56 protein-coding genes (2 of these 56 cut by a window edge) are annotated in these 56,279 nt (G+C 63.0%); 25 read left to right on the plus strand and 31 right to left on the minus strand.

The window, feature by feature from the left end; all coding sequences use genetic code 11:
• The 5 genes from CO666_RS23325 to CO666_RS23350 all read right to left on the minus strand — a co-directional run.
• Positions 1-640: the 5' end (the start) of a potassium transporter Kup gene (locus CO666_RS23325; protein WP_097614530.1), read on the minus strand. The gene continues 1,259 nt to the left of window position 1, outside the view; the window shows 640 of its 1,899 coding nt (coding positions 1-640); it begins with the start codon at positions 638-640; the stop codon falls past the left edge of the window.
• 18 nt (positions 641-658) lie between these two features.
• On the minus strand, positions 659-1,636 hold the full coding sequence (locus tag CO666_RS23330; protein ID WP_097614580.1) for a magnesium transporter CorA family protein: 978 nt from the start codon (positions 1,634-1,636) through the stop codon (positions 659-661).
• A gap of 460 nt (positions 1,637-2,096) precedes the next feature.
• Positions 2,097-3,296 carry an Mrp/NBP35 family ATP-binding protein gene (locus tag CO666_RS23340; RefSeq protein WP_097614531.1) on the minus strand — a complete coding sequence of 400 codons (1,200 nt, stop codon included), beginning with the start codon at positions 3,294-3,296 and terminating at the stop codon, positions 2,097-2,099.
• Positions 3,297-3,939: 643 nt separating this feature from the next.
• Positions 3,940-4,677, minus strand: a complete 738-nt coding sequence (locus tag CO666_RS23345; protein ID WP_179869749.1) for a LuxR family transcriptional regulator — start codon at positions 4,675-4,677, stop codon at positions 3,940-3,942.
• Positions 4,678-4,902: 225 nt separating this feature from the next.
• The gene (locus tag CO666_RS23350; RefSeq protein ID WP_097614582.1) at positions 4,903-5,700 is read right to left on the minus strand and encodes an IclR family transcriptional regulator; all 798 of its coding nucleotides are present in this window, start codon (positions 5,698-5,700) and stop codon (positions 4,903-4,905) included.
• A 117-nt stretch (positions 5,701-5,817) separates the two neighbouring features.
• Between CO666_RS23350 and CO666_RS23355 the strand changes: the two genes are divergently transcribed.
• From CO666_RS23355 to CO666_RS23375, 5 genes are all read left to right on the plus strand, one after another.
• The gene (locus CO666_RS23355) at positions 5,818-6,585 is read left to right on the plus strand and encodes an SDR family NAD(P)-dependent oxidoreductase (RefSeq protein WP_179869750.1); all 768 of its coding nucleotides are present in this window, start codon (positions 5,818-5,820) and stop codon (positions 6,583-6,585) included.
• Positions 6,585-7,499, plus strand: a complete 915-nt coding sequence (locus tag CO666_RS23360) for a 2-dehydro-3-deoxygalactonokinase (RefSeq protein WP_097614532.1) — start codon at positions 6,585-6,587, stop codon at positions 7,497-7,499. Before CO666_RS23355 ends, CO666_RS23360 begins: the two co-directional genes overlap by 1 nt.
• Positions 7,500-7,512: 13 nt before the next feature.
• A complete protein-coding gene (locus CO666_RS23365) occupies positions 7,513-8,145 on the plus strand; it encodes a 2-dehydro-3-deoxy-6-phosphogalactonate aldolase (protein ID WP_097614533.1) in 633 nt (210 codons plus the stop codon).
• A 4-nt stretch (positions 8,146-8,149) separates the two neighbouring features.
• Complete coding sequence (locus CO666_RS23370) at positions 8,150-9,037, plus strand: SMP-30/gluconolactonase/LRE family protein (RefSeq protein ID WP_097614534.1); 888 nt, start codon at positions 8,150-8,152, stop codon at positions 9,035-9,037.
• 233 nt (positions 9,038-9,270) lie between these two features.
• Positions 9,271-9,879 carry a PRC-barrel domain-containing protein gene (locus tag CO666_RS23375; protein WP_097614535.1) on the plus strand — a complete coding sequence of 203 codons (609 nt, stop codon included), beginning with the start codon at positions 9,271-9,273 and terminating at the stop codon, positions 9,877-9,879.
• 74 nt (positions 9,880-9,953) lie between these two features.
• On the opposite strand, the gene CO666_RS23380 is transcribed toward CO666_RS23375, so the two are convergent.
• Together CO666_RS23380 and CO666_RS23385 are read right to left on the minus strand one after the other, a co-directional pair.
• Positions 9,954-11,315, minus strand: coding sequence for a putative bifunctional diguanylate cyclase/phosphodiesterase (locus CO666_RS23380; protein ID WP_085736386.1), 1,362 nt, complete (start codon positions 11,313-11,315; stop codon positions 9,954-9,956).
• Positions 11,316-11,455: 140 nt separating this feature from the next.
• Positions 11,456-13,201, minus strand: coding sequence for a response regulator (locus CO666_RS23385; protein WP_097614536.1), 1,746 nt, complete (start codon positions 13,199-13,201; stop codon positions 11,456-11,458).
• Positions 13,202-13,385: 184 nt separating this feature from the next.
• Here CO666_RS23385 and mutL point away from each other — a divergent pair, with 184 nt between their 5' ends.
• Positions 13,386-15,188, plus strand: coding sequence for a DNA mismatch repair endonuclease MutL (gene mutL / locus CO666_RS23390; RefSeq protein ID WP_097614537.1), 1,803 nt, complete (start codon positions 13,386-13,388; stop codon positions 15,186-15,188).
• 67 nt (positions 15,189-15,255) lie between these two features.
• A complete protein-coding gene (locus CO666_RS23395) occupies positions 15,256-15,486 on the plus strand; it encodes a DUF2093 domain-containing protein (protein WP_003570032.1) in 231 nt (76 codons plus the stop codon).
• Here CO666_RS23395 and lpxK read toward each other — a convergent pair.
• From lpxK to CO666_RS23425, 6 genes are all read right to left on the minus strand, one after another.
• A complete protein-coding gene (gene lpxK, locus CO666_RS23400) occupies positions 15,483-16,529 on the minus strand; it encodes a tetraacyldisaccharide 4'-kinase (RefSeq protein WP_097614584.1) in 1,047 nt (348 codons plus the stop codon). The two genes, CO666_RS23395 and lpxK, sit on opposite strands and share 4 nt — an antisense overlap.
• A gap of 105 nt (positions 16,530-16,634) precedes the next feature.
• Positions 16,635-17,357, minus strand: a complete 723-nt coding sequence (locus CO666_RS23405) for an HAD family hydrolase (RefSeq protein WP_097614538.1) — start codon at positions 17,355-17,357, stop codon at positions 16,635-16,637.
• 9 nt (positions 17,358-17,366) lie between these two features.
• On the minus strand, positions 17,367-18,686 hold the full coding sequence (waaA, locus tag CO666_RS23410; RefSeq protein WP_097614539.1) for a lipid IV(A) 3-deoxy-D-manno-octulosonic acid transferase: 1,320 nt from the start codon (positions 18,684-18,686) through the stop codon (positions 17,367-17,369).
• Positions 18,687-18,891: 205 nt separating this feature from the next.
• Positions 18,892-19,140, minus strand: a complete 249-nt coding sequence (locus CO666_RS23415; RefSeq protein WP_097614540.1) for a DUF4170 domain-containing protein — start codon at positions 19,138-19,140, stop codon at positions 18,892-18,894.
• Between the two features lie 62 nt (positions 19,141-19,202).
• Positions 19,203-20,012 (minus strand): 3'(2'),5'-bisphosphate nucleotidase CysQ, encoded by an 810-nt coding sequence (locus tag CO666_RS23420; protein ID WP_097614541.1) that lies wholly within the window; start codon positions 20,010-20,012, stop codon positions 19,203-19,205.
• A gap of 113 nt (positions 20,013-20,125) precedes the next feature.
• Entirely contained in the window at positions 20,126-21,472 is a 1,347-nt protein-coding gene (locus CO666_RS23425) for a TldD/PmbA family protein (protein WP_097614542.1), read from the minus strand.
• A gap of 119 nt (positions 21,473-21,591) precedes the next feature.
• Here CO666_RS23425 and CO666_RS23430 point away from each other — a divergent pair, with 119 nt between their 5' ends.
• Complete coding sequence (locus tag CO666_RS23430) at positions 21,592-23,403, plus strand: monovalent cation:proton antiporter-2 (CPA2) family protein (protein ID WP_097614543.1); 1,812 nt, start codon at positions 21,592-21,594, stop codon at positions 23,401-23,403.
• Positions 23,404-23,620: 217 nt separating this feature from the next.
• Positions 23,621-24,100, plus strand: a complete 480-nt coding sequence (locus CO666_RS23435; RefSeq protein WP_097614544.1) for an EVE domain-containing protein — start codon at positions 23,621-23,623, stop codon at positions 24,098-24,100.
• Here CO666_RS23435 and CO666_RS23440 read toward each other — a convergent pair.
• From CO666_RS23440 to CO666_RS23450, 3 genes are read right to left on the minus strand one after another with little or no spacing between them, the layout of a single operon-like run.
• Positions 24,089-24,970 (minus strand): patatin-like phospholipase family protein, encoded by an 882-nt coding sequence (locus tag CO666_RS23440; protein WP_097614545.1) that lies wholly within the window; start codon positions 24,968-24,970, stop codon positions 24,089-24,091. The two genes, CO666_RS23435 and CO666_RS23440, sit on opposite strands and share 12 nt — an antisense overlap.
• A gap of 13 nt (positions 24,971-24,983) precedes the next feature.
• Positions 24,984-25,544: a 16S rRNA (guanine(966)-N(2))-methyltransferase RsmD gene (rsmD, locus tag CO666_RS23445; protein ID WP_097614546.1), complete on the minus strand. Its 561-nt coding sequence runs from the start codon at positions 25,542-25,544 to the stop codon at positions 24,984-24,986.
• Entirely contained in the window at positions 25,525-27,504 is a 1,980-nt protein-coding gene (locus tag CO666_RS23450) for a pseudouridine synthase (RefSeq protein ID WP_097614547.1), read from the minus strand. The genes rsmD and CO666_RS23450 overlap by 20 nt, the downstream gene beginning before the upstream one ends.
• Positions 27,505-27,594: 90 nt before the next feature.
• Between CO666_RS23450 and CO666_RS23455 the strand changes: the two genes are divergently transcribed.
• A complete protein-coding gene (locus tag CO666_RS23455) occupies positions 27,595-28,032 on the plus strand; it encodes a nucleoside deaminase (protein ID WP_097614548.1) in 438 nt (145 codons plus the stop codon).
• Between the two features lie 302 nt (positions 28,033-28,334).
• Here CO666_RS23455 and CO666_RS23460 read toward each other — a convergent pair whose 3' ends face one another.
• On the minus strand, positions 28,335-28,964 hold the full coding sequence (locus CO666_RS23460; protein WP_097614549.1) for a hypothetical protein: 630 nt from the start codon (positions 28,962-28,964) through the stop codon (positions 28,335-28,337).
• A gap of 131 nt (positions 28,965-29,095) precedes the next feature.
• Positions 29,096-32,128 carry an isoleucine--tRNA ligase gene (gene ileS / locus CO666_RS23465; protein WP_097614550.1) on the minus strand — a complete coding sequence of 1,011 codons (3,033 nt, stop codon included), beginning with the start codon at positions 32,126-32,128 and terminating at the stop codon, positions 29,096-29,098.
• 320 nt (positions 32,129-32,448) lie between these two features.
• Between ileS and CO666_RS23475 the strand changes: the two genes are divergently transcribed.
• Positions 32,449-32,712, plus strand: a complete 264-nt coding sequence (locus CO666_RS23475; protein ID WP_097614551.1) for a type II toxin-antitoxin system Phd/YefM family antitoxin — start codon at positions 32,449-32,451, stop codon at positions 32,710-32,712.
• Positions 32,709-33,167 (plus strand): type II toxin-antitoxin system VapC family toxin, encoded by a 459-nt coding sequence (locus tag CO666_RS23480; RefSeq protein WP_097614552.1) that lies wholly within the window; start codon positions 32,709-32,711, stop codon positions 33,165-33,167. The genes CO666_RS23475 and CO666_RS23480 overlap by 4 nt, the downstream gene beginning before the upstream one ends.
• A 10-nt stretch (positions 33,168-33,177) precedes the next feature.
• Here the strand turns inward: CO666_RS23480 and CO666_RS23485 are convergent, their stop codons facing one another.
• Both CO666_RS23485 and CO666_RS23490 read right to left on the minus strand, forming a co-directional pair.
• Positions 33,178-34,161 carry a bifunctional riboflavin kinase/FAD synthetase gene (locus CO666_RS23485; protein ID WP_097614553.1) on the minus strand — a complete coding sequence of 328 codons (984 nt, stop codon included), beginning with the start codon at positions 34,159-34,161 and terminating at the stop codon, positions 33,178-33,180.
• Positions 34,162-34,175: 14 nt separating this feature from the next.
• Complete coding sequence (locus CO666_RS23490) at positions 34,176-35,024, minus strand: TIGR01459 family HAD-type hydrolase (RefSeq protein ID WP_097614554.1); 849 nt, start codon at positions 35,022-35,024, stop codon at positions 34,176-34,178.
• 281 nt (positions 35,025-35,305) lie between these two features.
• Between CO666_RS23490 and groES the strand changes: the two genes are divergently transcribed.
• The 4 genes from groES to CO666_RS23505 all read left to right on the plus strand — a co-directional run bounded on the left by groES (position 35,306) and on the right by CO666_RS23505 (position 38,271).
• Positions 35,306-35,602, plus strand: a complete 297-nt coding sequence (gene groES / locus CO666_RS23495) for a co-chaperone GroES (RefSeq protein ID WP_003545797.1) — start codon at positions 35,306-35,308, stop codon at positions 35,600-35,602.
• A gap of 70 nt (positions 35,603-35,672) precedes the next feature.
• Positions 35,673-37,313 (plus strand): chaperonin GroEL, encoded by a 1,641-nt coding sequence (groL, locus tag CO666_RS23500; protein WP_097614555.1) that lies wholly within the window; start codon positions 35,673-35,675, stop codon positions 37,311-37,313.
• A gap of 52 nt (positions 37,314-37,365) precedes the next feature.
• Positions 37,366-37,638: a hypothetical protein gene (locus CO666_RS33775; RefSeq protein ID WP_143540360.1), complete on the plus strand. Its 273-nt coding sequence runs from the start codon at positions 37,366-37,368 to the stop codon at positions 37,636-37,638.
• Positions 37,639-37,824: 186 nt separating this feature from the next.
• Positions 37,825-38,271, plus strand: a complete 447-nt coding sequence (locus CO666_RS23505) for a hypothetical protein (protein ID WP_097614556.1) — start codon at positions 37,825-37,827, stop codon at positions 38,269-38,271.
• A 203-nt stretch (positions 38,272-38,474) separates the two neighbouring features.
• Here the strand turns inward: CO666_RS23505 and CO666_RS23515 are convergent, their stop codons facing one another.
• Positions 38,475-39,185: a glutathione binding-like protein gene (locus tag CO666_RS23515; protein ID WP_097614557.1), complete on the minus strand. Its 711-nt coding sequence runs from the start codon at positions 39,183-39,185 to the stop codon at positions 38,475-38,477.
• Between the two features lie 211 nt (positions 39,186-39,396).
• Here CO666_RS23515 and CO666_RS23520 point away from each other — a divergent pair, with 211 nt between their 5' ends.
• Positions 39,397-39,810, plus strand: a complete 414-nt coding sequence (locus CO666_RS23520; protein ID WP_003588305.1) for a DoxX family protein — start codon at positions 39,397-39,399, stop codon at positions 39,808-39,810.
• 79 nt (positions 39,811-39,889) lie between these two features.
• Here the strand turns inward: CO666_RS23520 and hisG are convergent, their stop codons facing one another.
• From hisG to hisS, 3 genes are all read right to left on the minus strand, one after another.
• Positions 39,890-40,585 (minus strand): ATP phosphoribosyltransferase, encoded by a 696-nt coding sequence (hisG, locus tag CO666_RS23525; protein WP_097614558.1) that lies wholly within the window; start codon positions 40,583-40,585, stop codon positions 39,890-39,892.
• Positions 40,582-41,703, minus strand: a complete 1,122-nt coding sequence (locus CO666_RS23530; RefSeq protein ID WP_097614559.1) for an ATP phosphoribosyltransferase regulatory subunit — start codon at positions 41,701-41,703, stop codon at positions 40,582-40,584. Before CO666_RS23530 ends, hisG begins: the two co-directional genes overlap by 4 nt.
• 174 nt (positions 41,704-41,877) lie before the next feature.
• Entirely contained in the window at positions 41,878-43,401 is a 1,524-nt protein-coding gene (gene hisS, locus CO666_RS23535; RefSeq protein WP_097614560.1) for a histidine--tRNA ligase, read from the minus strand.
• A 134-nt stretch (positions 43,402-43,535) separates the two neighbouring features.
• Between hisS and CO666_RS23540 the strand changes: the two genes are divergently transcribed.
• The 3 genes from CO666_RS23540 (at position 43,536) to copM (ending at position 45,173) form a co-directional block, all read left to right on the plus strand.
• Entirely contained in the window at positions 43,536-44,291 is a 756-nt protein-coding gene (locus CO666_RS23540) for a hypothetical protein (protein ID WP_097614585.1), read from the plus strand.
• 78 nt (positions 44,292-44,369) lie between these two features.
• Positions 44,370-44,738, plus strand: a complete 369-nt coding sequence (locus CO666_RS23545) for a hypothetical protein (protein WP_097614561.1) — start codon at positions 44,370-44,372, stop codon at positions 44,736-44,738.
• A gap of 75 nt (positions 44,739-44,813) precedes the next feature.
• Positions 44,814-45,173 (plus strand): CopM family metallochaperone, encoded by a 360-nt coding sequence (copM, locus tag CO666_RS23550; RefSeq protein ID WP_097614562.1) that lies wholly within the window; start codon positions 44,814-44,816, stop codon positions 45,171-45,173.
• A 75-nt stretch (positions 45,174-45,248) separates the two neighbouring features.
• Here the strand turns inward: copM and CO666_RS23555 are convergent, their stop codons facing one another.
• Positions 45,249-46,298: an aldo/keto reductase gene (locus CO666_RS23555; protein ID WP_097614563.1), complete on the minus strand. Its 1,050-nt coding sequence runs from the start codon at positions 46,296-46,298 to the stop codon at positions 45,249-45,251.
• Positions 46,299-46,640: 342 nt separating this feature from the next.
• On the opposite strand from CO666_RS23555, the gene CO666_RS23560 reads away from it, so the two are divergent.
• Complete coding sequence (locus CO666_RS23560) at positions 46,641-47,345, plus strand: HAD family hydrolase (protein ID WP_097614564.1); 705 nt, start codon at positions 46,641-46,643, stop codon at positions 47,343-47,345.
• 14 nt (positions 47,346-47,359) lie between these two features.
• On the opposite strand, the gene CO666_RS23565 is transcribed toward CO666_RS23560, so the two are convergent.
• Together CO666_RS23565 and CO666_RS23570 are read right to left on the minus strand one after the other, a co-directional pair.
• On the minus strand, positions 47,360-47,863 hold the full coding sequence (locus CO666_RS23565) for a hypothetical protein (RefSeq protein ID WP_097614565.1): 504 nt from the start codon (positions 47,861-47,863) through the stop codon (positions 47,360-47,362).
• The gene (locus CO666_RS23570; RefSeq protein WP_097614566.1) at positions 47,860-48,489 is read right to left on the minus strand and encodes a DNA-3-methyladenine glycosylase I; all 630 of its coding nucleotides are present in this window, start codon (positions 48,487-48,489) and stop codon (positions 47,860-47,862) included. Before CO666_RS23570 ends, CO666_RS23565 begins: the two co-directional genes overlap by 4 nt.
• Positions 48,490-48,738: 249 nt before the next feature.
• On the opposite strand from CO666_RS23570, the gene CO666_RS23575 reads away from it, so the two are divergent.
• From CO666_RS23575 to CO666_RS23585, 3 genes are all read left to right on the plus strand, one after another.
• Entirely contained in the window at positions 48,739-49,485 is a 747-nt protein-coding gene (locus CO666_RS23575) for a L,D-transpeptidase (RefSeq protein WP_097614567.1), read from the plus strand.
• Positions 49,486-49,621: 136 nt separating this feature from the next.
• A complete protein-coding gene (locus CO666_RS23580) occupies positions 49,622-50,314 on the plus strand; it encodes a L,D-transpeptidase (protein WP_097614568.1) in 693 nt (230 codons plus the stop codon).
• A 123-nt stretch (positions 50,315-50,437) separates the two neighbouring features.
• The gene (locus CO666_RS23585) at positions 50,438-51,112 is read left to right on the plus strand and encodes an outer membrane protein (RefSeq protein ID WP_097614569.1); all 675 of its coding nucleotides are present in this window, start codon (positions 50,438-50,440) and stop codon (positions 51,110-51,112) included.
• Positions 51,113-51,163: 51 nt separating this feature from the next.
• Here CO666_RS23585 and CO666_RS23590 read toward each other — a convergent pair whose 3' ends face one another.
• From CO666_RS23590 to CO666_RS23605, 4 genes are all read right to left on the minus strand, one after another.
• The gene (locus CO666_RS23590) at positions 51,164-51,604 is read right to left on the minus strand and encodes a hypothetical protein (protein WP_097614570.1); all 441 of its coding nucleotides are present in this window, start codon (positions 51,602-51,604) and stop codon (positions 51,164-51,166) included.
• Positions 51,605-51,647: 43 nt separating this feature from the next.
• Positions 51,648-52,958 (minus strand): glycolate oxidase subunit GlcF, encoded by a 1,311-nt coding sequence (gene glcF, locus CO666_RS23595; RefSeq protein ID WP_097614571.1) that lies wholly within the window; start codon positions 52,956-52,958, stop codon positions 51,648-51,650.
• A 283-nt stretch (positions 52,959-53,241) separates the two neighbouring features.
• The gene (locus tag CO666_RS23600; RefSeq protein ID WP_097614572.1) at positions 53,242-54,441 is read right to left on the minus strand and encodes an FAD-binding protein; all 1,200 of its coding nucleotides are present in this window, start codon (positions 54,439-54,441) and stop codon (positions 53,242-53,244) included.
• The gene (locus CO666_RS23605; RefSeq protein WP_097614573.1) at positions 54,438-55,877 is read right to left on the minus strand and encodes an FAD-linked oxidase C-terminal domain-containing protein; all 1,440 of its coding nucleotides are present in this window, start codon (positions 55,875-55,877) and stop codon (positions 54,438-54,440) included. Before CO666_RS23605 ends, CO666_RS23600 begins: the two co-directional genes overlap by 4 nt.
• Positions 55,878-56,023: 146 nt before the next feature.
• Between CO666_RS23605 and CO666_RS23610 the strand changes: the two genes are divergently transcribed.
• Positions 56,024-56,279 carry the beginning of a LysR family transcriptional regulator gene (locus CO666_RS23610; RefSeq protein ID WP_097614574.1) on the plus strand. The gene runs 641 nt beyond the window's last position, so only the first 256 of its 897 coding nucleotides appear in the window; the start codon lies at positions 56,024-56,026; its stop codon lies off the right edge, out of view.

The following is a 56,279-nucleotide window of genomic DNA, read 5'->3' on the forward strand; positions in this document are numbered from 1 at the left end:
GGAAGCTGACGGCATAATAGGGATTGAAGGCGGCAAGGATGCCGAAATCGTCCGAGATATGCGAAATGCCGGCGGCGGCCATGACGAGGAACCAGACGGCAGTGATCGGGCCGAAGAATTTGGCGACGGCGCCGGTGCCGCGCGATTGTACGACGAAGAGCAGCGCCAGGATCACCACCGAGATCGGCACGATATATTCCGAGAGCCTGGGCGTGACGAGCTTCAGGCCTTCGACCGCCGACAGCACCGACAGCGCCGGCGTGATCATCGCGTCGCCGAGGAAAAGCGCAGCCCCCAAAAGGCCGAGCAGCATCAGGATGGCGGTATGGCCGTTGGCAGTCTTCATCAGAAGAGCCAGCAGCGACAGCGTGCCGCCCTCGCCCTCGTTGTCGGCGCGCAGCAGGAAGAGCACATATTTGATGGTGACGATGATCGTCAGCGCCCAGATCATCAGCGAGATCAGGCTTATGACCTCGAAACGGGTGAGCCCGTCATGGGCCACCGGCTTCAACGCCTCGCGAAAGGCGTAGAGCGGGCTGGTACCGATATCGCCGTAAACGACGCCGATGGAACCCAGCGTCAGATAAAACAGCTTTTTCGGCGTCATCTGGGATTCGTTCGGATGGCTTTCTGCGGACATGAAGTTGCAACAGGCTCCTCAGAGCCAGCCTTTCCAGCGGAAAAAGAAAAAGGGGATGACGGCTGAGATCACCATCAGGGCCAGCGAATAGGGATAACCCGCCGCCCAGGTCAGTTCCGGCATGACCTGAAAATTCATACCATAGATGGAGGCGACCAGTGTCGGCGGCAGGAACACCACCGAGGCGATCGAGAAAATCTTGATGATCGAGTTCTGCTCGATGTTGATCAGACCGAGCGAAGCATCGAGCAGGAAGGTGATGTTGCCGGCGACGAAGGCGGCATGCTCCGACAGCGACTGGATATCGCGCGACACGGTGCGGCAGAGATCCTTCGCCTCACGGTCCTGCTGGATCGCCGGGGTCGTGTGAAAGAAGGTCAGCAGGCGGGAAAGCGAACCGAGGCTGTCGCGCAGCTTGCTGATCATCCGGTGATGGCCGGCGATATCCCTCAGCTTCTCCTCGAGATAGTTCGAAGGCTTGCGCACCTTCTTTGCCCGCTCGCCGAAGACATGCATCGACAGGATGTCGATGCGCGAGACGGATATTTCGAGGATCTCGGCGGTGCGGTCGACGATCGTCTCCAGCAGCTTGGAAAGAAGGGCAGCGCCGCTGCGCCAGCTTTCCGGTAGCCGGTGAAGGGCGGCGATGAACAGCGCAAAGGATTTGGGATGGGCGTAGCGGATGGTGACCAGCCGGTTTCCGGCCAGGATGAAGGCGACATCGGTCAGCGTCGGCGCATCGGTTTCGGCCTTCCACAGCAGCGATGCGGTCATGAAGACGGCGTCGTTTTCGACGTAGAGACGGGCTGATGGTTCGATGTCCTTGAGGTCGTCACGGGTCGGAACCTCGATGCCGAGGACCTTCTCGACATAGAGCTCCTCGTCGCGGGTCGGCTCGATCATGTCGATCCACACCGCATCCTCGGGAAAGGATGCGGGATGCGACAGGTCGCGAATCTCGACCGACTTGCAATCGGAACAGTAGGCGGTGATCACCGGCAGCCTTTCCATGCGGCCGCCAGCGCGGCGCCGCGAGGGTCGCTCGTTCCCAGTCCAAACCGAAGCGGATCAAAAAAGTTCATATCACTCCGGCCGCATCCAACCTCAAAGGCCGGCATGCACATCGTGCTCCACCGCATCGCAGCGACCAATCCTTCGATCGACAAGACAACTCCGAACTTGCAGGCGAGCCGAAATCTTCCACACGAAGACGACCGTCATTGAGCAGCTGCAGCAAACGCCATCATGGCGCCGGGGCATATGAAGCAAAGCCGTGAAATAATCAAGACATCTTCCGTGAAGCGCGGCTTTTCACCACGTTTCCCCCACAATTTGGGGTATCCGCCGCGGTGATTCGCAGTCTGGCGCGTTTCATGCATGTCGCCCCGAGCCGCTCCACACTTCCGGGCGGCATGGGTGCTTGCCTAGATGCATGTTGTTGTCCCGGTGACAAGCATTATTCGAAGACGATCGCCGGGGCAGCGCGCTGCGGCTGGCCGCCGATCTGCTCCCAGACCTTGGCGGCGATGCCGCGATAGATGCCGGCGACGGCGCCGTTCGGCTCGGAGGCGACGAGCGGCGTGCCGGCGTCGGAGGTTTCGCGGATATTCATCGTCAGCGGCACTTCGCCGAGGAAAGGCACGCCGATGCGCTCGGCCTCCTTGCGGGCGCCGCCATGGCCGAAGATATCGTAGCGGGTGCCGGTATCGGGCGCGATGAAATAGCTCATATTCTCGACAATGCCGAGCACCGGCACTTCGACCTTGCGGAACATATTGAGGCCCTTGCGGGCATCGATCAGCGCCAGATCCTGCGGCGTCGAGACGATGACGGCGCCGGCAAGCGGCACCTGCTGGGCCATGGTCAGCTGCGCGTCGCCGGTGCCCGGCGGCATGTCGACGACGAGCACGTCGAGTTCGCCCCAGGCGACTTCGCGCAGCATCTGCAGCAGGGCCGACTGGACCATCGGCCCGCGCCAGATCATCGCCGTCTCCTGGTCGACGAGGAAGCCCATCGACATGACCTTGAGGCCGTAATTCTCCATCGGATTGATGATGCGGCCGTCGATCTGGGTCGGACGGCCGGATATTTTCAACAGCCGCGGCATCGAGGGACCGTAGATATCGGCGTCGAGAATGCCGACGCGGAGGCCGTTGGCGAGCAGCCCGAGCGCCAGGTTGACGGCGGTGGTCGACTTGCCGACCCCGCCCTTGCCGGAGGCGACGGCGATGATGGCGCCGATACCGGGAACGCCGATCCTGCCTGTCCGCGGCGGCTGTTGCTGTGGCGCGTGTGCGTGCGACCCGTGATCATGACCGCTGTGATCATGACCGGCGTGATCGTGGCCGGCATGGCCGTGCGGCGGGTTCGGCACCGGGCGGGCAGCGGGAGCAGCGGCGGCGGCCTTCTTGTCTGCGGTCAGTGCGACCAGCGCACCCTTGACGCCCGGCATCGCCTTGACGACGCGCTCGGCGGCGAGCCGCATCGGCTCCAGCTCCTTGGCGCGATCGGCCGGAACGGTGATGGAGAAATAAACCTTGCCGTCGGAGATGAAGACGTCGGAAACCATGCCGAGTTCGACGATATCGTGCTCGAGATCCGGTCCGCGCACGGTTTTCAGCGTTTCGAGAACCTGTTCCTTGGTGACGTCGGTCATTCCACCCTCACTGCATCTGTCGCAGACTACGGCGCCGACGCGTCTTCAAGAGGCGCAAAGGACGCGGCAGCACTTTCAATTGCCCGCATGTTTCAGCCCCGATCGATTCCGATCAAGGCTGAAATCATGCAGTAGAGATAGTGGAGGCGGACGCCTTCGCCAAACGAAATCATCGTCGGGAAAATCGATTTGCCGGCTTGCAGAAAGCGGCGGGGAGAATGGGCAATCCGTTGCGGCCATCAAGTCCGCCGGGCTTTCGCCCTGATGGCCGCAACGGTCTCCCCGAGAACCGGCGCAATGCGGGCGAACTAGAGCAAGCCTGCAAAAAGGCCAGCGAAAAATGACGGGAAAAGGCCAAATCGCCGGCAGCTGCGAAACAAGCGGTGCCAAAACGCAACAACCGCCGCCGACGCCGAAGGCCTGCGCAAAATGCGGCATCGGCGTCGGTCAGCAGTGTGCCGGCCGCGCCATTTCCTGGCGCTGGTCAAGTCCCCTCTGGGCCTCTGGCAAAAGAGATGCAGAAAGCGTGCCAGACGGAAAATCGGCGGAAATGCAGCAATGGCGGCCTCATAACGGCCCCCAGCGGCAAGGATCTGCCCAAGCGCTGGGCGGCCGGCGAAAGCCCACCGCGACTTTCTGCACCTTATTTGATCAGGCCGATTCGCAGCGCCTTGGCGACCGCCTGGGTACGGTTGACCGTATCGAGCTTCTTGGTGGCACGGTTCAGGTAATGATTGACCGTGTGCTCGGAGAGGGTGAGGATCTCGGCGATTTCCGCACTGGTCTTGCCGGCCGCCGTCCAGTTGAGGCAATCGATCTCGCGATCGGTGAGCGTGTCGGTGATGCGCGCATCGAGGTTGCGGATCTCGGCGAGCCTGTCGTAGACATGGACGGCGATATAGCAGAGCTCACGCATCTCCGCCGCGCTGAAGGGTTCGCGGTCGCCGGAGAAAGACACGGCGCCGCGCAGGCCGGATGGTTCATGCGTCGGAAAATAGGCGCCGCGCATCATCCTGAAACGTTCGAACAGCGCTGTGACGAGCACCGACTTGCCGTCGTCTCGCGACCAGTTGTCACGCGACATGTCGTAGGAGAAGGGCCGCGCCGATGTTCTGAGCCGCCGGAGAACCGGGCTGTTCACCAACAGCCCCTCCTGGTCGTAAAGCGCCAGAAGCTCGGCCGGCCAGCTGGTGATGACGGTGCTGCCCTGGATGTCCAGCGAGGTGATCGGCGGCAGATTGAGAACCATGAAGGCACGGCTGCGATAGGTTTCCGTCACGCGTTTCAGGAAACGGAAAATATCGAACTGGGTCTTCAGGCCCGCTATCTCCTTGAGATAATCGTCTTCTTCCGGGGATGTTTGCGACACGGGTGCCATCATTTCTTCATCTTCAGCACAGCGGCCGGTTCGATTGCATCGGGGAATGACGATCGCTGATTGGATCAAATGGAGCCGGCCTCGGCGTGCAGCGTTCGGCCGGTGAGTGGTTGTCGATTTCGAGGACTATTTACAGTTGTCGTGATTCGCCGGCAAATCTCAATATCGCCCTCATCATAAGCATGCTCTCCGAATCGCGTTCGGCAAGGGTGGAGAGCCAATTTTCCCTCAGCGGCGCGGGCCGAGGCGGATGCGCATGCCTTCCATGATCTGCCCAGCTGCCCGCTGAACCGGAACGGCCCATTGGCGCAGAAGTTCCATCGACAGGCGATAGGCCGGGCCGGTGATCGAAATGCCGCCGATGAAAGTCCGATCCTCCGACCAGACGGGCGCGGCCACGCAGCGGATACCGGCCTCATGCTCCTCGCGGTCGAAGGCATAGCCCTCAACGGCGATTTCGCGAATTTCGGCAAGCAGCGTTTCGGCCGAGACATGGGTCGCGGCGGTAAAGCGGGTGAAACTCAGATCGGCGAGGAGATCGGCAAGGCGATCGGCCGGAAGCAGCGAAAGAGCGGCCTTGCCGACGCCGGTACAGTAGCAGGGCGAGGCATTGCCGATCTGCGAATACATGCGCACTGGCTGACGGCCGTCGACCTTGTCGAGATAGATGATCGACTGGCCCCTGAGAACACCGAGATGCACCGTCTCGCCGGTCGCCTGCTGCAGATCGGCAAGGTGCGGTTCGGCAATCAGGCGAAATTCGTTGCGCGCCCAGCTGCGCGCGGCGAAATCGAGCAGGCGCAGGCCCGGCGCATAACGGCCGTCGCCGTCCAGCTCGAGCAGCCCTTCCTCCACCATGTGGCTCAGCTGGCGATGCAATGTGCCGCGCGGCTGGCCGGCAAGGGCCAGGATATCGGTGAAACGCAGCGGGCCGTCGGCATGGGTGACGAGGTCGAGCAAGACCATGAGTTTGCCGAGCGTGCCGGTCTCGCGTGCCTGCGCCATGCCGTCGCCGTTTGAATTCATCGCCCCATCCACCCTTGACAGAAAGGCCAGCATAATTGGATAATTCCATATAGTCAAATTAAGTTCCAAATAATGGAATAACGCCGTCGGGAGGCGCGGCTGACGATGACAATAACCATGATGCCGGCAGCACAATTTCCCGAGCTCAAAGACCGAACCGTGCTGGTGACCGGTGGCGGATCGGGCATCGGTGCTGCGATCGTCGAAGGGTTCGCGCGCCAGGGCGCCAAGGTCTCCTTCATCGATATCGCCGAGGACGCCGGTCGCGCGCTCGCCGAAAATCTGTCGCGCGAGACGGTGCATCCAGTGTCCTTCCACCATGCCGACCTGCGCGACATCGAGGCGATCCGGCGCACGGTCGATACCGTCGTTGCGAATTCCGGGCCGATCCGCGTGCTGGTCAACAATGCCGCCTGGGACGACCGCCACGAATTCGACGCGGTGACCGAGGCCTATTGGGACAACAACCAGGCGGTCAACCTGCGGCATGTGTTCTTCGCCTCGCAGGCGGCAGCACCCTCGATGCGGGCGGCCGGCGGCGGGGCGATCATCAATATGTCGTCGATCGCCTTCAAACTGAACATGGGCGGCTTTCCCTCCTATGCGGCGGCGAAGGCTGCGGTCGTCGGGCTGACGAAGAGCATGGCAGGCAAGCTCGGGCAGGACAACATCCGGGTCAACTGCATCCTGCCCGGCATGGTCGTCACCGAACGGCAGATGCAGCTCTGGCTGACCGAGGAGAGCATTGCGCGCTCGGTCGAGGACCAGTGCCTGAAAACCGCCCTCACGCCCGGCGCGATCGTCGGTCCCTGCCTGTTTCTTGCATCCGACTGCGCGGCGGCGATGACCGCCCAGTCCCTGATTGTCGATGGAGGCATTCTGTAATGGCTAATCCCGCTTATGTCGCGGTGGACTGGGGCACTAGCAGTTTCCGGCTCTGGCTGATCGGCAAGGACGGCAGCATTCTGGCCGAACGCCGCAGCGGCGAAGGCATGACGAGTGCGGCAAAGACCGGCTTTTCCCAGGTGCTTGCCGGCCACCTCGCGGCCGTCGAGGCGCCGGAAAACCTGCCGGTGATCGTCTGCGGCATGGCCGGCGCGCGGCAGGGCTGGGTCGAGGCCGGTTATATCGACGTGCCGGCGCCGCTCGCCGCGATCCTCACCGGAGCGGTCCGCGTGCCCGGCGAAAACCGCGACATCCGCATCCTGCCGGGCCTTGCCCAGCGCGACATCGCCACCCCCGACGTCATGCGCGGCGAGGAAACCCAGCTGCTCGGCGCGCTCGGCACCGCAAGCTCGCAGGCGCAGGCAGTCTGCATGCCCGGCACCCATTCGAAATGGGTGCATGTCAGGGACAACAAGGTCACCGGCTTTTCGACCTTCATGACCGGCGAGCTTTTCGACGTCGTCAGCAAACACACGATCCTGTCGCATGCCGTTGCCGGCGCGACAGAACAGCCGGCGGACGCGGCGGCCTTCGAGGCGGCGGTATCGGCGGCCTTCGCACGGCCCGCACTTGCCTCCAACCTGCTGTTTGCCGCCCGCTCGGGCCAGCTCCTGCACGGGATCTCGGCGGCATCGGCGCAGGCCCGGCTTTCCGGCACGCTGATCGGCCTCGAAATCGCCGGCGCGCTGCAGGATGCGGCCAATTCGGACATCACCCTGGTCGCTTCCGGGCGCCTGCAGGGGCTCTACGAACAGGCCTTCAGAACCCTCTCCCTTCCCTTCACCGCCATCGATGCGGACGCCGCCGTGCGCCGCGGGCTTTCGGCCGCCGCCGAAACCCTCTGGCCGAACTGAGAAAGCCGACACGATGAACCGTATCCCCTTCCCCGAGATGAAGCGCCCGCTGATCGCCATCCTTCGCGGCATCCGGCCCGACGAGACCGAGAGCATCGTCGGCGCCTTGATCGACAACGGCCTGACGGCGATCGAGATCCCGCTCAATTCGCCGGAACCGTTCAAATCCATCGAGATCGCCGCGAAGATGGCGCCGGCCGAGGTGCTGATCGGCGCCGGCACAGTGCTGACGGTCGAAGCGGTCGACAGCCTGAACGCGGCCGGCGGCAAGCTGCTCGTCACCCCGAATGTCGAGCCCGAGGTGATCATCCGGGCGCGTCAATACGGCATGGTGACGATGCCCGGCGTCTTCACGCCGACCGAGGCGCTGGCCGCGGCGCGCGCCGGCGCCACCGGTCTCAAATTTTTTCCCGCGAGCGTGCTCGGCCCTTCCGGCATCACCGCGATCCGGGCCATCCTGCCGCCGGAGCTGACGATTGCCGCCGTCGGGGGCGTATCGGATAAGAATTTCGGCGATTACACCAAGGCCGGCATCTTCTCCTTCGGCCTCGGCACCAGCCTCTACAAGCCGGGAATGACCGCGGCAGAGGTTGCCGAGCGCGCCAAGACGACCATTTACGCCTATGATGCAGCCATGGGAGCGTGAGCGTATGACCGATATTTATGAGTTCGAGGGCAAGACCCTTTGCAACACCAACTCCGTTCTCGGCGAAGGCCCAACCTATGATCCGGACAGCAATACCGTCTGGTGGTTCAACATCCTTGGCAAGGAACTGCACGAGCTCAATCTTTCGACGAATGCGAAAAAGGTGCATCCGCTGCCGGCCATGGCGAGCGTGCTTGCCCGCATCGACGCCGGGCGGCAGCTGATCGCGACGGAAGAAGGACTTTTCGTGCGCGACGTGGCGAGCGGCAAGCTCACCTTCTACGCCGCGCTCGAAAACGACAAGCCGGAAAACCGTTCGAACGACGGCCGCACCCATCCGTCCGGCGCACTCTGGATCGGCACGATGAGCAAACGGGCGGAAAACCAGGCCGGCGCCATCTATCATGTCGCCGGCGGCAAGGTGACGAAGATCTTCAACGGCATCAGCATCCCGAATTCGATCTGCTTCTCGCCCGACGGCACGATCGGCTATTATACCGACTCCCGCCTCAACCGGCTGATGCGCGTCATGGTCGATCCGCAGACCGGCCTGCCGGCGGGTGAACCGATCGTGCTGGTCGACAGCGCCAACGAGCCCGGCGACATCGACGGCTCGGTGGTCGATGCCGACGGTTATATCTGGAATTCGCGCTGGGGTGCTGGTGTCGTCGACCGTTACAATCCCGACGGCCTGCGCATCTCGCGTTACAAGGTTCCCGCCGTCCAGCCCTCCTGCCCTGCCTTTATCGGCGTTAACGCCGACCGGCTGGCGGTGACCACCGCCTGGGAGGGCCTCGACGAGGATGCCCGCTCGGCGCAGCCCAGCGCCGGCGCGCTGCTGGAACTCGGCATCGAGGTCAAAGGCATATTCGATCCGGTCTATGTGATCTGAAGCCGGGCCATCCGAATTTTGCTCACCAGAGGCGCTCCCGACCGGGGCGCCTTTTTCATTTTCAGGGACGGTTCTGCGATAAATGTTCCGTGAGAATCGAGAAATTTTCCGTGTTTTCAACCGGAACCAATCGGCGCACCGGTCATTTCCTCTTCGAACCGGCGCGGCAAGGAGACCTGGAACAGGCATTGCCGCGTCAGAAATCACTCTAGGGAAATGAAGGTAGGTTCGAAATGACACGCAAACTTCTGACGACCGTTGCCGCTGGCGCTCTGTTTGCCACGGCTTTCGCGCCGGCGGCATTCTCGCAGACGGCTCCGCAGCCGGCCGATCCGGCCGCTCCGACCCAGGCAGCGCCCGCCGATCCGGCAGCACCGAAGCCGCCGGTCACCCCCGACGTCACCAAGCCCGCGGGCGATGCCGCCCAGGCTCCAGCCGCAGCACCGACGGCGGACACGGCTCAGGCCGGCTATATCACCGAGCAGGCTCCGGACCAGGTCAGCGCCAACACCTATATCGGCCAGTCGGTCTATAACGGCAACAATGAAAGCATCGGCAGCGTCAACGACCTGATCCTCAAGAAGGATGGCGGCTTTGTCGCTGCGATCGTCGGCGTCGGCGGCTTCCTCGGCATTGGCGAAAAGAACGTCGCCGTGCCGATGGAAAAGATCACCGTCGCCCAGAACACCCAGGACGGCAGCGTCAAGCTGACGACGAGCGAAACGGCTGAATCGCTGAAGGCCGCCCCTGAGTTCAAGACGCTGGCCATGCAGTCGGCGGAAAAGGCCCCGGCTGCGACCGGCACCGATACCACGGCGACCGGCTCGACCACGGCTAAGTAACCGCGTGCGGTAGTATAGCGTAGGCGATGGCGCTCCCCGGAGGGCGCCATCGTTTTTATGCGCGCGTCCTTGCTTTATGCGCTGGCACGCTCCGCCATGGCCGGATCGTAATAATTCTCATGCAGGAATCGCAGCGTGGCGATCCCGTCCGCCGGACGGCCGAAATGATAGCCCTGGCCCATGCCGCAGCCGAGCGTGCGCAGCTTCACCGCCTCGGCATAATCCTCGATGCCTTCGGCCACGACTTCTAGTTCCAGGCCGTCGCACATGGTCAGGATCGCCTTGATGATGTGTTCGGAGGCGCGGTCGGAGTTGATGCGCGAAACGAAGGCGCGGTCGATCTTGATCTTGTCGAAGATGAAATCGCGCAGCCGCCCCAGGCTGGATTGGCCGGTGCCGAAATCGTCGAGCGAAATGCGCACACCGGCGGCGCGAAGATCGGCGATGATGCGGTGGGCGGTATCGGCCGAGCTCATCACCGCGGTCTCGGTGATCTCCAGTTCCAGGCGATGCGGATCGAAGCCGACGCGGCCGAGGATCGACAATACGCTGCCGCTGGTGCCCGGATCCATCAGCTGGGCCGAGGAGAGATTGAACGACAGGAAGAGTTCGCGCGGCCAGGAAAGGGCGGCTTCGGCGGCCTTGCGCAGCAGCGCCTCCGACAGCGCATCGATGAAGCCGCGCTCTTCGGCGAGCGGCACGAAGACGCCGGGCGAGACGAAGCCGAGATCGGGATCGTTCCAGCGGGCGAGCGCCTCGAAGCCGACCACCTGGTTGTTGGACAGCGAGACGATCGGCTGGAAATGCACATCGATCGCGTCGGAGATGATGGCGTTTCGGAGCGCCTGCTCCAGCTGCGTCGCGCGCTTCATTTCCTGGGCGATTTCGCGCGAATAGACGGTGATCTGGCCGCGGCCGCGGCGCTTGGAACGGTAAAGCGCGGTTTCCGCACTCTTCAGCAGCTCCTCGCAATCCTCGCCGGCAAAGGGGTAGATGGCAAAGCCGAGAGAGGCGGAGAGACGGACGTTGCGGTCGCCGAGATCATAGGGAGCCGACAGCACCTCGCGGATCATCTGGCCGAATTTCTCGGCACTGGCGCGCTCGAAAATCAGCGGCAGCACGAAGGCGAATTCATCGCCGTCGTGGCGGGTGACCAATGCGCCATCGGGAATGCAGGCCCGGAGGCGATGGGCGACCTGGCACAGGATTTCATCGCCGGCTGTCGAGCCGAAGAGATCGTTGATCGGCTTGAAACTGTCGAGATTGGCGATGCCGATGGTGAAGGGGGCCGGATCGCTGGCGCGCTCGGAGGAGATCTGCAAGACCTTGTCCCGCAGCCGATTCCGATTTCCCAATCCGGTCAGCGGATCGGTATAGGCCATCGCTTGAAGCTCATTCTGACCGACGGTCAAGAAAGCTGTTTCCGCCGATTTCATTCTCCACCCGAGCTTTCCCGCGCCATGCAAAGAATGACCGCCATGTCTTAACAATTCGATAGTAAATCGTCTGGCATTGCCGCTTGAAGCGCCCTAAATCTGGGGAGTTGACGCGTATGCCCGATTAAATCTCTTTCTTTTCAGGCATGTCGCGATCCTGCAACCGCGGCGGCGCGCACGGCCTCATCCATCAGGTGTTTCTGAAATATGGCCTCGAGCATGTCGGGACTGACGGGTTTCATGATGACATCGTCCATGCCCGCCTTGACGCATTCGGCGCGGTCTCTTTCGAAGGCCTGGGTGAGAACGCCGATGATCGGGGTGCGGGTTGCCCCGCCGGCTTCCTCCATCTGCCGGATCAGGCGGGCGGCCTCGAAGCCGTTGAAGCCCGGCAGGGAAATATCCATCAGCACGATCTGCGGCCGGTGTTCGGCCCAGAGGCGCACGGCCTCGTCGCCGGTCGCGGCGATCATATGGCGATAGCCGAGGCCTTCGAGGATCTGCGAAAAAACGATCTGATTGATATCATTGTCTTCGGCGACGAGAACCTGCAGGCCGACCACATCGTCGGAAATGCTGATTTCCCAATCCGTATCCGCGCCAGTGCCGCTGTTGCGGCTGTTGCGGTTGAAATGGCGGGCGATCTGGAAGGTGAGCTCGTTGGCGATCTGGAAGCCGTCCATGACAAGCGACGGGATGCCGTATTGCTCGGCGAGCTCCAGGCAGCGCATGCCCATCTGATTGTCGATGATCAGGAGATCGAGCGAGATGCCGGAGGAGGTGGCGATTTCCAGGAACCGCTCCTCCTCGTCCTCGCCGCGGACCGAGCAGGATTCGAAACCGTATTTCGACAGTGTGCGCAAAGCGGCGGTCTCGGCGGCGAGGTCGGCGGTGACGACGAGGACCTTGCGGCCGGAGAAATTCTCCGGAACGATCGCTTCCATCGCCGCCGGCTCACGGCGCTCGACGGCGCTCGGCATCGGCACATAGGCCCGGCGGTAGCTTTGATGGCTCGAGGTGGTGATCGCCGATGCCCGGCCGAACTCCTCGAGATCGGCGCCGTCGCGCGGCAGGTCCTGCATGGTCGACACCAGGAAATAGCGGCCCGGCTTGCCGATGCGATGCTTACGGCTGACGATGTCGCGCTCGATGCCGTCGCGGGAGATCTGCCGCTGGCGGGAGATGGACATCTCGCCGGTCTCCAGCACGTGACGGTCGCTTTCTTCGAAGCGCTTGGCGATCTCGTCGGAAAAGAGATCGGCGCTCTTGCGGCCGAGCACCTCGTCGGCGCTCGTCTGATATTTCTCGCAGAAGGCAAGGTTGACCGCGACATAGGTGAGGTTGCGGTCCTTGACGAAAAGCGGGAACGGCAGATTGTCGAGAATATCCTCGGTGAGCTGCACGCGCTCCAGGTCCGAGCGCCATTGCTCTTCGCGCTTCTTGTCCTCCGATATATCGGAAATGATGGTGACGCCGTAACCGCCCGGCAGCCTGCGCTTGGCGAAACGGACCCAGCTGTCGGCACCGTGGCGCTCGACGGATTCGAAGCGCTCGCGCCAATGCGAGGCGATTTTCTGCGACAGCCAGTCCTCGCGGCTGAGCGAGCCGCGCTGCTTCACGTCATATTGCTGGCGAATGCCGGTATCGTAGACCGCGCCGAGGAAATCGCGAAGCCGCGTGCCGGGCTTCAGCATCTCAGGCGGCAGCGGGAAGAATTCGAGCGTCTGGCGGCTTGCGAAGATCAGATGATCGTTCTTGTCGTAAATGATGAAAGCGGCCGAAAGGCTGTCGCACACCACATCGAAAAGCGCCGTCTGCAGATCGGCGTCGGCGGAAATCCCGTCGGTTTCCGATGATGTGTCCGCCTTTTCGAAGCCGGCACTCATTCCATTGCGTCCCACATCTGTTCGATTTCACAGCTTCCGGAGGTATATGATTAGAAATGCCATTTTTATGTTAAAACCGGCTTAACATTACCTATTCCCAAGTTTGGGGAGAGCCGCCGATCAGGCTTTGGGAAAGCCTGTCGAAACCCCTTCCCTCCGGCCCACGAATCCTCGAAAATAGCCCATGGCCATCAGACAGCTTTCCGAAACGCTCATCAATCAGATCGCCGCCGGCGAAGTCATCGAACGGCCGGCGAGCGCTGCCAAGGAACTGATCGAAAACGCGCTCGATGCCGGCGCAACGCGCATCGAGATCGCCACGGCGGGCGGCGGCAAGGCGCTGCTGCGCGTCAGCGACAACGGCTCGGGCATGGACGCGGCCGATCTGGAACTGGCGGTTCGGCGCCACTGCACCTCGAAATTATCCGACACGCTCGAGGATATCCGCACGCTCGGCTTCCGCGGCGAGGCGCTGCCCTCGATCGGCTCGGTCGCGAGGCTCAGCATCGCCAGCCGCAGGCGCGACAGCGACGGCGGTCACGAGATCGCCGTGATCGCCGGCAAGATCGCGCATATGCGCCCGGCCGCCGCCAATCCCGGGACGATCGTCGAAGTGCGCGACCTGTTCTTCGCCACACCTGCGCGGCTCAAGTTCCTGAAGACGGAGAAGGCCGAGGCCGGCGCGATTACCGAAATCGTCAAGCGCATGGCGATCGCCTTTCCCGCTGTGCGCTTCGTGCTGTCGGGCTCGGACCGCGCGACGCTGGAATTTCCGGCGACCGGCGACGATCACCTGGCGCGTATGGCGCAGGTGCTCGGCAAGGAATTCCGCGACAACGCCATCGCGCTCGACGCCGTGCGCGAGGAGATCTCGCTCACTGGCTTTGCCGGCGTGCCGACTTTCAACCGCGGCAATTCCGCCCATCAATATGCCTTCGTCAACGGCCGGCCGGTGCAGGACAAGCTGATCCTTTCGGCAATCCGCGGCGCCTATGCCGAGACCATCCCCTCAGGACGCTATCCGGTGGCGGTGCTGTCGATCACGCTCGATCCGGCTCTCGTCGACGTCAACGTCCATCCGGCCAAATCCGACGTGCGCTTCCGCGATCCCGGCCTGGTGCGCGGCCTGATCGTCGGCGCGATCCGCGAGGCCCTGGCACGCGACGGCAGCCGGGCGGCAACGACCGGGGCGAGCGACATGCTGCGCGCCTTCCGCCCCGGCTTCCAGTCCTACGCGCCGCGGCCGCAGACGGCATGGTCGGCCGAGACCTCGCCGTCGCGGCCCTACCAGCCGGCAATGGGGCTCGGTGAACGGCCACAGGCCTCCTTCGACGGACTGTCGATGCCGACGGCGCGGGCCGAACCGCAGTTTTCGCCGCAGCCCGCCGCCCCCGAACCGACCGCGCGCTATCCGCTCGGCGCGGCGCGGGCGCAGATCCACGCAAATTACATCGTCGCCCAGACCGAGGACGGGCTCGTCATCGTCGACCAGCATGCCGCGCACGAGCGGCTGGTGTTCGAGGCGATGCGCAAGGCGCTGCATTCGAAGCGGCTCGCCTCGCAGGTGCTGCTCATTCCCGAGATCATCGACATTCCGGAAGAGGATTGCGACCGGCTGATGCAGCATGCGGCCGAGCTTTCCGAGCTTGGCCTTTCGATCGAGCGTTTCGGCCCCGGGGCAATCGCCGTGCGCGAAACGCCGGCCATGCTCGGCGAGGTCGACGCGCATGGCCTGATCCGCCAGCTTGCCGACGAGATTGCCGAATGGGATACGGCGTCCGGCCTGTCGGCCAAGCTCGAATATGTGGCGGCGACCATGGCCTGCCACGGATCGGTGCGCTCCGGACGGCGGCTGCGGCCGGAGGAGATGAACGCGCTGCTCAGGGAAATGGAAGTGACGCCCGGCTCCGGTCAATGCAATCACGGCCGGCCGACCTATATCGAATTGAAGCTCAGCGATATCGAGCGGCTTTTCGGCAGAAGCTAAAAAAGCTGGAAAAGCAGCCCTTTCGAGAGTATGGCAAGGGGATGACAGACTGCAGGGAACGGAGCGCATGAATTTGTTCGAAGGCCATGGAAACCGCGAAGCGAAGATCCGGTATCTCGATGGCGATTTCCAGATTCTCTCGCCCGGCTCCTATGTCGTCTGTGCGATGACGGGAAAACAGGTGCCGCTCGACGAGTTGCGCTATTGGAGCGTCGCCCGCCAGGAACCCTATGCAGACGTGATCTCGGCGATCGAAGCCGACAAACGCGCCGGCGTGCTGCCGAACCAGCGGCGTTAGGCCCGTTCGGCTTTCTTCTCCCGCAAGCGCCGCTCGCGGCAGGCGACGATCGCCCGGTCGATGATGAGGCTTGGCGCGAGGTGATCCTCGAAGACCATGTCGACCTCGATCACCCGGCTCTTTTCGGCAAGCTCTGCCGCCTTGCCGGGATGGCCGGAGAGGCGAACGAAATCCTTTGATGTCGTGACGATCAGAAGGCCTTGCCGCTCGGCGGTCGTCAGGAGGTCGTCGATCTCTTCCTCGGTCAGATGCTCGTGGTCGCCGAAGCTCCTGGCAACGACGATTTCGGCGCCGCGTGATTCCACAGTGCGGAAGAATTTGGCGGGATCGGCGATGCCGGCGAAGGCGAGCACCTTGGTGCCGGCGAGCGTATTGTCGCCGCGCACTTTCAGCGATGCGGTGAAATAGGGTTTGGCGGCGCGCGCCGCCATGCGGACGATCCTGTCGGCGGCATTGCCGCCGCCAACCTTCAGCAGGGCCGTCGCGTGACTGAGCTGCTGGCGGATCGGCGCCCGGACCGGGCCGCCCGGCACGATATGGCCGTTGCCGAGGCCGCGCGTCGCATCGATGACCAGCAGGGCATAGTCGATCGCCAGCCGGGCACTCTGGAAACCGTCGTCCATGATGATGAGATCGGCGCCTTCGGCCACCAGACGCTGAGCCCCGTCGACGCGCCTTCGGGAAATCACCGTCAGCGCCTCCTGGGCAAGCAGCAGCGGCTCGTCGCCGACGGCAACCGCCCGGTGATGATCGGGATCGACCACCGTCGTCACGTCGAGCGAGCCGCCGTAACCGCGGCTGAGAAAGCCCGGCTTCAGCCCCTTGGCCTTGGCGGCGCGGGCAATGGTCAGCGCCGTCGGCGTCTTGCCGGCGCCGCCGACGGTGAAATTGCCGACGCAGATGACCGGAATGGGAACGGAGGCGCGGCGCGCATGGGCCATACGATGGCCGGCGATACGGCCGTAGAGAAAGGAAAGCGGCGCGAGCAGCCAGGCCCGCCAATCGGCTTTCCTCCACCAGAACGGCGGCGCTTCGGATATCATCTTGCCGTTCTGCTCCCTGCCCGGCTGGCGACGGTCGAACCCCGCGCTTTTCGCCCGGGTCGGATTGAGAAGCCAAAACCGATGAAAATGCAAGTCCTTACAGGTTTAGGCCGGCTGCAGATCCGGCAACAGCGTCTCGATGGCGGTGATATCGTCGAGCACGTGATGGGCGGCCGCAGCAAGCGAATCGCGCGAACCAGTGCCCGTCAGCACCGCGATCCTCAGCCCGGCACCGGCATTCAGCCCCATGTGGAGATCGTGGTTGTTGTCGCCGACCATGGCGACCTCTTCTGGCAAGAGGCCGGTCGCGGCACAGAAGCCGAGCAGCATGCCCGGCTCGGGTTTGGTGCCGAAACCGCTGTCATAACCGGCGATGTAATCGACATAGCGGGCAAAACCGAAGCGTTCCGCCGTCTGGCGGATAGAACGCTCGTTGTCGCTGGAGGCGACGCCGAGCTTGAAACCGCGTCCGTGCAGCCTTGCGAAGAAGCCGGCGAGGTCGGTCACCGGCACGGAAAATTCGGCGGCGCTGGAAAAGAGTTCGTCGAGGCGCACCGTCAGTTCACCGACATCGACCATCGAGCCCGCGGCAACCAGGCCCTCGGCGATCTGGCGGGTATTGCCGGCGGCAAGCAGGCTGTCGGGAACGATATGGCCGGTGACCGGATCCATGCCGCAGGCGGCAAGCAGCCGGTCGGCGAGAAGCGGATCTCCTTCCGCGGCAATGCGGGCAAGCTCGCGATTGACCGGCAGCCAGCTCTCGTCATAGTCGAGCAGCGTGCCGTCCTTGTCGAAGAGAATGCCTTTGATAGGGGCCGCAGCCGACATGATATATCCTTAGACTTGGGCCACGGCTTTCGGCAACAGCCGCGCCTTTACCGTCAGCGGATTGATATAGGGTTCCAGCCCCTTCACGGTCGCGGTCAGCGCGCCGCGCATCTCGTGCACGGCGGTGATGCCGGCCTCGATCATGGTGCGACGGGCCTCGTCGTTGATCAGCAGGTAATGCACGCCCTTGGCCAGCATCTCGGTATCGCGCACCATGCGGGCGCTGCCGCTGCGGGCAAGCTTCTGATAGGCATCGCGGAAATTCTGCACATGGCCGCCGGAGAGGACGGCGCAGCCAAGCATGGCGGGCTCCAGCGGGTTCTGGCCGCCTTCGGCAAAGAGCGAGCGTCCGACGAAGGCGATTTCCGTCAGTCTCAAATAGAGGCCCATTTCGCCGATCGTATCGCCGAGGAAAATATCGACATCGGCCGACAGGACATCGTCACGGGTGCGACGGGCGACCTTCAGCCCCTGCTTGACGAGCGCTGCCTCGATCTCGTCGCAGCGTTCCGGGTGACGCGGCACGATGATCGTCAATTGACGATCGCGCTCTCTCAGCGCCCGATGGACGATGGCGGCGGCATTCTCCTCACCGTCGAAGGTCGAGATCGCCGCCCAGGTCTTGCGCTCGCCGATCTGCTTCTTGTAGCGGGCAAGGACAGCGCTGTCATAGGGCGGTGCGTCGGTATCGACCTTCAGATTGCCTGAGGTGATCACGGGGACAGCGCCGAGATCGCGGAAACGTTCGGCATCCATATCCGACTGGGCGATGACGAGAGCCAGATTCTCGAACAAGGCTTCGGCGATTGCCGGGCGGCGGCGCCAGCGGGCAAAGGAGCGGTCCGACATGCGGGCATTGATCAGGATCTGCGGAATCCGGCGGCGGCCGAGTTCCAGCACCGTTGCCGGCCAGATCTCGGATTCGGCGATGATGGCGCAATCGGGCTGCCAATAATCGAGGAAGCGGCTGACGGAGGGCTTCAGATCGAGCGGCACATATTGATGGATCGCCTCATTGCCGAGCCGCTCGGCGGCCAATCTGGCGGAGGTGATGGTGCCGGTCGTCAGGATGACATGGATGTCGCGGCGGCGGATTTCGCGGATCAGCGGGATGACGGCATTGGTTTCACCCACACTTGCGGCATGAAACCAGACGAGCGGGCCTTGCGGCCGGTTGGCGCTCGGATAGCCGAAGCGCTCCAGGCGGCGCGCCCGGTCTTCCTTGCCCTTGGCCGTGCGGTAGGTGATATAGAGGCCGACAACAGGAGAGGCCACGGTTCCCGCCAGACGGTATGCGCTCAGACCGAACCGAGCCATCCGGGAGCTCATTGCGCCAGCCTCCGATCCAAGATCGACATCAAACCCATTCCCTCATTATCGTTGCGGCCCAATGACCGATCAATTTGTTCAGAATGCGTCAGGCAATCCGGAACGACGCGCGCCCGATGCGCGAAAACCCTGTGCGCCGGAGGTCGCCGGCGGCACTTGCGGATGGCCTTGGCCGAGGTCGCCAGCCGAGCTCAGTTGCCGAGGTTCAGTCGCCTCGGGCCTTTTCCTGCGGATCGAGCAACCGATGCATATGGACGATGAAGTAGCGCATATGCGCATTGTCGACCGTCTGCTGCGCCTTCGATTTCCAGGCTGTCAGCGCCGTGGCATAATCCGGGAAAATGCCGACGATATCGAGATCCTTCAGATCACGGAACTGGACGTCATCGAGGCTTTCCAGTTCGCCGCCAAAAACGAGATGCAAAAGCTGCTTCTTGTCACCGGATTCAGTCATTTTTTGTTCTCTTTCTGCCTGTTCTCCTCCGTCATCCCATCTGCGGGATTTTGACGGAAACGTCAACTGTCTCTTCGCCCCGCAAATGCCGTGAGAAATTCATCGATGCGCGACGCGGGTGCTGCGCAAAGAACCTTGTGGGTCACGTCGGCGCTGTTGTAGACGACCGGCCGGCCGTCGAGATCGACGAGGCCACCGCCGGCGCAAGCCAGAATGAGATCGGCGGCGGCCAAGTCCCAATCATGCGAATTGCCCTTGACGAAGGTGCCTTCGAGGCGACCGTCCGCCACCATAGCGATGCGATAGGCGAGTGAGGGAATGTATTTCTGGCGCGTGACCCGGGCGCGGAACTCCGGCGGGAAGGTCGTCAGCAGGTCCTCGCCGATCGCAAGGCGGCTCGTCTCTTCCGCTCCGGCGACGGAGACGGCGAGCGGCACGCCGTTCTTCATCGCCACCCCGCCCTCGACGGCCTGATAGAGCTCTTCGAGCGCCGGGGCGTAGAGCACACCGGCAACCGGCCGGCCGCAATGAACGACCGCGACGCTGACGCACCAGACCTTCTGCCCGCCGAGGAAGGCGCGCGTGCCGTCGATCGGATCGATGATGAAAACCGTCTGACGCCCGAGACGGTCGGCATCGTCGTCGGTTTCTTCAGAGAGCCAGCCGTAATCCGGCCGGGCCTTGCGCAGAATGGTCTCGAGCGTCTTGTTGGCGGCAAAATCGGCGGCGCTGACGGGGGAGCGATCGCCGTTCTTCCACCAGACCTCGGGCGATTGGTTGAAGAAGCCGAAAGCAACCGCACCCGCCTCTTTCGCGGCATCGGCGATCAGCATCAGATCGCTCTGCCAGCGGTCCTTGTTGCTATCGCTCATCCCATCGATCCGTTTCTCAATTCAATCCTGGGAGCATGATGTCGCCCGAAAATCGCGCATCATGTCTCTGCTTTATGCATTACAGACGCGCAGCTCGGTTTTGCGCGACCGCTCTAGCGCCCTGCAAGCGTCATGCCTTCAATGGCGAAGGTCGGGGCGGCCACGCCGAATTTTCGGTCGATGTCGTTTGCCGGCGTCAGGCGCATGAACATCTCCTTGAGGTTCGAGGCGATCGTCACCTCGGACACCGGGAAAGTCAGTTCGCCGTTCTCGATCCAGAAGCCCGTGGCGCCTCGGCTGTATTCGCCGGTGATCATGTTGACGCCGTGGCCGATCAATTCGGTGATATAAAAACCGTTGCCGACACTGCGGATCAGCTCCTCCGGCGAGATGTCGCCGGGTTCCAGCGCAAGGTTGCTGGAGGACGGCGAGACCGATGTGCCGCCGCGCACGCCGCGGCCGTTGGTTTCCAGACCCAGCTCGCGAGCGGTCGAGGTCGAGAGGAACCAGTGCTTCAAGACGCCGTCCTCAATCATCACCAGCCGCTCGCCCGACACGCCCTCGCCGTCGAAGGGCCGCGAGGCGGGGCCGCGCACAATCAGCGGATCGTCTGATATCGACAGGCCCGACTTCAGCACCTGCTGCCCCATCCTGTCGCGCAGGAAGCTGGACTTACGGGCAACGGCAGCGCCGTTGATCGCGCCGGCGATATGGCCGACGAAGCCGCGGGCGACGCGCGGGTCGAAAATGACGGTGACGTCCTTGCCGGTCGGCACCTGGCGCGGGTTGATGCGCTTGACCACCCGTTCGCCGGCGCGGCGGCCGATTTCGGCGGGATCGTCGAGCTCGGCATAATAGAGGCGGCTGTCGAAATCATAGTCGCGCTCCATGCCGGTGCCTTCGCCTGCGATGACGCTGACGGAATGGCCGAAACGCGAAGCCATGTAGCTGCCCGCAAAACCGTGCGAGGTGGCGAGAACCAGGCCGCCCATGCCGGCCGAGGCGCCGGCGCCGGAAGAATTGGTGACACCCTTGACCGCAAGGGCCGCCGTCTCGGCGGCAAGAGCCGCCTCGCGCAGCATCTCGGAGGAGACTTCGGTGGTATCGAGCAGTTGCAGGTCGGGATAGGATCTCGAAAGGCTCGCCTCATCCGCCAGACAGGCGAAGGGATCTTCCGGCGAGACTTTGGCCATGGCGACGGCGCGTTCGGCAAGCGCCTTGAGATCGAAGCCCGGATTGGCCGAAACGCTGGCGACACGCTTGCCGATGAAGACGCGCAGCGAAAAATCGTCGCTTTCGGAGGATTCCGTGCCCTCGACCTTGCCGAGGCGGACGCTGACCGATTGCGAGCGCGACCGGACGACGACGGCGTCGGCGGCATCCGCTCCTGCCTTCCTGGCCAGATCGATCAATTGACTTGCGCGGGAAAGAAGTGTCGAGGAATCGATTTCAGAGGACATGATTTGGCCTTTCCTTCGGCTTCCATTTATTGTGCACTCTCCCAAGCATCAAGGCCGCCGCCACCGATTCTTTGTCGGGGCTGGCTGCATGTTCCCCGCCGTCGAAAGAAATCGCCAGCATGTCCGCGCCCAATGCCCTTTTTTCCGAAACGATCCTGCTGCTCGGCGGAGCGGTCGTGGCCGCGCCGATCTTCAAGAAGCTCGGGCTCGGCACCGTGCTCGGCTATCTCGCTGCCGGCATCGTCATCGGCCCGGTCTTCCACGGCATCACCGATGGCGAACAGATCTTCAACGTCGCCGAACTCGGTGTGGTCTTCCTGCTGTTCATCATCGGACTGGAGCTGAAACCCAGCCGCCTCTGGCAGATGCGGCGCGACATTTTCGGCCTCGGCACGGCGCAGGTGGTGGTGACCGGGCTGGCGCTGACGGCGCTCGCCTGGTTTTCGGAGGTTTTCGACTGGCGCGGCAGCATCGTCGCCGGATTTGGCCTGGCCCTGTCTTCGACCGCCTTCGCCATGCAGATCCTCGAGGGCGATGGCGACGTCAATACGCGATATGGGCAGCGCTCCTTCTCGATGCTCCTGTTCCAGGATCTGGCGATCGTGCCGCTGCTCGCGCTGATCACCATTCTCGACGGCGGCAGGGGCAGCAATGCGCCGCTGCTCGGTTTTGCGGTCGCCATCGGCGCCGTCGCGGCGATGATCCTGATGGGGCGCTACCTGCTGACGCCGCTCTTCCAGATCATCGCCCGGACCGGCGCGCGCGAGGCGATGATCGCCGCCGCCCTCTTCGTCGTCATGGGATCGGCAAGCCTGATGCAGCTTGCCGGGCTTTCGATGGCGATGGGCGCCTTCCTGTCCGGCGTGATGCTGGCCGAATCCTCCTACCGGCACGAGCTGGAGGCGGATATCGAGCCCTTCCGCGGCGTCCTGCTCGCTATCTTTTTCATCGCCGTCGGCCTGTCGCTGGAGCTCGACGTTCTCCTGGACAACGTGCTCTTCGTCATCGTCACCGTGCCGATCGTCATGGCGGTCAAGGCGGTCATCATCTATGGGCTCTGCCGGATCTCGGGGTCGCCGCATGACGATGCGATCCGCATCGCCTTCCTGCTGCCGCAGGGCGGCGAATTCGGCTTCGTGCTGTTTACCACGGCGGGGACGGCCGGGCTGATGTCGACGAGCACCGCGTCGCTGCTGGTGGCGATCGTCACGCTCTCCATGGCGCTGACGCCGATCGGCGCGGCCCTTTCGAAGCGGCTCTTGCGCGGCGACGCGCATGAGGAGCTGGACGAGGATTTCGAGGGCGCGGGCGCCGACGTGCTGATGGTCGGCTTCTCGCGTTTCGGCCAGATCGCCGCCCAGATCCTGCTTGCCGGCGGGCGCAGCGTCACCGTCATCGATTTTTCGGCGGACCGCATCCGCCAGGCCTCCTCCTTCGGCTTCCGCATCTATTTCGGCGACGGCGCCCGCAAGGACGTGCTGCGCTCGGCCGGCATCGACCGGGCAAAAATCGTGCTCGTCTGCACGCAGAAGAAGGAGATCACCGACAAGGTGGTGGAACTGGTGCAGGCGGACTATCCGCATACCAGGCTCTATGTTCGCTCCTACGACCGCATCCATTCGATCGAGCTGCGCAACAAGGGCGTCGATTACGAACTGCGCGAAACGCTGGAATCGGGCCTGCTCTTCGGGCGGCGAACGCTGGAGGCGCTCGGCGTTTCCGAGGTCGACGCCTATGAGATCGGCGAGGATATCCGCAAGCGCGACGAGGCACGGCTGGTGCTGCAGGTGTCCGAAGGGCTGCAGGCCGGGCGCGACATGCTGTTTTCCCACCCGGTCCGTCCCGAACCGCTAGTCAAGCCGAAACGCGCCAGCGATGCTTTCGAGGACGACCCGCTGGCAGGCACCGCCGATGCGACGGCGGACGCATAAATCAACGCCGCGACGTGCCAGGCTTGCGCGGATTGAACGGCGGCAGAGGCAAAGGCTACTGCCAGAATCTGTCAGCATATCTCTGTAGAGTTCCTCCTGAAACCCAAACAGGAGGCTCACCATGATCGACGGCAACGGCGTTCTCCTTTTCGTAGCCGACGCAGCCGATCCCGACGGGCACCGCCTGCGCGTCTACAACGTTGCGGAGGGCTGAAACATGTCCCGCAGCTGGATCGCTGTCGCCTCAGCAAACCATGTCCGCATCGGGCGCGAAGCCGGGTTCATGCAGGTCTGTCATGGCAAGGCCGCACCGCTGAAGCGAAGCGCGCCCGGCGACCGGGTGATCTACTATTCACCGACCGAAACATTTGGCGGCAAGGATCGCCTGCAGGCGTTCACGGCCATTGGCGTGGTCGAGGAAACGGCGGCATATCAGGTGGAAGTTCACCCCGGTTTCCGCCCCTGGAGGCGCGATGTCGCCTGGTGGCGGGCCGTGGAAACGCCGATCCGGCCGCTCATCGGTCGGCTGTCCTTCACGAGCGATCGGGCAGGCTGGGGCTATCGATTGCGCTTTGGTCTCTTCGAAATCGACAATGACGATGCCGAGCTCATCGCCGAAGCGATGCTCGCTGAACCGCTCATGCACGCCGCCCGGATGCGTGCAGCGGTTCCCGTGCAAGGTTCTTTAGCGCTTTAGCCGCGCTTCGATCTCGCGGTCGAGGGCAAACTTCAAATCGTCCTTGACGCCGACCGACATGGCTAGCACTTCGCGGGCCTTGAGGAAATCCATGACGCCGGTGCGGCCGACTGCCGGGCGCAGGAAGATATGCGGCTCACGGATCTTCAGCTTCAGCGTGATCGCCGTCTGCATCATCAGCTGGCCGGAGCCGAAGATGCTTTCCATGCGGTTCGGAATATGGGTGCCGTCGCCCTCCGGCGCGCCGACGACATCGATGCCGATGACGATGTCGGCAAGATCCATCAGTGGTTCGTAGGGCACCGGATTGCTGATGCCGCCGTCGATCATCACCCGGCCGCGCAGGCGCACAGGCATGAAGACGGCGGGAATGGCGGAAGAAGCGGCGAGTGCCGGAAACAGCTCCCCCTCTTCGATGATGACTTCGCTTTGCCCGTAATAGTCGGTGGTGATGACCTTCATCGGCACCAGCAGATCCTCGAAGCGGGCCGGCAGCTCGGAGGGCAAGAAGGCCTTGAGGATCCGCTCCAGATTGAACTGGCCGATACGGACGCCCTTGGCCACCGCATCGCGCACCGTCGCCGGCCTCAGGCCCCAGATGCGGGCGATGACGGCCGTCTTGTTGCCGACGGTCGCCAGCGCATGTTCGCGGATTGCGGCGCCGGACATGCCGGCGGCCATGCCGGCCCCCATGATCGCCCCCATCGACGAGCCTGACACCGCCACCGGCCGGATGCCGAGTTCGTCGAGCGTCTCGATGACATGGATATGGGCAAGCCCGCGCGCGCCGCCGCCGCCGAAAGCGACGGCGACCGTCGGAAGATCGCTGATCGCAGGCAGTTTCGGGCTGATGATCTCTGCCTGCTGCACGCCCCGCCCCCGCTTATTGCGGCTGATACCGGAAGAAATGCACCCTCGTATCGCCAAAGATGCGGTTTTCGAGGAAAACATAGGAAGGATGTACGGAAACGACAATATCGGCGCGTTCTTCGAGCACCGCGATCGCGCCCGGCCGTAACCAGCCGCCGACGGCGGCGGCCGCCATCGCCTTTTCGCCGAGGCCCTTGCCATAGGGCGGGTCGGCAAACAGCACGTCGAAGGGTTCGAGGTTGCCGACGCTGCCGAGATCGGTGGCATCGCGGCGCAGGATGCGCGTGCGGCCGTGCAGGCCGAGCGCATCGATATTCTCCCAGAGCAGCGCCCTGCCCTCGACGCTGTTTTCGACGAAAAGCGCATGGCGACAGCCGCGCGACACGGCTTCGAGGCCGACGGCGCCGGTCCCGGCAAAAAGGTCGAGGATCCGGGTGCCGTCGACGCAGTCCGGATAGGCATGGCTCAATATATTGAACAGGCTCTCGCGCGTCCGGTCGGCAGTCGGCCGGATCTCGTTGGATTTTGGCACGGCGAGAGGCCGTCCGCGAAATTCACCGCCGACGATCCGCACCGCGCGTCATTCCCTTTCCTTTTCCACCACCTCTGGACGGTCCGCCCGCGGGCCTGTCGCCGCCCGGCCTGTCACTGCCCGGCTTGGCACCTTTCGGCTTACCGGAAAACTTCTTAGGCCCGCCTGGCTTGCCCGCAAAGCCCTTGCCGCGGGGCTTGTCACCCGCAGGCTTGTCGCCGAACGATCTCTCGCCGCGCGGACGCTCGGCGCGACCCTCGCCGGCAAAGCTTCTGGCTGCCCGCGGACGCTCGTCGCCATCCTCGCGCGGCCTGCGATCCCCACGCGGCTTGTCGCCAAACGGCCGATCGCCGCGCGGGCGCTCCGAGCGGGCCTCACCGGCGGCGGCTCTGGCTGCACGGGGACGCTCGTCACCATCGCCACGCGGCTTGCGGTCACCGCGCGGCTTGTCGCCGAAGGGGCGATCCCCGCGCGAGGGACGATCGCCGAAAGGCCGGTCGCCGCGCGGACGCTCCGAACGGCCTTCGCCGGCGGAGCTTCTGGTGCGCGGGCGTTCGTCGCCGCCTTCACGCGGGCGGCGTTCGCCGCGCGCCGGGCGGTCGCCAAAACCGCGGTCTTCGCGGGCGGAGCGATCCCCGAAGGAGCGCTTGCGGCCGGCGCCTTCGCCCTCATCCTTGCGACGGGGCTCTTCGCTCGAGCGGATCCATTCGCCATCCTCCTCGCGCACGCGGTTCACCTGCGTGCGCGGGCGATCCTCGATACGGTCGAAACCAGTGCCTTTTGCCGGCGGCGCCTCGCCGCGCCTGCGTGCGGTCTGGGCATTCTTGGCGGCCTTCGCCGCCGCCTTTTCGCCGAGCGGCCGGGCGCCCGGCGCCATCCAGACATTGGCGCTGCGGCGCTGGCCGAGCGGCTGGGGATGCTTCGGCTTGTCGTCATCCCTGCGGCCGCCGTCGCGGCGATCGTCATCTCTGCGGCCGCCGCCATGGCGGTCGTCGCGCTTGGTGTCGAGGCGGCTCAGCGCCCGTTCGCGCTTGTCCTCGCCGCGGCGCGGACGCTCGCGCTTTTCCGGGGCTGCGGGCTCCGCCTCTTCCTCGGCGGCAACGGCCGGGGCGTTATAGATCGGCGCGTCGAAATTGGCCTTGGCTTCCTCGATCAGGCGCGGGCCGAGCTGGTCGCGCAGCGTGCGGCCGCGCACTTCGATGACATGGCCTTCCGGCAAGTCGCCGAGCTGGAACGGGCCGTAGGAAATGCGGATCAGACGGTTGACGTCGAGGCCGAGCGCGCCGAGCACGTTCTTGATTTCGCGGTTCTTGCCTTCGCGAAGGCCCATGGTGATCCAGACGTTCGAGCCTTGCGTGCGGTCGAGCGTCGCCTCGATCGAGCCATAGAGCACGCCGTCGACGGCGATGCCGTCCTTCAGTCTGTCGAGCGCTTCCTGATCGATCTCGCCATGGGCGCGGACACGGTAGCGGCGCAGCCAGCCGGTCGCAGGCAGCTCGAGCGCGCGGGCAAGACCGCCATCATTGGTGAGCAGCAGCAGGCCTTCGGTGTTGATATCGAGGCGGCCGATCGACATGACCCGCGGCAGTTCTTCCGGCAGGTTGTCGAAGACGGTCGCCCGGCCTTCCGGATCGGCATTGGTGGTCACCAGGCCCGCGGGCTTGTGATAAAGCCACAGCCTGGTGCGCTCGATGCCGCGGATCGGCACGCCGTCGACCTCGATCCGATCGGCCAGCGTGACGTTGACGACCGGCGTGTCGAGAACCTTGCCGTTCAGCGTCACCCGGCCTTCCATGATCATGCGTTCGATGTCGCGGCGGGAGGCGACACCGGCGCGCGCCATCACCTTGGAAATGCGTTCCGCCTTCGCGTCGCCGTCGGTCTCGGCGGCGATCGCTGCCTTTGCCGGCTTGCCGCCGCCCTGCTTGCCGCCGGTCTTCGGCTCGGTGTCCCGTGAAAACGGCTTTGCGCCCGGGCGTTTTGGCTTGTCTTTGGGTGTCATTTGTTGTTTGCCTGCCTTTTGGGCCTGTCTATCAGGTCACGCATCTGCGGTTAAGTGGAAATTCGTGCGATCGTGAAGACAAATCGTTTCATGGAGATGGCGCTCGAAGAGGCGCGCGCCGCCGGAGAACGCGGCGAGGTGCCGATCGGCGCCGTCGTCGTCATCGACGATATTGCCGTTTCGCGCTCGGGAAACCGCACGCGTGAGCTCAACGACGTGACCGCCCACGCCGAAATCGCCGCAATCAGGCTCGCCTGCGAAGCGCTCGGACAAGAGCGCCTGGCCGGCGCCGATCTCTACGTGACGCTCGAGCCTTGCACCATGTGCGCTGCAGCCATCTCGTTTGCGCGCATCCGCCGGCTCTATTACGGCGCCGAAGACCCGAAGGGCGGCGGCGTCGACAATGGCGTGCGGTTCTATACGCAGCCGACCTGCCACCACGCGCCAGAGGTCTATTCCGGCTTCAACGAGGTGCAATCGGCCGAGATCTTGCGGACATTCTTTTCGCAAAAGAGAGAGGCGCTGTAATTCGCGGCACTTGTGCGCCGTCATACCTGCCTGGTTGTGCCCAAGACCCCTCCCCAACCCCTCCCCACAAGGGGGCGGGGCTTAACCTGCCGCACCGGTTTTCCATATCTGCGACGTTTCAAGTGGGACGAGGCGGGCGCTCCGGCTTAGCCCCTCCCCCTTGTGGGGAGGGGTTGGGGAGGGGTTTTGGCAAAGATGGCAGGGAACGGAGATGTTGCGGCGTGTCCCTTCGCCCCGTTTACGTGGGGAAGGTGCCGGCAGGCGGATGAGGGGCCCGTCGGCGAGGCGCCTAAGAAAACCCGCTATTGCAGCAGATTCCACCACTGATTGCCGCTGTTGGCGACCGCCGCGTCCTTCTTGCGCTTCTTTTGCTTCTTGAGCTCGGGCTCGCCGAGATCGTCGAGCTTGGCCGGATCGTCGACGGTGCGATAGCCGGGCGGCGGATCGGAAATATAGCGGCGCTGATCGATATAGGAGCCCTTCTGCAGGGCGCGAGCTTCGCGATAGGCCTTGGTCTGGGCTTCCGTCGTGCGGCGACCGCCTTCAATGGCGGAGCTGGCGAGCGGCGAACGGTAATTCGGATTGTCGGAGTTCGCATCAGCCTCGGAAACCAGGCGGGCGCGGGTTTCCTCCGGCGATTCGATCCATTGCGGATTGTCCTTGTTGGCGACCGTCTGCTGCGGCGCAACGAGGGTTTCCTTCTGCCCGGCGGCCGGCAGCACCAGCGTCGGACGCGGCGTGTATTTGACGCCCTTGTTCTTCGGGTCCGGCCCGGTCAACGATACGGACTGACCGAGGTCGTCGGTCAATTGCTCCATGGCTGTTTTGTCGGTGCCGTAGGTCGGGCTGCTGGCGCAGCTGGACACCAGGGAGCATCCCGCCATGACGACAGACAGGCAGGCGCCCATACGGAACCAATGCGTTGCGAACATGAAAACCCTTCCAGCCACCGGTGCAATCGTTGCCCAACCGGACAACCGTCCCCCTGACGCAAAAATCCGGCCATTTTCAGGCAGCTTTTACCGGATGAACCGCGAAAACGCAATTCACCCGGCAAATATCTTCAAGCGCCGATGCCGAGTTCACGCAAGGCGGCGGCGTCACGCGCCGAGACGTCGGGATAGGCCGGATCGGAACCGACATCCCTGGTGATGCGCCAGGAGCGGGCGCATTTCTCACCCTCTGCGAGCTTCGGCACGACGCTGACCTCAGGCACCTCGGCAAGGCGGAACGCCTCCGCCGGGCCTTGGCCTGATACAATCTCGATCGCCGAGGTGATGCAGACTTCGGTGAAGTCCTGGCCTTCCAGCGCCTTGATCAGCTCCGCATCGGCGATGTGGACGACGGGAGCCGCCTCCAGCGAGGAGCCGATGCGCTTATCCTTGCGCTCGATCTCCAGGGCGCCGGTGACGACCGAGCGGACGGCGCGGATCTTCTTCCACTTTTCCGCCAGGGCGTCGTTGCGCCATTCCTTGGCGACCGGGGCAAACTGCTCCAGATGCACGGAAACGGCCGATGGGTTGCGCGACAGCCAGGCCTCCTCGGTGGTGAAGGGCAGCATCGGAGCGAGCCAGGTCACCATGCAATCGAAAATCTGGCGGATGACGTGCAGGCTGGCGCGCCGGCGCAGGCTCGACGGCGCGTCGCAATAGAGCGCATCCTTGCGGACATCGAAATAGAAGGCCGAAAGCTCGACATTGGCGAAATCGATCAATGCGCGGGCGATCTTCTTGAAATCGAAGCTGTCGTAATTCTCGCGTACCAGCTCGTCGAGCTCGGTCAACCGGTGCAGCATCAGCTGCTCCAGCTCCGGCAGATCGGCAAGCGCAATCTCCTCGCCCTTGTCATGCGCCAGCGTCCCGAGCATCCAGCGGATGGTGTTGCGCAGCTTGCGATAGGCGTCGACATTGGTCTGGATGATCGTCTTGCCGACACGCAGGTCGTCGGCATAATCCGAGGTCATCACCCAGAGGCGCAGGATGTCGGCGCCGGCATCCTTCATCACTTCCTGCGGTGCTGTGACGTTGCCCTTCGATTTCGACATCTTCTCGCCCTTCTCGTCCATGGTGAAACCATGGGTGAGGACGGCGTTGTAAGGCGCACGGCCGCGGGTGGCAGCCGATTCCAAAAGCGAGGAATGGAACCAGCCGCGATGCTGGTCGGAACCTTCGAGATAAAGATCGGCCGGCCACTTCAGGTCGGGGCGGTCTTCGAGCGTGAAGGTGTGGGTCGAGCCCGAGTCGAACCAGACATCGAGAATATCCATGACCTGCTTCCAGCGGGAATGGTCGTGGTCATTGCCGAGGAAACGCTCCTTGGCGCCTTCGGCAAACCAGGCGTCGGCGCCTTCGACATCGAAGGCATCGAGGATGCGCCGGTTGACGGCATCATCCTGCAGCACTTCGCCCTGCTCGTCGACGAAGACGCAGATCGGCACGCCCCATGCTCTTTGACGAGAAAGGACCCAGTCCGGGCGCTGTTCGATCATCGCGCGCAGACGGTTCTGGCCGGCGGCGGGCACGAAGCGCGTGTCTTCGATTGCGTTCAGCGCCCGGGTGCGCAGCGTCGTTCCGTCCGACAGGGTCTTGTCCATATAGACGAACCACTGCGGCGTGTTGCGAAAGATCACCGGCTTCTTCGAGCGCCAGGAGTGCGGATATTGGTGCTTCAGCCGGCCGCGGGCAAAGAGCGCGCCGTAATCGATCAGCGCCTTGATGACACGATCATTGGCATCGCCCTTCTTGCCGTTGTCGTCGATGACGCGTGCCCCTTTCAGGCCGGGAGCGTCCGACGTGTAGAAGCCGCCGTCGTCCACCGGGAACGGGATCTTCGTCTCGATGCCGCGCCGATCAAGCTCGCGAGCATGCGTCATCCAGACGTCAAAGTCTTCGCGACCGTGGCTCGGAGCCGTGTGCACGAAGCCCGTACCCGCGTCGTCAGTGACATGATCACCGGCCAACAGTGGAACCTCGAACTTATAGCCGAGATCAAAAAGAGGATGATGGCAGACCAAGGTCTCCATTTCCTCGGCAGATACGTCGCCTATACGCCGATATTGCAGCTTGGCTTTCTCAAAGCTCTCGTCAACCAGGTTGTCCGCAAAGATAAGTTTTTCGCCTGGGCGCGGACCGAAATCATTGATGGCTTCGGTTACTTCATAAAGACCGTAAGCGACCTTAGGAGAGTAGGCGATCGCCCGATTACCAGGGATCGTCCACGGTGTCGTTGTCCAGATCACAACACAGGCATCAAGGAATTTATCCAGGCTTTGTTTGACATCCTTGCGTATCATTTCTCTTTGCTGATCTATGCTATCAACATCGCCCGGCTCCTTGTCGTTAACAGGTTCGAGGCCACGTCGTTCCGCAATCTCATCGATCAAGTCGTCGTTCGCATGAATGCGCGAAACCGGGAACTTCACCCAGATCGTGTCGCTCTCATAGTCATGGTATTCGACTTCGGCTTCCGCCAGCGCAGTGCGCTCGACGACCGACCACATGATCGGCTTGGAGCCGCGATAGAGCTGGCCGCTTGCGGCGATCTTCAGGAGCTCACCGGCGATGCGGCTTTCCGCATGGAAGTTCATCGTGAGGTACGGATTTTCGAAGTCGCCGACGATGCCGAGGCGCTGGAATTCGCCGCCCTGGACGGCGATCCACTTTTCGGCATAGGCGCGGCACTCGCGGCGGAACTCGATCATCGCCGACGGCTCGCTCAGGTCAGGTTTGGCCTTGCCCTTGGCGCGATAGTTTTCCTCCTCGATCTTCCATTCGATCGGCAGGCCGTGGCAATCCCAGCCGGGCACGTAATTGGCGTCGTAGCCGCGCATCTGGAACGAGCGGTTGATGACGTCCTTGAGGATCTTGTTCAGCGCGTGGCCGATATGGATGTTGCCGTTGGCATAGGGCGGGCCGTCGTGGAGGACGAATTTCTCGCGGCCGGCGGCGGAAGCGCGCAGTTTCTTGTAAAGACCCATCTCCTGCCAGCGCTTGACGAGCTCCGGCTCCTTCTGCGGCAGGCCGGCGCGCATCGGGAAATCGGTTTCGGGCAAATAGAGGGTCTTCGAATAATCGATCTTTTCGGCTGTGTCGGTCATATCGGGACAATCGTTTCTGGCGGCCCGGAAAGGGGCGCTACGGGCGTGAAAAAGCTGGTGACGGAAGCGCTCATGTAAGAGCGCTGAAAACCCGGACCTCCCGGCCGCTTAGCGCGCGCGGAAGGCCGGGCCGATAATTCGCATCGTGATCGCCAGCCGAAATTTCGTCATAGCGCCGGTTCATAGGCGTTTTTGCCGGGAAAAGGAAGAGAAGAATTCGCACGCCCGCAAACCTCGTCGAAAGCAGTAGGGCTGGAAAACGCTTACAGCATACGGTATGATCTGACTATCTGACCAGTTTCTGTCGCAGGCATAGACGCATGAAAAAAGTGACGAAGCAAAGCTGGAAGCTCGAGGAGGCGAAAGCGCGCTTCAGCGAGGTGGTTCGCCGCGCCCACAGCGAAGGACCACAGCGCGTGACGGTTCGCGGCCGCGACAGCGTCGTCGTCATCAGCGTCGAAGAGCTCGACCAGCTGACCAAAGCCGAGCCGAAGAAGCCTTTCGTCGCCTTCATGGAGAGCCTGGATCTCAAAGAGCTCGGCCTTGAGCGAGAGGCCGATTCCGGGCGGGATACCGAGCTGTGATCGGCTGGCTGCTCGATACCAACGTCATTGCCGCGCTGATCAATCCCAACGGCGCCCCCTCCGTCAAATCCTGGGCTGCGGCTCAAGACGAGGAGAGGATGTTCATCAGCATCCTCACGCTGGCCGAATATGACAAAGGCATCGAAAACCTGCCTGAGGACGATCAGAACCGCTATCGCTATGCGGCCTCCCGCGATGCCTTGGAGGAGCGGTTTTCGCAACGCATTCTCTCGTTGAGCGACACGGCCGTCAGGCATTGGGGCGTCATTTCGGGGCGCGTGAAACTGCGAACCGGACATGCGCCATCGGTTGTCGACACGATGCTGGCCGCTACGGCAATCGAGCACAATCTCTATCTGGCCACGCGAAACGTCAGGGATACGCGCTTCTCCGGCGCGGCGGTCTTCGATCCGTGGACCAATGATCCCGATCAATTTCCGTTGAGCCGGAGATAACTCAAGGCAATCAGGAAAAGCACAATTTCCCATCCAGCGCGCCGAGCGGTCTAACGCCCGACAGCAGCGCCCTCGCCTCTTCCTCGTCGCGCTTGATCTGGGCGACCAGCGGATCGAGACCGTCGAATTTCAGTTCGGGTCTGATATAGCCGAAGAATGAGACGGCACAGAGTTGACCGTAGAGATCGCCGCTGAAGTCGAAGAGATAGGTTTCGAGCAGCGGCGCGCCGTTTGCCGTCACCGTCGGGCGGCGGCCGTAGCTGGCGACGCCATCGTGCAGCGTGCCGTCCTGGCGGCGGAACCGGACGGCGTAGATGCCGGCGGCAAGATCGACCTCCGGCGGCAGGCGCATATTGGCCGTCGGGAAACCGAGCTGCCGGCCGAGTTTCTCGCCGTCGATCACCTCGGCTTCCACCGTATAGCGGTAGCCCAGCATGCCGGCGACTTCGCTGACGCTGCCTTCCTTCAAAAGCGCACGGATATGGCTCGACGACACGACATCGGCATTTTCGTCACGGAAGGCATCGATCAGGGTGACGCCGAAACCATAGGTCTGGCCGGCATTCATGAGGAAGGCCGGACCGCCCTCGCGGCCGCGGCCGAAATGGAAGTCGAAGCCGGTGACGACTTCGGAGGCGCCGAGCCAATCTTTCAGGATCGAATGGATGAAATCATCGGCCGAGCGCTGCGAGAATTCGTAGTCGAAGGGATATTCGATGACGGCGCTGAACCCCAGGGTCTCCAGGATGCGGGCCTTGAGCGGCGCCGGCGTCAGCCGGAAGACCGGCGCCTGCGGCTGGAAGACCGTGCGCGGATGCGGCTCGAAGGTCAGCACCAGAGCGGGGATACCGCGCGCTTTGGAAATTTCCAGCGCGCGATTCAACACCGACTGGTGGCCGCGGTGCACGCCGTCGAAATTGCCGATGGCAATGACGCCGCCTTTGAGATGGGCGGGTAGAGGTTCCCGGGTTTCATTGCGGTGGAAAACGGTCATCGGCTGGCTTCTCTTTATGCGAGGCGTGGCATCCACCACTTCGGCGCGGCTTTTTCGCGCTCGAGATAGGCGTTCAGGATCGCCTCGTCGGTCTCGCCGTTCAACGTGTATTCCTTGGCGTGGATACCGCCGCTGATGTAAAGAAGGTCGAGGCCGTAATTCAAGGCGCCGCGCACATCGGTCGGCATGCCGTCGCCGATCGCCAGCACGCGCTCGACGGGGAAATCGCCGCGAAGCTCGCGGGCAGCGGCCAGCGTCGCCTCGTAGATCGGGCGGTGCGGTTTTCCGGCGATGCGGGTGCTGCCGCCGAGCTGCTCATAATAGGCGGCCATGGCGCCGGCGCAGGGAATGATGCGATGGCCGCGCTCGACGACGAGGTCGGGATTGGCACAGATCATCGGCACCTCGCGGGCTTTGAATTCGAGAAGCATGTCGGTGTAATCCTCCGGCTTCTCGGTCTCGTCGTCGAAAAAGCCGGTGCAGACGAGTGATTGCGCTTCGCCCGCCGGCCGGCGCTCGACGCCAATGCCTTCGAGGAGCGCTTTGTCACGCTCGGGGCCGAGCAGAAAGACCGTCTTCGGCCCTTCGGCGATCAGCCGGCGCGTGACGTCGCCTGAGGTGACGATCCGGTCGTAGGCGCCGTCGGGCACGCCGATCTGGCGCAGTTGCTCGACCACCTGCCAGGAAAGGCGTGGCGAATTGGTGATGAGGACGACGGCAACGCCGCTTGCGCGTGCCGCTGCAAGAGCCGCGGCCGCCTTCGGAAACGGATCGACGCCATTGTGAACGACGCCCCAGACATCGCAGAGCACCACATCATAGTGACCTGTTATCTCCGAGAAGTTCTCTATCCGCCTGGCCATTCCGATTTCCCCGCTTCAGTCACCGGTGACATTGCAAAGGCGCAAGGCGATGGCAAGGCCTTTTCTTTATCATGCTGCAACGGGCCGGGCTTCGGCGGCATTCTCCGATTATTCTCCCGCCTCTTCACAATTCCGGCACAAAAATTCGTGAGTGCTCTCATTGACTCCTCTCGGAGCCATCCCTAAATGCTCCTCGCTAGCACTCACCGCAAGGGAGTGCTAACATCTATCCATGTGGGCCGCTCCGGCCCGCGAATGTCATTCGATCGAGGGATTAGACAATGGCAAGCACCAACTTCCGCCCCCTTCACGACCGCGTCGTTGTTCGCCGCGTTGAGTCCGAAGCCAAGACCAAGGGTGGCATCATCATTCCCGATACCGCCAAGGAAAAGCCGCAGGAAGGCGAAATCGTCGCCGTCGGTTCCGGCGCGCGCGATGAATCCGGCAAGGTCGTCGCACTCGACGTCAAGGCTGGCGACCGCATTCTGTTCGGCAAGTGGTCCGGCACCGAAGTCAAGATCGACGGCGAAGACCTTCTGATCATGAAGGAAGCCGACATTATGGGCATCATCGGCTGATCAGCCGCTGGCCTTTCCGACCTAGCCGACGGGTCCAGAACCCGGACACTCGAATTGAGGAGTTTCAATCATGGCATCTAAAGAAATCAAGTTTGGTCGCACCGCGCGCGAAAAGATGCTGCGTGGCGTCGACATTCTCGCCGATGCAGTCAAGGTAACGCTCGGCCCGAAGGGCCGTAACGTCATCATCGACAAGTCCTTCGGCGCTCCGCGCATCACCAAGGACGGCGTTTCCGTCGCCAAGGAAATCGAACTCGAAGACAAGTTCGAAAACATGGGCGCCCAGATGGTCCGCGAAGTTGCTTCGAAGACCAACGACATCGCCGGCGACGGCACCACGACCGCAACCGTTCTTGCCCAGGCGATCGTTCGCGAAGGCAACAAGGCCGTTGCAGCCGGCATGAACCCGATGGACCTGAAGCGCGGCATCGACCTCGCTGTTGCCGACGTCGTGAAGGATCTCCAGGCCAAGGCCAAGAAGATCTCCACCTCGGAAGAAGTTGCACAGGTCGGCACGATCTCGGCAAACGGCGACAAGCAGGTCGGTCTCGACATTGCCGAAGCCATGCAGAAGGTCGGCAACGAAGGCGTCATCACGGTTGAAGAAGCCAAGACCGCCGAAACCGAACTCGAAGTCGTCGAAGGCATGCAGTTCGACCGCGGCTACCTCAGCCCCTACTTCGTCACCAACCCGGAAAAGATGATCGCCGACCTCGAAGACGTCTTCATTCTCCTGCACGAGAAGAAGCTCTCGAACCTGCAGTCGATGCTTCCGGTTCTGGAAGCCGTCGTTCAGACCGGCAAGCCGCTCCTCATCATCGCTGAAGACGTCGAAGGCGAAGCTCTTGCAACGCTCGTCGTCAACAAGCTGCGCGGCGGCCTGAAGATTGCTGCCGTCAAGGCTCCGGGCTTCGGCGATCGCCGCAAGGCCATGCTCGAAGACATCGCCATCCTGACGGGCGGCACTGTCATCTCCGAAGACCTCGGCATCAAGCTCGAAAGCGTCACGCTCGACATGCTCGGCCGTGCGAAGAAGGTTTCGATCTCCAAGGAAAACACCACGATCGTCGACGGTTCGGGCGCCAAGTCCGACATCGAAGGCCGTGTTGCCCAGATCAAGGCCCAGATCGAAGAAACCACCTCCGACTACGACCGCGAGAAGCTGCAGGAACGTCTTGCCAAGCTCGCCGGCGGCGTTGCCGTCATCCGCGTCGGCGGCTCGACGGAAGTCGAAGTGAAGGAAAAGAAGGACCGCATCGACGACGCGCTCAACGCGACCCGCGCTGCCGTTCAGGAAGGTATCGTCCCCGGCGGCGGCATCGCTCTCCTGCGCTCCTCCACGAAGATCAACGTCAAGGGTGCAAACGACGACCAGGAAGCCGGCATCAACATCGTTCGCCGCGCCCTGCAGGCCCTCGTTCGTCAGATCGCTGAAAACGCAGGCGACGAAGCCTCGATCGTTGTCGGCAAGGTCCTCGACAAGAACGAAGACAACTTCGGCTACAACGCCCAGACGTCTGAATTTGGCGACATGATCGCCATGGGTATCGTCGACCCGCTCAAGGTCGTTCGCACGGCACTGCAGAACGCTGCTTCTGTTGCATCGCTGCTGATCACCACCGAAGCCATGATCGCCGAACTGCCGAAGAAGGATGCCCCTGCCGGCATGCCGGGCGGCATGGGTGGAATGGGTGGAATGGACATGATGTGATAGGCGAAAGCCGTCACTGATACCATTCCGACAGGAATAGGAAGGGCGGCCCTTGGGTCGCCCTTTTCTTTTGGCCACCGATTCGGCAGATAAAACGTTTAACTGGCTCCGCATCGCATATCCCGGACGCGAAGCTTGCGCGAGGCTTGCGGCGCCATGTCTCTTTCGTTCACGAGAGATCGCGGTGTCGCGGCAGCATTTCCGGCGTCCTATGGGGGAAAAGGCCTGCAAAGCCGGTGAGGATGATCTTCCGGTGATGATTTTCGCACAGCAGTTCGAAGATGCGAGCATCGCAGGAAATGGTGCCGATCCGAACACCCCTTAAAAAACCGTTGCCGTTTGTTCAAAAGCCCCTATAAATCCGCGCTGCAATTAAGCGCGCCGGCCGATATCTCGCCATCAGGCGAGGCGGAGCGCGGGGCGCGGGCATCATGCCCGCAGCGACATGATCCTGTCTCTTTGTGTTTGCCGAGCATGCGGCGCAGGAGCCGCATGCGAACGGGGGAACGCCTTGTTTAAGATCGCCAAAGCCAATGCAGCCATCCCTTTGATGCCCGGCTCGCTGAGCCACGATAATCAAAATGACGAGATGGTGGCACAGTTTTCCATTTCCGAAGCCTGGACCGGCGATCTGTCGAGCGGCATGCTGCGTCTCGGCGAATGGAGCACGATGCTGCACGGCCTCTCTGCGCGGGACTGCGGGTTGTTGAGCCTGATCCGCTGCTACGACAGCAAGGACCGCGGCCACGTGTTGGAGCTGTTCGAGCAGGCGGCAACCCTCTGCTCCTCCTTCTGTTTTTCGACGACGATCATCATGCCGAACGGCTTGCGCCAGCCGCTCTTCTGCATGGGCGAGTCGAACGGGCTCGAGGAGAAATACAGCGGCAGCATGGCCGGCGTCTTCATCTTCCCGCGCTTCAAGCTCGAAGGCGCGAGGCAGATCACAAGCCGGCGATAAGGCTGGAAAATAAAGTTAAGTCCACGCCAGAGGCTGCCCCTCACCCTAACCCTCTCCCCGTTCTGACGGGGAGAGGGGACGTGCCTTGCGAGAGGCTGGTGGGGAACTGAGAGGGCGCGGCTTGGCCCCTTCGCCCCGCGTGCGGGGAGAAGGTGGCGGCAGCCGGATGAGGGGCCGGCATCGGTGATCTCTTGAACCGCTCCTTACTCCGGCTTGACCGGTATGCTGAGGCCCCTTTCGCTCGCCGGGCGGGCAATACAGCGCTCCAGCCAGTCCGAGACGGCGGGGAATTTCGCATAGTCGAGAAGCTCGCGGCCGCCATAGAAGATGTCGGCGCCGCGGACCCAGGTGAAGGTGGTGATGTCGGCGATCGTGTAGAGATCGCCCATGATCCACTGACGGCCCTTCAGCCGGCCTTCGAGCACGCCGAGCAGGCGTTTGGACTCGTCGCGATAACGTTCTACCGGATAGGAATTGTTGGCGACCTTGTCGGCGGCGAATTTGTGGAAATGACCGAACTGTCCGAACATCGGGCCGATGCCCGCCATCTGGAAAAACACCCATTGGATGCATTCGTAGCGGCCGGCGGCATCCGCGGGGATGAGCTTGCCGGTCTTTTCCGCGAGATAAAGCAGGATGGCGCCGGATTCGAACAGGCCGATCGGCTTGCCGCCCGGTCCATTCGGATCGATGATCGCCGGAATGCGGCCGTTCGGGTTGAGAGATTCGAATTCCGGCGACTTCTGCTCGTTGGCGGCGAAGGAAATATAATGCGGCTCATAGGCGAGCCCGAGCTCTTCGAGGGCGACGGAGACCTTCACCCCATTCGGCGTCTGCAGGGAATAGAGCTGGATAATGTCGGAATTTTTCGCCGGCCAGCGCGTCGTAATCGGAAATGCGGAAAGATCTGCCATCGGATTCTCCTTGTTGGGCGGCGACCATAAAAGACCGGCTTTGTGAAAGGCAAGCGACGACGGCAGGACATCGTTCCATATTATTGAACGAACTGTCCGCTTCCGTTTATCTTTCCATAATAGAAGAAAAAGGCGACATAAGAGGCATCCGAGGTCCATCCGGTGCCGGGGCACCCAGATCTCCAGAGTCCTTCAAACGGAGACAATATCCATGTCGAACGCCATCATCCTGATTGCCCGCATTCTTCTTTCCTTCATGTTCATCCTTTCCGGCTTCATGAAGCTCACCGATCCTGCCGGTACTGCGGGCATGATCGCCGGTGCCGGCCTGCCGGCCGCAACCCTGTTGGCCTATGTCGCAGGCCTTTTCGAACTGCTGGCCGGCCTTGCGGTTCTCACAGGCTTCCAGGTCCGCATTGCCGGCTGGCTGCTCGCCGCCTTCTGTGTCTTCACGGGCGTTGCCTTCCACCTGCCCTACGCAAGCGGCACGGAACTCGTGAACATCCTCAACCAGATCATGGTCATGAAGAACATCACGCTGGCCGGCGCATACATCCTGCTCGCCACAGTCGGTGCCGGTGCCTATTCGATCGACGCACGCCGCGGCGCCTACGCAGCCGCCTGATACCAGCAGACATCCTCCCATACATGCGAAAACCCGCCGTCATCCGACGGCGGGTTTTTCCATGTCTCTTCGAATGGTATCAGAGGGCGGCGCGCACCGCCTCGATGATCGCCTGCACGGTCGGCTCGTCCGCATGGCTCTCCTTGCGGGCGCGCACGAGGCAGGCCTGCGAATGCAGGATGACGCCGTCCTGGAGCACCTTCAGGTGGTTGGCGCGCAACGTCGAGCCGGTGGAGGTGATATCGACGATGATATCGGCCGAGCCGGAGGCGGGAGCGCCTTCGGTGGCGCCGAGACTTTCGACGATGCGGTAAAGCTGGATGCCGTGCTGGCTCGAAAAGAACTGCTGGGTCAGGCGCCAGTATTTGGTGGCGATGGCCAGGCGCCTGGAGTGGCGGGCGCGAAAATCGGCAGCGACATCGCCGAGATCGGCCATGGTCTCGACGTCAAGCCAGATCTCCGGGACGGCGACGACGACATCGGCATGGCCGAAGCCGAGGCGGGCGCAGAATTCGACGCGTTTGTCGACTTCGGAAAAACCTTCCCGCATCAGGTCCTCGCCGGTGACGCCGAAATCGACGGTGCCGTTGCCGAGTTCGCGGGAAATTTCCGAGGCCGAGAGGAAGGCGACCTCGACATCGTCCCAGCCCTCGACCCGGCCGCGATAGGAGCGGTCGTTGCCGACGGCCGTGATCGGCATGCCGGCCCGTTCGAAGATCGCCGAAGCATCGTCCTTCATCCGGCCCTTGGAGGGAAGCGCGATGGTGATGGTCATGCGGCTGCCCTTTCGGTTTCGATGCGGTCGAGCCAGAAGGAGAAGCCGACGGCCGGAATGCGGTCCGTCGCACCGAGGAAGGTCAGCAACCGGTCGAAGCGGCCACCGCCGGCCAGGACCGCGCTCGAGCCTTCCGCCGTCACCTCGAAGACGAGGCCGGTGTAATAATCGAGCGGCCGTCCGAAGGCGGCGCGGTAGTCGAGGCAGGAAAGATCGACGCCGGCATTGGCAAGGGCGGCGACGCGGCCGTTGAAGCGCGAGAGCGCATTGCCGAGTTTCAGCCCGGCAGCATCGGCAAAACCGGCGAGCGCCGCGGACGCATTGACGAGCGGCACGTCGAGCGACAGGAATTCTTCCAGCACATGGAAGGCCGCGTCGTCGAGGCGTGTTTCGGAGAGGATCAGCTTTTCCTTGAGCCGTTTGGCGATTTCCAGTGGCGAGCGGCTGGCATTGGTCGAATAGCCGGTCTTCTGCATTTCCTGCTCGAGATGGGCGACCAGCGCGTGCTCGTCGCCTGCGGCGACCAGCCGGGCAATATCGTCGTCAAGGCCGGTGACGAATTGCGGGCTGACGAGACCGGCGAGCAACGCTTCCAGCTGCGTCATGTTGCCGAAGGCGTGGATCAGGCGCTTCTGCCAGCCGAGCGGCAGGCCAAGTGCCTGGACGACCGCCTCGAACACCGCCTGGTCGCCAAGCGTCACCGACAAGCGCCGGCCCGGCAGCAGCCGGGCGAGAATGCCGGTGGCATCACCGATGGCGCGGGCGTCGGCGTTCGACAGGTCGATATCACCGAGATCCTCGATGCCGGCCTGATAGAATTCATTGGCGCCGTCGCGGCGCTGCCGGAAAACCTCGCCGAGATAGGCGTAACGTTTCGGCGTGCCTGTGGCGGTCTCGATGTGGCGCAGACAGACGGGGATGGTGAATTCGGGACGCAGACAGAGGCTGGCGCCGGTTTCGCTCTCGGTCATGAAGATGCGGCGGCGAAGGTCCTCGCCGGCGATATCGAGGAAGGGCTCGGCCGGCTGAATGACCGGCGTATCGATGCGCTCGGCGTTGCGCGCGGTAAATTCAGCCAGCAGGTCGTTGGAGAATTCGGGGAGGTTGATCAGGGGCATGGGGTCGCTCCTGGGACAAGACCCCTCCCCAACCCCTCCCCACAAGGGGGAGGGACTAGTTCGCGGCGATCGCCGAAACAGATTGGGAACGCGCCGGGTGAAGCAAAGGTTGAGCTAGGCACAGGAGTGCCACGTGAAGCCCCTCCCCCTTGTGGGGAGGGGTTGGGGAGGGGTCTATTGCGCATTGCCAGCCCTCTTCCGATCCTCAGCCTGCGCGGCCAGGATCTCCCGCACCTTGGCGACGAGATCGGCTTCCGGAACCGTCTCCTGGGCCACACGGGCTTCGCGCCAGCTGGCATTGTCCTCGATCTCGCCGGAAAGCCGCTTGCCTTCGATCAGATCCTTGATCTGCACGACGCCGCCCACACGTTCGTCGCCGCCCTGGATGATGGCGACGGGGCAGCCGCGGCGATCGGCATATTTCAGCTGGTTGCCGAACTTCTTCCAGTTGCCCTGGAACATCTCGGCGCGGATGCCGGCGGCGCGCAGCTGCTGCGTCATCTTCTGATAACGGCCCATCGCCTCGACATCGCCGTCCATGACGGTGACCAGCACCGGCTCGATGACTGCGCTCGCGCCGAGCTTGCCGAGGTTCTTCAGCGCCGTCATCAGACGCGAGACGCCGATCGAGAAGCCGGTCGCCGGCACCGGCTGGCCCATGAAGCGGGAGACGAGGCCGTCATAACGGCCGCCGCCGCCGACCGAACCGAAGACGACCTTCTCGCCCTTTTCATTGGTGACGTCGAAGGAGAGTTCGGCCTCGTAGACCGGACCGGTATAATATTCGAGGCCGCGCACGACGGAGGGATCGATCTTGATGCGATCGGAGCCGTAACCGGCGCTCGCAACGAGCGCGCCGATGAAATTCAGCTCCTCGACGCCTTCGCCACCCCTGGAGGTTCCGGCGACGAGCTCGGCCAGCCGCCCGGCACTTTCGGCATAGTCCTTGATGCCGACGAAGAACAGCACCTTGTCGATCTGCTCCTGATCGAGCCCGGCGCCCTTGGTGAAGTCGCCGGATTCATCCTTGCGGCCGGGACCGAGGAGTAGCGAGACGCCGTCCGGGCCGAACTTGTCGAGTTTGTCGATGGCGCGCAGCACGTTGAGGCGTTGGCCGGCCTTGTCGTCGCCGCCGAGACCGATCGCCTCCAAGACGCCGTCGAGGACCTTGCGGTTGTTGACGCGGATGACATAGTCGCCGCGCTTGATGCCGAGGGCTTCGAGCGTGTCGGCCATCATCATGCACATTTCGGCATCGGCCTGAACACCCGGCGCGCCGACGGTGTCGGCATCGAACTGCATGAACTGGCGGAAGCGGCCGGGACCCGGCTTCTCGTTGCGGAAGACATAGCCGGCGCGATAGGTGCGATAGGGCAGCTGGATCTCGTTGAAATTTTCGGCGACATGGCGGGCAAGCGGCGCCGTCAGGTCGTAACGCAGCGACATCCATTGCTCGTCGTCGTCCTGCAGCGAGAAGACGCCCTCGTTCGGCCGGTCGCTATCGGGCAGGAACTTGCCAAGCGCATCGGTATATTCGAACAGCGGCGTTTCGACAGGATCGAAACCATAATGCTCGTAGACTTCCCGGATCTTTGCCGTCATCTCGTTGACGGCGCGGATATCGCCGGCCGTCCGGTCGACGAAGCCGCGCGGCAGGCGGGCCTTGAGCTTTTGCGGTTTCTTCTGTTTGTCGTTCATTTCCGGGAATTCCGCTGACTGTGACAGTGGCGGTTTCCTAACCGATCGGGCGGGGAGCGGCAAGGGCGAAGGGTCTTGAAGCGGCCAGCAGAATCGATTGAAGCAAAGGCGGTCATCACAATGCGGATATGCTCATGATCACCGAAGCGCTTCTCTATGCCGCGACAATGCCGCTGACCGGCAAGCCCTATCGAAAATTCATCCGCTATTCCGTCAATCTCTGGTCGCGGGCCAGCCGCTGTGCCGCCGAATGGGCCGATCATGAGGAGAAGAGCCGCGCTGCGATCCGCACGGCTGCCGCCGATCTCCTGAAGAAGCGGACCGCCGTCGTGCTCGGCTCCGGCCTGCTGCGCGACGCGCCGATCGAGGACCTGGCGAAAAGCTTCGACACCGTCGTTCTCGTCGATCTCGTTCATCTCGCCTCGGTGCGCCTGCGGCTGACGGCCAAGACCTATCGCAATATCAGGCTGATCGAGCGCGATCTCTCCGGCTATGACGATCTCGCCGCCGGCCGCGAGCCCGAACCGCTCGGCTTTCTGCGCTCGGTGCCCTATCTCGATTTCGTGGTTTCGGCCAATCTCCTGTCGCAAATCGGCCGCGGCGTGAAGCGACGCTACGAGGCCGAGACCGGCGGCATGCCTGGAGATACCGTGGAAAGGCTGATCGCGGCGCATCTTACCGGGCTTTCCGATCTGCCCTGCCGCAGCTGCCTGGTGACCGACATCGCCTATGCCGTCATCGACCGCAACGGCCGGACACATGAAGAGGCCGACCTGCTGTACGGCGTTTCGCCGCCACCGGCAAAAGCGGCCTGGACATGGCCGGTTGCGCCGCTCGGCGAGGAGAGCAAAGACTATAGGATCGAGCACAAAGTCATTGCCGCCTGGTGAAGGTGGGGCGCGACCACGTTCGATCGAGATTCACGCTCCAGACTTGGTTTAAACCGGGATGTGCCTACATAGAAGATCATGCGCATGCTCGCTCTGATAACGATGATAGTTGGCTGGCTGATCTACAGCGCCATGTCCGCATGGGCGGGCTGTCCGACATGCGCATCAATGAGCGGGCCGGCTGCGCCTGAGTCCGCCACCGCGGACCACGCAATGGCCGGGATGGGCATGCCCGAAGCTGCGGGCAAGGCAAAAGCTCTGAAAGATCCCTGCGCGACCGGCAGGGCGGCGCACATGCCGCTTTGCGCGGCCTGTCTGCTGCTGCCGCCCGCAGCCATGGCGGCCGCTGGCGCAAAACCCGCTTTGACCTATCCCGCTCCGGCGCTTGCCCGCGTCCTCGCTGATAACCGCCCGGCTCCGCTGGCGCCCCCTCCCCGACTGTTCTGACCTCGCATTCATTCATGCCCAACGGGCGGCACGCGCCGTTCGCAAACCCATTGTCAGACAGAGGAAGGAACTCTCATGTCTTTGAAAATCATCGCCCTCACCGCAATGCTCGCTGCCATTGCCGCCCCTGCCCTTGCCGAAGACAAAGCCATGGACATGAGCAAGCCGATGGCCGGTCACGACGCCTCCAGTCAGGCGTTCAAGATGGCCAACGACAAGATGCATAAGAATATGATGATGAAGTATAGCGGCGACGCCGATAAGGATTTCGTCCGCAGCATGATCCCGCACCATCAGGGAGCGATCGACATGGCCAAGATCGAACTTCAATACGGAAAGGACCCCGATCTGCGCAAGCTGGCCGAAACGATCATCAAGGCGCAGGAAAGCGAAATTGCCGAGATGAACGCCTGGCTCAAGGCCCACGGCAAGTAGTCGACCGTTCTTTGAAGCGGAACGCCGTCGATATCCGGCGTTCCGCAACAGTTGCCAGGCTGCTCATTTCCGGTGTCAGGCCTTCGGCTCGAAATCGGCCGGGCGGCGGCCGGCGCCTTGTCGAGACAGCATCCAGCCCGGATATTCGGGGGCAAGGGCGCTGACCTCGTCGAGCTTCTTCAAATCGTCTTCATCGAGCTTCAGCTTGACGGCGGCCAGATTCTGGTCGAGCTGGTCGACCCGCTTGGCGCCGATGATAACCGTCGTGACGAAAGGCTTGGCGAGGATATAGGCAAGCGCCACGGTGGCGACGCTGACGCCGTGCTTTTCGGCGACCTCGCGCATGACGGCGACGCAGGCCCAGGCCCTGTCGCTATCAACGGGCGGGAAGTCGAAACTGGCGCGGCGGCCCTCGCCGTTGCCGGGCGCACCCGGACCGTATTTGCCGGAGAGCAGACCGCCGGCGAGCGGCGACCAGACCATCAGGCCGAGCCTTTCCTCCTGCATCATCGGCACGATGTCGCGTTCGAGATCGCGGCCGGCGATAGAATAATAGGCCTGCACGGTTTCGAAACGGGCAAAGCCGCGGCGTTCGGAGAGACCGAGCGCCTTGGAAATGCGCCAAGCCTGCCAGTTGGAGACGCCGATATAGCGCACGAGACCACGGGAGACGAGATCGTCAAGAGCGCGCAGCGTCTCCTCGATCGGCGTCACCGTATCGGTCGCGTGGATCTGGTAGAGATCGATATGATCGGTCTGCAGGCGCTTCAGGCTCGCCTCAACGGAATCCATGATGTGGCCGCGCGAGGCGCCGCGGTCGTTCGGCTTGTCGCCCATGACGCCGTAGACCTTGGTGGCAATGACCACGTCCTTGCGCGGCACGTCGAGGTTCTTCAGCGCCTGGCCGAGCAGCCTTTCGGATTCGCCGGACGAATAGACGTCGGCCGTGTCGATGAAATTGACGCCTGCGGCGAGCGAACGCTCGACGATCCGGTCGGCGGCATTCTGGTCGACATCGGCGATGGCGCCCCACATGCTGCCCTGTTTGGCTTCGCCGAAGGTCATGGTGCCCAGGCAGATTTCTGAGACGAAAAGTCCCGTATTTCCGAGTTGATTGTAACGCATGGTCGAAAAAATCCTTTGTGTCTGCCGCAAGAGGCTTGCGAACCGCTGAACTTCATTTTTTGATTATTGGCCTGCGCGTGACAGGCACAGCCGTGGCTGGCTGCAGGGTGAGGCAGGTTCGATGTAGTGCGGCGCCGGCGCTTTTCAACGCCGCTCGCTGCGAAGGCGATGCCCTTGTCTCGACACAGGCGGCCGATAGATTACCGGCCTAATTTCCGGAACAGGATGATTTCAGGCCGGGCCGGCCTAAAATCTGAATCCTGTTCCAAGTTAAAGAGTGAGAGCATGATGTTATGAGAAAACCGCTCACATTTTTCGGGATCATGCTCTAGAGGTACGCATATGGCGACGCGACCACTGACCACGATCGGCTTCGATGCCGATGATACGCTCTGGCAGAACGAACAATATTACCGGCTGACGGAAGCGCATTTCACCAGACTGCTTGCCGATTTTGCCGAAGGACCGAAGATTTCCGAGCGGCTGCTGGAGGCGGAAAAACGCAACCTTCGCCATTACGGCTTCGGCATCAAGGGCTTCACGCTGTCGATGATCGAAACGGCGATCGAGATCACCGAGGGCAAGGTGCCCTCGAGCGTGATCGCCAAGATCCTCGATACCGGCCGCGACCTTCTCTCTCATCCGGTCGAGACCCTGCCGCATGTGCGCGACACGCTGGAGGCGCTGGCCGGCAAATATCTGCTTGTGATGATCACCAAGGGCGATCTGTTCGACCAGGAGCGCAAGCTTGCCCAATCCGGGCTCGGCGACTTCTTCGATGCGATCGAGATCGTCTCCGACAAGACGGCCGTCACCTATCGGCGCATCTTCGCCAAGGTCGGCGACGGACCGGAACGGGCGATGATGGTCGGCAATTCGCTGAAATCGGACATCGTGCCGGCAATCGCCGCCGGCAGCTACGGCGTCTTCGTGCCGCACGAACTCACCTGGGTGCTGGAGCATGTCGACGAGCCGACGGAGGCGCCGCGCTTTCGCAAGATCGACCATCTCGGCGAATTGCGCGAACTGATCGACCGGCTGGCATAGATCGGCGCGCGCCGTTACTGCTTGGCAGGCGCCTTCGGAAAGAGCGAGGGGCGCTCCGGCTCGGCCGGCGGTTGCGGCTGCTGCGGCGCGGCCGCCAAGGGTTCGATCAGGATGCTGAAGGGCGCGCCGAGGCCGCGGCGCGGCGAGACCTTGGAATAATAGGGACGCAGCAGCCAGCTGGTATTTTCCTTGACCGTCGTCTCGAAGCTCGTGCCGTCCTCGTCGGTGCCGAAGAAGGCCTCGTCATCCGGTTTGGACAGATCGAAGATCGCCAGGAAGGCAAATTTGCTCTTCGTCGCAAAGCTGATCTTCACATGCTGGCCGGCGCGCACCGGCAGCGTATAGACATGGCTGTTGCCGAATTTCGTCCAGCCCTTGAGCTGCATGGTGACGGCCGGGAATTGCAGCTTCTCCAGCTTCTCGCCGGGATCGAGCTGCGGCGTCTGCGCCATGGCGGAGGCCGTCAGGAAAAACAGGGCAGCGGCAGTGATCAATGTTCTCACGGACAGATCTTTCATGGTCGAACCAGGGCGGCGCGCATCGCCTCGACCTCGGGCCGGCAGAAGCAGCCCTCCAGATGATCGTTGACGAGACCCATCGCCTGCATGAAAGCATAAACTGTGGTCGGACCGACAAAGGTCCAGCCGCGTTTCTTCAGATCCTTCGAAATGATCACCGATGTCGGCGTCGTCGGATTGGCGACGATATGCTCGCGGTCGACCACAACGGGCCGCTCGTTGTGACCGGGCTCGTAGCGCCAGAAATAATGGGCGAGCGAGCCGAACTCGTCTCTCAGTGCGATTGCGCGTTTGGCATTGTTGATGGTGGAGACGATCTTGCCGCGATGGCGGATGATGTCGGCGTCGGCAAGGCAGCGGGCGACATCCTCGTCGCCGAAAAGGGCGACCTTCTCGAAATCGAAACCGGCGAAGGCGGCGCGAAAATTCTCGCGCTTGCGCAGGATGGTCAGCCAGGAAAGGCCGGACTGGAAGCCTTCGAGGCAGATCTTCTCGAAGAGGCGGATGTCATTGGTGACGGGGCGGCCCCATTCCTCGTCATGATAGCGGAGATAATCGGGCAGATTGGCGTGCCAGTGGCAGCGGCTCCTGCCATCCTCGCCGATGATGATGCCTGTCGCGCTCATGATCCTTCATTCTGCGGGGGTCCGCTTCGTTCTCCGGTCCTGATTCCGGCTTTACCATTTGCAAACCGTCTTTCCAAACCGAACGGTAACCCTGACGAAAAGTTTATCCGATCGGTCGGCTTTTCATGAAACGATCTTTACCATTCGCTGGCGGATCGGGTGGCAGCGTCTTTCCCGGGCGGAGCGTCTCTGCCCGGGCGGAACATCTTCCGCCAGCGCATTTTCGGTCATTTGTAGAGAGTTCGTCCGATGATGAAACAGCTTGTTCTTGCCGCAGCCCTCTTCGGCATTTTCTCCACGGCCGCCCTTGCAGACGACCGCTACGCCACCCGTCCGCCGGTTGTGCTCAGCCCCGATCTGACGGCGCCCTGGATCAACCAGCTCGGCGGCGGCACGGTTCGTCCCGTCGTCTATCAGCGACCGGTCATCCAGCCGCAGCGCGGCCTTTTCCAGCGCCGCGTCATTCGCCAGATGCCGCAGCCGGCACCGCAGACCGTATCGGCGATCAATCCCGGCATCCCGGCGATCCGCCATCCGATCGAGCCGCAATTCCTGCCGCAGATGGTCGATTACGACACCACGGAAAAGCCCGGCACGATCGTCATCGATACCAACAACCGCTTCCTCTATCTGGTGATGGCAGGCGGCAAGGCGCGGCGCTACGGCGTGGGCGTCGGCAAGCCGGGCTTCGAATGGGCGGGCGTCCACAAGATCACCCGCAAGACGGAATGGCCGGACTGGACGCCGCCTGCCGAGATGATCAGCCGCGAAGCCGCCAAGGGCCATTATCTGCCGGCGCGGATGGACGGCGGGGCGGAAAACCCGCTCGGCGCACGCGCCATGTATCTCGGCTCGACGCTTTACCGCATCCACGGCACCAACGCACCCTGGTCGATCGGCAGCGCCGTTTCCTCCGGCTGCATCCGCCTGCGCAATGAAGATGTCGTCGATCTCTATGACCGTGTCAGCGTCGGAACCCGCGTCATCGTCATGTAACGGCGCATGCAATTATCTTGGAAGCTGCAAGAACAGGCGGCTTCCCTACCGGAAATTGCTTTATCCGGCCGGGCCGATCTTGAATCGAGCAGAAGTTCATGTAGCTTCAGGCAGATTTGCTTGAGGGGAATCGATCATGATCAAATTGATGCCGGGTCTGGCTGCGGCCGGACTTGTCCTGTCCTTGATGTCTACATCAGCCTTGGCTGCACCCGCCGGCTCCACTCCTGACAACGCGCAGCGCCCGGCACAGGTCGTGCGTGTGGCGCAGATGCCGAAATATGTGAAGCCGGAATTCAAGCGCAAGAAAGTGCGGCTGGTGACGACGGAAGCCGCAGGCACCGTCATTATCGATACCAACAACAAATATCTCTACCTCATCGAGGGCAACAACCGCGCCACCCGTTATGGCATCGGTGTTGGCCGCGACGGCTTCGGCTGGTCTGGCGTCGTCAAGATCGGCCGCAAGGCGGAATGGCCGGCATGGACGCCGCCGGCCGAGATGCGCCGCCGCGAAGCCGCCAAGGGACACATCATTCCCGCCTATCAGGAAGGCGGCGAGGACAATCCGCTCGGCGCCCGCGCCATGTATCTCTACCAGGGCGGCCGCGACACGATCTTCCGTATCCACGGCACCAACCAGCCCTGGACGATCGGTCTCAACATGTCCTCCGGCTGCATCCGGATGATGAATGAGGACGTGACGCATCTTTACGATCGTGCGCCTGTCGGCACCAAGGTGATCGTTATCGGCCCCGGCAACAAGCAGGGCAAGGTCGCGTTCGAGGACCGAGGCATCGACGTGCTGCGCACGCTTTTCGGCGGCTGAGCAACACTTTAGAAAAAAATGAAAGGCGCTTTTCGTGGCCCCTTTCATTTCCCTTAGACATTGCGGCGGAAAGCTGGCACAGCTGCCGCAAGGTCGACTCATTTGCAATATCGGGGCTATTCAATGACATATACGCTGCGTTCCTCAGCTTCCCTGCTTGCGGGCATTGCGTTTTTCACGATCTGTTCGGCAGCTTCCGCCTCGGCGGAAGACCTGCAATTCTCCATCTACGGCGGCTATCAGACGGCGCCGCACAGCGGCGTCGATCTCTCCGACGGCACGCATTTCACCGCCGGCTGGGAAGGCAAGTCCTTCGGCAGCCCGCCTTACTACGGCGGCCGCGTCACCTGGTGGCTCGAAAACTTCAACAAGCCGAACTGGGGTATTTCGCTCGATTATACCCATGACAAGGTCTATGCCGACGATGATACGCTCGCCAAGACCGGCTGGTCTCATTTCGAATTCACCGACGGCCTGAACCTGCTGACCGTGAACGGGCTCTACCGCTTCCAGGATCCGGCGCGCCGCTGGACCCCCTATCTCGGCGCCGGTATCGGCGTGAACATTCCGCATGTCGAAGTGATCCGCCCTGAAGGCAAGACCTGGGCCTATGAATTCGGCGGCGTGACGCTGCAGGCTCAGGCCGGCGTCGATTTCAAGGTGACCGATCGCTGGTCGACCTTCGTCGAATATAAGGGCACCTATTCGCGCGTCGACGTTCCGATCGACAGCGGCGTGGACCTGAAGACCAACATCTTCACCAATGCCGTCAATGTCGGCGTGTCATTCCACTGGTAATCGGGCCACTGGCAATCGGGCCACTGGTCATCGAAAATTCCGGCTGCGGCGCTATTTCGTGCCGCAGCTGACCTTGCCCTCGACGGCATAGAGTTTGTCCCCGCCTTCGATCTTCAGGGCATAGGTGCCGGTGAAATTGGCCGCCGGCTTGCCGCGTTCGCCGGCAACCACCACCAGATCCAGCGTCGCTCCGCCGGTGTCGTCCTCGCCGCCGTCGACGACTTCCAGCAGCAGCTCGCCGTCACGCGACCAATGGTTGGTCAGATGCTGCGATTCGAACACGCGCTTTCCGAACACGCTCGATTGCGCCTGATCCTTGACGACAAGTGCGCCGCGGAAATGGTTGAGTTTGTGGCCGGCATCGCTGGCGAAACCGCTTTCGAGCGTGAAACGCGCCTGCGCGTCATCGGCGGAACAGAAATAGCGGCTATCGGCATGGGCAGCGCCCGCCGCACCGAGCAGTCCCGCAAGTACAATCATTCCCCGCCACATCGTCTAAAACTCCCGAGACCGGCCCGACGGGCCTTCGCAAGCTTCAGCCTAGCGGCAAACCTGTTAATTTTTCCGGCACAGCGCCGCCGTAAGCCCAATCGAGCAGCTCGACCGTATGCAGGATCGGCATGCTGGTGCCGGTGGCGATCTGGGTGATGCAGCCGATATTGCCGGTGGCGATGATGTCGGCCTTGGTGGCCTCGATGTTCCTGACCTTACGCGCCTTCAGCGTCGCCGAGATCTCCGGCTGCATGATGTTGTAGGTACCGGCCGAGCCGCAGCAGAGATGGCCTTCGGCGGGATCGCGCACGGTAAAACCCGCCGCTTTCAGCAATTGCTTCGGCGCGAGCGTGATGCGCTGGCCGTGCTGCATGGAACAGGCGGAGTGATAGGCGATCGTGATGCCCTTCGGCGTCTGCGCCGGCAGCTCGATGGTGGCGAGATATTCGGTGATGTCCCTGGCAAGCGCCGAGACTTTTGCCGCCTTTGCCGCATAGGCGGGATCGAGGCGCAGCATATGGCCGTAATCCTTGATCGTCGTGCCGCAGCCCGACGCGGTGATGATGATCGCATCGAGCCCCTGCCCGTCGATCTCGCGCGTCCAGATATCGACATTGGCCCGCGCACTGGCGAGCGCCTGTTCGGCGCGCCCCATGTGATGGACCAGCGAACCGCAGCAGACTTCACCTTCCGGCAGCACGACCTCGACGCCGAGCCGGGTCAGCAGCCGGATCGCCGCCGCGTTGATGCCGGGATCGAGCACCGGCTGCGCACAGCCGGAAAGCATCGCCACCCGGCCGCGCCGTTCGGTCTCGGGCGGGTAGCTGCCGGGTTTTGCGAAATCCGAGGCTGCGGGCACGCGGCGTGGCGCCAGCGCCAGCATGGCGACGAAGGGTTTGAGTGCTGCCCCTCGCATCAGGCCGGCAAAGGGCCGGCCGAAGCGGGCGAGATTGAGCGCCAGGCGGAAACGGCCGGGATAGGGCAGCACGGCGGCCAGAATGGCGCGCGTCAGCCGGTTCATCAACGGGCGCTTGTAGGTCTTTTCGATATGGGCGCGGGCGTGATCGACCAGATGCATGTAGTCGACGCCGGAGGGACAGGTGGTGACGCAGGCAAGGCAGGAGAGACAGCGGTCGATATGGGTGACGACTTCGGCATCGGCGGGCCGGCCGTTTTCCAGCATGTCCTTGATCAGATAGATGCGGCCGCGCGGGCTGTCGAGCTCGTTGCCGAGGGTGACATAGGTGGGACAGGTGGCGGTGCAGAAACCGCAGTGGACGCATTTGCGCAGAATCTGCTCGGATTCGGCGACAGCGGGGTCGGCGAGCTGGGCCGGGGTGAAGTTGGTTTGCATCTAGCGAGGCCTCCGCATTGGGAGGATGTCGGGGGTTGTGTATGGGTTACCCCCCTCTGTCCTGCCGGACCCGGGGTCGAGCCACAGGTCTCGACCCGTCCTTCGGACCCCCTCAACGGGGGAGATCGGATGGGGGCGATGGCTTCCCCAAACAACTCGCACACTGCAACTCCGACGCGGCAGCGAGGGAGCGATGGCCCAACCTCTTGCCAATCTCCCCCCTTGTGGGGGAGATGTCCGGCAGGACAGAGGGGGGTATGCCACGCACAGACTCATCTCTCCCTCACCCCATCTTCCCCGGATTGAAGATCCCCGCCGGATCGAATTTTTCCTTCACCCGCCGCGACAGCATCGCCACCGCCTCCGGCTCCGGATGAAACGCCGCAGTTGCCGCCCTCGCCGCATCAGACGCTCGGATCAGCGTCGCATGGCCGCCGCCGAGCACCTTGATGAAGCGGCGGACCAGTTCGGCTTCGGGACCGGCCTCCATGCGCATCCAGACGAGGCCGCCCTGCCAGTCATAGAAGGCATCGACGCCGGCTTCCAGACGCAGGGCCGCGACCAGCCGATGGCCGGTGCCGGGGGCGACCGAGACGCGCCAGACCGGCCGAAGGGTGCCGTCGGCATAAGGCAGGACGTCGCGGATTTCCTGCCAGAGCCTGCGGCTCTCCGGCTGCTCCAGCCGCGTCACCGTGGCGAAGGCAGACATGGCCGCCGCAAGTTTTTCCAAGCGCACCTCGACCGAGCCGGCCAGGCCCTCGATGCGCAGAACCGTCGCTTCGCCCTCCGGCAGTTTGCCGGCGAGGAATTTCCACGTCACCGTCAAGGGCAGATGGGCCGCACCTGACACTTCGACCGGCAGCGCCATCGCCGCCGCCATGGCGCCTGCCGCCTCGGCGTCGTTGAGACCTGACAGCACCACCGTCCGCTCGGTCTTCGCAGACGGCGGCACCCGGAAAGTGACTTCGGTGAGGAAGCCCAGCGTGCCGTGCGAGCCGGCGATCAGCTTGACGAGATCGAGGCCGGTGACGTTCTTCATCACCCGGCCGCCGGCCTTGATGATCTCGCCCTTGCCGTTGATGAAACGCACACCGAGCAGGCTGTCGCGGGCAGCGCCGGCGACGAGCCGGCGCGGGCCGGAGACATTGGCGGCGAAGACGCCGCCGATGGTCGGCTCGCCCGATGTGCCCATCACCGGGCGATGATCCATCGGCTCGAAGGCGAGCATCTGGCCGCTTTCGGAAAGCGCCGCCTCGACCTCGGCCAGCGGCGTGCCGGATCGGGCAGTCATCACCATCTCACCGGGATTATAGGCGACGACGCCGGAAAGCCCGGTCGAGCGCAGCCGGTCTTCGGCGGCTACGGCATTGCCGAAACCCGAGCGGGTATTGCCACCGCAGATCGCGAGCGGCCGGCCTGTCTCCGCATGGGCACGAACGATTGCCGCCGCCTCGTCCTCGCTGGTCGGCCTCAGATCGATCATGCGGCAGGACGCCCTTCGAGCGGGAAAACCTTCGACGGGTTGAGGATCCAGCCGGGATCGAAGGCGGCGCGCGCCGCCATCTGCTGGGCGAGATCGGCGTCGGAATATTGATGCCGCATCAGGTCGCGCTTCTCGATGCCGACGCCGTGTTCGCCGGTGAGGCAGCCGCCGGCATCGACGCAGAGCTTCAGGATATCATTGCCGGCGGCTTCGGCGCGGGCGGCATCCTCGGGATCATTGGCGTTAAAAAGGATCAGCGGATGCATATTGCCGTCGCCGGCATGGAAGACGTTGGCGACGCGCAGGCCGTAATGATCGACGATCTCCGCGGTTCTCTTCAGCACGTGGGACAGCTGGCTGAGCGGCACGGTGCCGTCCATGCAGATATAATCGGCAATGCGGCCGGTGGCGCCGAAGGCGGATTTGCGGCCCTTCCAGATCAAGGCCGCCTCGGTCGCCGACTGGCATTCGCGCACAGTCTTCACAGCATGCCGGCGGGCGATCTCGACGATGTCCTTCAGCGTGGCGTCCATCTCCGCTTCCGAACCCTCGACCTCGACGATCAGCAGCGCGCCGACATCGAGGGGATAACCGGCATGGGCAAAGGCCTCGCAGATCTCGATGGCCGGCTTGTCCATGAATTCGATCGCAACCGGGACGATGCCGGCGGCGATGACATCGGCAACGCAGGCTCCGGCCTCTTCCGACGTTTCGAAGCCGAAGAGCACAGGGCGCGCGCCTTCCGGCTTGGCGATCAGCCGCACGGTCGCCTCGGTGACGATGCCGAGCTGACCTTCATGGCCGCAGACGAGGCCGAGCAGATCATAACCCGCCGCATCCAGCGCCTTGCCGCCGAGTTCGATCACCGTGCCGTCGACCAGCACCATCCGGACGCCGAGCAGATTGTTGGTGGTGACACCATATTTCAGGCAGTGGGCGCCGCCGGAATTCATGCCGATATTGCCGCCGATGGTGCAGGCAAGCTGCGAACTCGGGTCGGGCGCGTAGAAAAAGCCGTCCGGCGAGACGGATTCGGAGATATTGAGATTGGTGACGCCCGCCTGGACCACGGCTGCCCGGTTCGGCAGATCGATTTCGAGGATGCGGTTCATCTTCGACAGGCCGAGCACGACGGCATCTTCCTGCGGTATGGCGCCGCCCGACAGCGAGGTGCCGGCGCCGCGCGGCACGACGGGAATGCCGTAGCGGTGGCAATAACGCATGATGGCCGAGACCTCGGCGGTGGTGCGCGGCAGGGCGACGGCGAGCGGCAGGCGGCGGTAGGAGACGAAGGCGTCGGTCTCGAACGGCACCAGTTCGCGCGCCTCATGCACCAGGCATTCCGGCGGCAGAAGATCGGTCAGATCGGCGACGATCTGGGCTCGACGCGCCAGGACGTCGGCGCGGGGGGCGAGAAACGAAATGGCGTCGGACATGGCGCTCTCCCTAGCCCTGACGACGGGAAAATGACAGCGGAAATCGGCGAAAACCTCCCGCCGCCGCTCAATCGGCTTAGCACTTTCCCGAAAGCGGCGCAAATGCTAAGCACTTATGCCAAAAAGGGAAAAAGTCATAAAACCTCATGACCAATCTGGGTGATCTCGAAATCTTTGCCAAGGTCGTTTCGACGGGCAGCATGTCGCTCGCCGGGCGCGCGCTCGGCTTCTCTCCCGCCGTCGTCTCCAAACGGATCAAACGGCTGGAGGACCGGCTCGGCACCCGGCTTTTGCAGCGTACGACGCGGCAGATCTCGCTGACGGAAGCCGGACAGGGTTTCTACGACCGCGTTCTCGGCATTCTCGCCGGGCTGGAGGAGGCGGAGTTCTATATTTCCGGCC

The sequence above is a fragment of the Rhizobium chutanense genome (assembly GCF_002531935.1).
Lineage (GTDB): Bacteria > Pseudomonadota > Alphaproteobacteria > Rhizobiales > Rhizobiaceae > Rhizobium > Rhizobium chutanense.

Bases quoted from the DNA above. Each gene is read 5' to 3' on its own strand.
- CO666_RS23340 (WP_097614531.1), bottom strand. From the start codon at position 3,296: ATGACCGACGTCACCAAGGAACAGGTTCTCGAAACGCTGAAAACCGTG.
- CO666_RS23345 (WP_179869749.1), bottom strand. From the start codon at position 4,677: ATGATGGCACCCGTGTCGCAAACATCCCCGGAAGAAGACGATTATCTC.
- CO666_RS23350 (WP_097614582.1), bottom strand. From the start codon at position 5,700: ATGAATTCAAACGGCGACGGCATGGCGCAGGCACGCGAGACCGGCACG.
- CO666_RS23355 (WP_179869750.1), top strand. From the start codon at position 5,818: ATGATGCCGGCAGCACAATTTCCCGAGCTCAAAGACCGAACCGTGCTG.
- CO666_RS23360 (WP_097614532.1), top strand. From the start codon at position 6,585: ATGGCTAATCCCGCTTATGTCGCGGTGGACTGGGGCACTAGCAGTTTC.
- CO666_RS23365 (WP_097614533.1), top strand. From the start codon at position 7,513: ATGAACCGTATCCCCTTCCCCGAGATGAAGCGCCCGCTGATCGCCATC.
- CO666_RS23370 (WP_097614534.1), top strand. From the start codon at position 8,150: ATGACCGATATTTATGAGTTCGAGGGCAAGACCCTTTGCAACACCAAC.
- CO666_RS23375 (WP_097614535.1), top strand. From the start codon at position 9,271: ATGACACGCAAACTTCTGACGACCGTTGCCGCTGGCGCTCTGTTTGCC.
- CO666_RS23380 (WP_085736386.1), bottom strand. From the start codon at position 11,315: ATGAAATCGGCGGAAACAGCTTTCTTGACCGTCGGTCAGAATGAGCTT.
- CO666_RS23385 (WP_097614536.1), bottom strand. From the start codon at position 13,201: ATGAGTGCCGGCTTCGAAAAGGCGGACACATCATCGGAAACCGACGGG.
- mutL (WP_097614537.1), top strand. From the start codon at position 13,386: ATGGCCATCAGACAGCTTTCCGAAACGCTCATCAATCAGATCGCCGCC.
- CO666_RS23395 (WP_003570032.1), top strand. From the start codon at position 15,256: ATGAATTTGTTCGAAGGCCATGGAAACCGCGAAGCGAAGATCCGGTAT.
- lpxK (WP_097614584.1), bottom strand. From the start codon at position 16,529: ATGATATCCGAAGCGCCGCCGTTCTGGTGGAGGAAAGCCGATTGGCGG.
- CO666_RS23405 (WP_097614538.1), bottom strand. From the start codon at position 17,357: ATGTCGGCTGCGGCCCCTATCAAAGGCATTCTCTTCGACAAGGACGGC.
- waaA (WP_097614539.1), bottom strand. From the start codon at position 18,686: ATGAGCTCCCGGATGGCTCGGTTCGGTCTGAGCGCATACCGTCTGGCG.
- CO666_RS23415 (WP_097614540.1), bottom strand. From the start codon at position 19,140: ATGACTGAATCCGGTGACAAGAAGCAGCTTTTGCATCTCGTTTTTGGC.
- CO666_RS23420 (WP_097614541.1), bottom strand. From the start codon at position 20,012: ATGAGCGATAGCAACAAGGACCGCTGGCAGAGCGATCTGATGCTGATC.
- CO666_RS23425 (WP_097614542.1), bottom strand. From the start codon at position 21,472: ATGTCCTCTGAAATCGATTCCTCGACACTTCTTTCCCGCGCAAGTCAA.
- CO666_RS23430 (WP_097614543.1), top strand. From the start codon at position 21,592: ATGTCCGCGCCCAATGCCCTTTTTTCCGAAACGATCCTGCTGCTCGGC.
- CO666_RS23435 (WP_097614544.1), top strand. From the start codon at position 23,621: ATGTCCCGCAGCTGGATCGCTGTCGCCTCAGCAAACCATGTCCGCATC.
- CO666_RS23450 (WP_097614547.1), bottom strand. From the start codon at position 27,504: ATGACACCCAAAGACAAGCCAAAACGCCCGGGCGCAAAGCCGTTTTCA.
- CO666_RS23455 (WP_097614548.1), top strand. From the start codon at position 27,595: ATGGAGATGGCGCTCGAAGAGGCGCGCGCCGCCGGAGAACGCGGCGAG.
- CO666_RS23460 (WP_097614549.1), bottom strand. From the start codon at position 28,964: ATGTTCGCAACGCATTGGTTCCGTATGGGCGCCTGCCTGTCTGTCGTC.
- ileS (WP_097614550.1), bottom strand. From the start codon at position 32,128: ATGACCGACACAGCCGAAAAGATCGATTATTCGAAGACCCTCTATTTG.
- CO666_RS23475 (WP_097614551.1), top strand. From the start codon at position 32,449: ATGAAAAAAGTGACGAAGCAAAGCTGGAAGCTCGAGGAGGCGAAAGCG.
- CO666_RS23485 (WP_097614553.1), bottom strand. From the start codon at position 34,161: ATGACCGTTTTCCACCGCAATGAAACCCGGGAACCTCTACCCGCCCAT.
- CO666_RS23490 (WP_097614554.1), bottom strand. From the start codon at position 35,024: ATGGCCAGGCGGATAGAGAACTTCTCGGAGATAACAGGTCACTATGAT.
- groES (WP_003545797.1), top strand. From the start codon at position 35,306: ATGGCAAGCACCAACTTCCGCCCCCTTCACGACCGCGTCGTTGTTCGC.
- groL (WP_097614555.1), top strand. From the start codon at position 35,673: ATGGCATCTAAAGAAATCAAGTTTGGTCGCACCGCGCGCGAAAAGATG.
- CO666_RS23515 (WP_097614557.1), bottom strand. From the start codon at position 39,185: ATGGCAGATCTTTCCGCATTTCCGATTACGACGCGCTGGCCGGCGAAA.
- CO666_RS23520 (WP_003588305.1), top strand. From the start codon at position 39,397: ATGTCGAACGCCATCATCCTGATTGCCCGCATTCTTCTTTCCTTCATG.
- hisG (WP_097614558.1), bottom strand. From the start codon at position 40,585: ATGACCATCACCATCGCGCTTCCCTCCAAGGGCCGGATGAAGGACGAT.
- CO666_RS23530 (WP_097614559.1), bottom strand. From the start codon at position 41,703: ATGCCCCTGATCAACCTCCCCGAATTCTCCAACGACCTGCTGGCTGAA.
- hisS (WP_097614560.1), bottom strand. From the start codon at position 43,401: ATGAACGACAAACAGAAGAAACCGCAAAAGCTCAAGGCCCGCCTGCCG.
- CO666_RS23540 (WP_097614585.1), top strand. From the start codon at position 43,536: ATGATCACCGAAGCGCTTCTCTATGCCGCGACAATGCCGCTGACCGGC.
- CO666_RS23545 (WP_097614561.1), top strand. From the start codon at position 44,370: ATGCGCATGCTCGCTCTGATAACGATGATAGTTGGCTGGCTGATCTAC.
- copM (WP_097614562.1), top strand. From the start codon at position 44,814: ATGTCTTTGAAAATCATCGCCCTCACCGCAATGCTCGCTGCCATTGCC.
- CO666_RS23555 (WP_097614563.1), bottom strand. From the start codon at position 46,298: ATGCGTTACAATCAACTCGGAAATACGGGACTTTTCGTCTCAGAAATC.
- CO666_RS23560 (WP_097614564.1), top strand. From the start codon at position 46,641: ATGGCGACGCGACCACTGACCACGATCGGCTTCGATGCCGATGATACG.
- CO666_RS23565 (WP_097614565.1), bottom strand. From the start codon at position 47,863: ATGAAAGATCTGTCCGTGAGAACATTGATCACTGCCGCTGCCCTGTTT.
- CO666_RS23570 (WP_097614566.1), bottom strand. From the start codon at position 48,489: ATGAGCGCGACAGGCATCATCATCGGCGAGGATGGCAGGAGCCGCTGC.
- CO666_RS23575 (WP_097614567.1), top strand. From the start codon at position 48,739: ATGATGAAACAGCTTGTTCTTGCCGCAGCCCTCTTCGGCATTTTCTCC.
- CO666_RS23580 (WP_097614568.1), top strand. From the start codon at position 49,622: ATGATCAAATTGATGCCGGGTCTGGCTGCGGCCGGACTTGTCCTGTCC.
- CO666_RS23585 (WP_097614569.1), top strand. From the start codon at position 50,438: ATGACATATACGCTGCGTTCCTCAGCTTCCCTGCTTGCGGGCATTGCG.
- CO666_RS23590 (WP_097614570.1), bottom strand. From the start codon at position 51,604: ATGTGGCGGGGAATGATTGTACTTGCGGGACTGCTCGGTGCGGCGGGC.
- glcF (WP_097614571.1), bottom strand. From the start codon at position 52,958: ATGCAAACCAACTTCACCCCGGCCCAGCTCGCCGACCCCGCTGTCGCC.
- CO666_RS23600 (WP_097614572.1), bottom strand. From the start codon at position 54,441: ATGATCGATCTGAGGCCGACCAGCGAGGACGAGGCGGCGGCAATCGTT.
- CO666_RS23605 (WP_097614573.1), bottom strand. From the start codon at position 55,877: ATGTCCGACGCCATTTCGTTTCTCGCCCCCCGCGCCGACGTCCTGGCG.